Raw genomic sequence first — 52,930 nt, 5'->3', positions numbered from 1 at the left:
AGAGGCGACCGCGGACGGTGCCGAAGTAGTCGAGGCTGGAGACGCCGGCCGGGTTGAAGACCTGCTGGGCGGCGAGGGGGCCGGTGGCGGAGAAGCGGTTCCGCTCACGCCCGAAGTCGACGTACTGGGCGTCGGCCTCGACACCGACGACGACGCCGGAGCCCGGGGTGAACTGGTAGTTGTAGCCGATCTGGCCACCGCCGACGAAGCCGTCGTTGCTACGGCCGTTGCCGAAGGCGATCGCCTGGGTGGTGCCCGGACGGACCAGGGTGCTGGCGCTGTTCACGCCGATGACGGTCGGGGCGCTGTTGCTGGAGGCGTCGAAGCCGTAACCGGCGTTGAAACCGGCGTAGAAGCCCGTCCAGGTGAACACCGGCACCGGCACGAACACCGGCGGAGCGGCGCGGCGCGGAAGGTCGGCGGCCGAGGCGACGGCGGTCAGGCCGGCGAGGACGGTCGTGGCGAGAAGCAGTCTTTTCATCGGGGTACTCGGTTCTGGATTGGCGAAAGCCGGCGCGCTTGTAGTCCCTGGACGCCGCGAGGTCTGTCGCTTTCCTGCAACATGAGCATCGGATAACCCAGCACATCTCAACGAAGGGTAAAGGTTAGCCGCAGGTCACCCCGACCCGGATCCGTCGGTGTTCCGGCGCACATTGACAGAATCCTAAGGATAGGACCGCCCTGACGGGGGATCGAGGAATTCAAGGCCTGCACACGTCTTCTTGACCGGATCCTGTCCTTGGCATGATCTTGCCACGCAGGCCGACCCATTTGTTTTTTAATGCTGGCTCTGCGCCGGACCCGGGGCTGCGCCCATCCTGGACGAGTGCCCGCAGGCCTTGCGTCGCGCAAACGGGCAAGCCGGAGATGAACGGCGTCGGCCTCGGCATGAGGCTCTCTTAACCGTGTCCAGCGAGAATAGGCCTCGACCGGCCCGACCGGGCCGCCAGACCGATGATCGCCCCCGCCATGCTTCCTCCCAGCCGTTACATCGACATTCCCCGGGCCGAGGATCCCCTCGAGGAGCGGGACGAGCCCGTGGCCCGGCGGCCCGGCACGCTCCTGCCCTGGACGATCAAGGTGTGCCTGACCCTCGGACTCGTCGCGCTGGGTACGACCCAGTACCTCTCGCGTGCCGTGGAGAGCGGGACCCTGCGCCAGCGCGAGGCACGGGCGGACGTCATGGACCCCGAGACCACGGGCTCCATCGGCGCGGTCGCGGCCCGCACCACCCTCGATCCCTGCACGGCGTCGGATCTCAGGCGCTGACACGGGACGGGCGCGGCCACGGCGCACGGTTCAGGCGGCTTCGGCGGCGAGGCCGCCGAACCGTCGCTGCCGGCTCGCGAAGGATCGAAGCGCGACGGCAAGATCGCTTCCGTCGAAATCCGGCCAGTGCCGCTGCGTGAAGTACAGCTCGGCATACGCGCTTTCCCAGAGCAGGAAGTCCGAGAGGCGCTGCTCGCCGCTGGTGCGGATGACGAGATCGACATCCGGCACGGGGCCGCCGCTGACGCGGTGCCCGAACTCGGCGGCGGACGGCGTGCCGGCCTGGGCGGCGGCGGCCAGGATCGCGGCGCGAGCGGAGTAATCGACGGCGATGCGAAGGTGCAGGGCGGTGCCGGCCGCCGTCAGGGCCTCGGCCTGCCCGATGGCCTCGGCGATGCCGTCGGGCAGGCGGTCCCGCCGGCCGATCACGTCGAGGCGCACCCCGGCCCGGGCGAGGCGTCCCGCCTCCTCCCGGAGGTAGCGCCGCAGCAGGCCCATGAGCGCGGCGACCTCGTCCGGCGGACGACGCCAGTTGTCGCCGGAGAAGGCGTAGAGCGTCAGGGTGGCGATGCCCTGGGCCGGCGCCGCCTCCACGACACGACGGATCGCCGCGACTCCGGCCTTGTGGCCCAGGGCCCGGGGCAGGCCCCGCGCCGTGGCCCAACGGCCGTTGCCGTCCATGATGATGCCGACGTGAAGGCCGGCTTGCGGAACGCTTTGCATCGTAAAGTTTCCTGGCGCGTGAAGGAAAGCTTCCTGGCGCGTGAAGGTGGGTGTGTCCGGGATCCGGTCGGGCGGCGGCCGGGCGTCCCTCATGAGACTCCCGCCGCACCGTTGGACGCAGGGCGGGAGCCGGCAGGGACCGGGAGTCCCGTGGGGTAATCCTCGTGGGATAATCTAGGCCGGCCGGGGCCGGCCGCCGGACGCGGCGGTTCCCTCTGCGTCCCGGGCCGCCTCGGCGGCATCGCGCACCACGCGTTCCAGGACGGCGAGGTAGTCGAGGAAGCGCCGGCGCCCGGCGGCCGTCAGGCCGCAGGTGGTCTGGGGCCGGTTGCCGTCGTAACCCTTGCGGATCTCCACGAGGCCGGCCTCCTGCAGCACCTGGAGGTGGCGGCTGAGATTGCCGTCCGTGAGGCCGCACAGCTGCTTCAGGCTGGCGAAGGCGAGCCCCTTCGGATGGGCGATGAGCGAGGTGAGGAGGCCGAGGCGGGCCTTCTCGTGGATGACCCGGTCGAGCCCGTCATAGGCGAACGGGGCGTCGGTGCCGGGGACGTCCTGGGGGGGAATTGGGGCGGGCGGGGTGTCAGATCTCGGCATCGTCGGCCTCCGAAGCGGCACGGACCACCAGCGCCATCAGGCCCTGGCCGACGGCGAAGGGCAGACCCATCGCCCAGGGTGAGAGACTGCGCTCCCAGCCCGTGACCACGAGCACCGCGAGGCCCGCGACGAGGTACCAGGCCGCCACGAGGGCGACGCCGCGCGGCATGACCCGGACCCCGGCGAAGATGCCGAGGCTGACGAGCACCTGCCACAGGCCCGGCAGCAGCCACAGGCTTTCGGGCGAGACCCGCGCGAGGACCAGGGCGAGGAGCGCCCCGGCCGCCCCCGCCGGCAGGAACTGCTCCACGGCGTCGTGGATCATCGCATCCCCGAGACCGCCCGTGTGTCGGCGGGCACGGGCCCGCATTTCCGCCCCGACGAGGCCGAGGGCGATGACGGCCGTGGCGATCCAGGCCCCGAAGAACAGCAGCGGCCGCGCATCCGGATCGTCGAGCAGAAGGGTCTGCGCCGTGGCGGTGGCGAGGGCCAGCCCGGCGGTGGCCGCGAAGGCCGCCGGGCCGTAGCCGCTGAAGGCGGTGCCGCGCACGAGCTGCGAGCGGATGGCGACGATGTCGGCCAGGGCCTTGTCGAGATCGGTCATGCCGCGCCTCTCAAACTCTATGGTGCAAAGTATACGGCCTCGCAAAGCCGACGCAAGGGGTTTCTTTGCCATGCAAAGTCCGGGTGTCAGGCGCCCCCGAGGAGCGCCGCGAGGGCCGGGGACAGGCCGGTACTCGCGAGGGTGGGGGCGGCCCTCCCGAGCCCCCCTGCCCCGGCGGCAGCCAGCACCGCCCGGGTGCCGGCCTCCACCGAGCAGAGAACCGGTACGGGAACGGCGGGCTGGATGCGCGCGGCGAGACCGGCCAGGGCCGCGCCGCCCAGGATCACGGCCTCGGCGCCGTCCGCCTCGGCGCAGGCGCGGCAGGCGGCGGCGAGCTGGCTCAGAGCCGCATCGGGATCGGCGGCGATCTCGCCGCCCGTCGGGGCGACGGTGCGGACGCAGGCCAACCGGTCGGACAGGCCGAGGGTGGCGACGAACTCCGTCAGCATCGGCCCCCAGAGGACCCCACCCGTGACGATGGCGAAGCGTCCGCCGGCCTCGCAGGCCGCGCGGCAGGCGGCCTCGGCCATGCCGACCACCGGCACCCGCGAGACTTCGCGCAGGGCCATCAGCCCCGGATCGCCGAAGCAGGCGAGGTAGACCGCGTCGCACCCGTCGACATGCGCCGCCAGGGCATCGAGGGCGGCGTGGCCGGCGATGGCGGAGGCCGCCCGGCTCGCGATGTAGCGGGCGCCGAAGCGTCCGGTCACGGCCACGATCTCGGCCGCCCCGCCGGCGATTCCCCGGACGTGACCCGCCACCAGATCGGTGACCCCTTGCGTGGTGTTGGGATTGATGAGGAGGATCCGCGGGGGACGTTCGCTCGCGCGGACGATCGTCGATACGCCGTGGGACATCGCTCACCCCTCCCCGCCGCAGCATCGCCGGCCGTCGGAGCGACGGTGCTGCAGGCATCGCGCCGTTGGCAAGAGGCCGGGTTGGGCAAGAGGCCGGGCTGGGCTGGGCAAGAGGCCGGGTTCGCTCGAGAGCCCCGGGCCGACGGCGTGGATAAATCTCCGCCGCACCGCCGGCTCGATTGACAAGCCGGCACGAGGCTCTAAGTGTCCCCGCAACGCGTGTGCGCGGCGGGTCGTGTGTCGAAACCGCCCCTTGAAGCCGTCGCCGTGTCGATGCACTCCGCGCCGGTCGGTCGATTTCCCGCGCGCAACGGTTCTCATAGAATATGTCTTTTGCCGACCTCGGATTGAGCGACAAGGTCCTTCAGGCCGTCACGGCGGCCGGGTACACCGAGCCGACGCCGATCCAGGCCCAGGCCATCCCCCATGTGCTGGCCCGGCGCGACGTGCTGGGCATCGCCCAGACCGGCACCGGCAAGACGGCGGCCTTCACGCTGCCCATGCTGACCCTGCTGGAGAACGGCCGGGCGCGCGCCCGCATGCCGCGCACCCTCATCCTGGAGCCGACGCGTGAACTCGCCGCCCAGGTGGTGGAGAATTTCGATCGCTACGGCGTCAACCACAAGCTCAACGTGGCGCTCATCATCGGCGGCGTCTCCTTCGCCGACCAGGACGCCAAGCTCATGCGCGGCACCGACGTGCTCATCGCCACGCCGGGCCGGCTCCTCGACCATTTCGAGCGCGGCAAGCTCCTGCTCACGGGCGTCGAGCTCCTCGTCATCGACGAGGCCGACCGGATGCTCGACATGGGCTTCATCCCCGACATCGAGCGCATCGTGAAGATGGTGCCGTTCACCCGGCAGACCCTGTTCTTCTCGGCCACCATGCCGCCGGAGATCGAGCGGCTGGCCGACATGTTCCTGCATACGCCCCAGCGGATCGAGGTGGCCCGGCCCGCCTCCACCGCCGAGACCATCGTGCAGAAGCTGGTCGCCACGGGCTCCGAGGGCCACGAGAAGCGCGACCTCCTGCGCCGGCTCATCCGGGGCGAGGCCGAGCTCAACAACGGCATCATCTTCTGCAACCGCAAGCGCGACGTGGCGCTCCTGCAGAAGTCGCTCGCGAGCCACGGCTTCAACGTCGCGGCGCTCCACGGCGACATGGACCAGCGCGCCCGCACCATCGCGCTGGACGGCTTCCGCTCCGGCGAGGTGCCGCTGCTGGTGGCCTCCGACGTCGCCGCCCGCGGCCTCGACATCCCGGCCGTGAGCCACGTCTTCAACTTCGACGTGCCCCACCACCCGGAGGATTACGTCCACCGCATCGGCCGCACGGGCCGCGCCGGTCGCGCCGGCCACGCCTTCACCCTGGTGACCCGCTCCGACGAGCGCTCCATCACCGCCATCGAGAGCCTGATCGGCCAGCCGATCCCCTGGGCCGAGGGCGACCTCGGTGCCCTGCCGGAACCCTCCGCCGCCGCTCCGGCGAGCGAGGACGCGCCGACCCGGACCCGTCATCGCGGCAAGTCCGGCGAGACCCTACGCCGCCGGGGCGGTGGCGAGGCCGCCCGCGATCCCGCCCGGTCCGAGCCGCGGGCGCGCAAGGGCGGTGCCCGCCGGGGCAGCCCCGAGCGCGGACCGGCCCCGACGGTCGAGGCCGTGCCCGAGGCCGTCGTCGCACCGGTGCCGAACCGGCCCCGCGAGCCCGCTCCCCAGCGCACGGAGCCGCGGCGCGACGAGCGCCGGCCTGCGCCCCGACGCCGCGGTGACGAGGATGACGGCGAGACGCCCGTCGGCCTCGGCTCGCACGTTCCGGCCTTCCTCCTGCGCCCGGCCGTGATCAAGACGCCCAAATAACCGCCCGGCCCCGGAGGCCTACGGACAGCCGTCCTCCCGCGACCCGAGTTTGGGCCGAAGCACCCGTGAAACGGGTGCCATTGCCCGCGAAACGGGAGGAGGTCCGCGGCTCTTAACGGCCTCTCCACGATCTACCGGATAGGGTGCGCCTTCGGCTCTCCCCCGGTCGGCGAGAGGCCGGGAACGATCGCGTGGTTGGACGGACAATGGGCGGCAGTCAGGGTGACCGGGATCGGACCTTTGCGCTGGCCGAACGGGCCAATGCGCTGATGCGGGAGTACGGCCCTTCGGCGACGCCGCGGGCCTACACGGTCTGGTACACCTACGTGTCCGGCCTGCAGCCCACGATGAACGAAGCCGTCAAGCGTCTCACGGCGAAAGGCGCCCTGCTCGATTCCGACATCGACACCCTCTACGAAACCTATCTCGACGGGGAGCGCCTGGCGCGCGCGGCCGAGCGCACGAGCAGCACGGTGCTCTCCGAGATCGAGGGCGTCATGGAGGTGCTCGATCTCTCGCTGGGGTCCACGGCGCAGTACGGCGAATCCCTGCGGATCCTGTCGGACGATCTCGGCGGCTCGGGACTGGACCGGGCCCGCGTCCACGAAATCGTCGGCGCCCTCGTGGCCACCACCCGCGAGGTGACGTCCAACAACCGTGCCCTCGAGGCACGCATGCGCGAGAGCCGCAAGGAGATCGAATCCCTGCGCGAGACCCTGGAGGCGACCCGCCTCGAGAGCCTCACCGACCCGCTCACGGGCCTGTCGAACCGCAAGCAGTTCGAGGAGAGCCTGCACGCCATGGTCGAGGAATCCGTGGCCGACCGGGCACCGGCGAGCCTCATCGTCATCGACGTCGACTTCTTCAAACGCTTCAACGACGTCTACGGTCACCTCACGGGCGATCAGGTCCTGCGCCTCGTCGCCCTGGTGATGCGCGAGCACATCACCGCCCGCGCCACCCTGGCGCGCTTCGGCGGCGAGGAATTCGGCATCCTTCTGCCCGGAACGGACCGGGCCGAGGCCTGTGTCCTGGCCGAGAAGGTCCGCGCCAGCGTGATGGGACGCGACCTCGTCAAGCGCTCCACGGGGGAGTCGCTCGGCAAGATCACCATCTCCCTGGGGGTTGCCGCCGCGCGTTCCACGGACACCGCCGTGTCGCTGCTGGAGCGGGCGGACCAGTGCATGTTCAGGGCAAAGCGCGACGGCCGCAACCGCACGGTGGACGACGCCGAACCGCTGCCCCTGCCCGACGTCGCCTGACAGCCGACAGGAGGGGGCCAAGCAGGCGGCGGCTCTAGCGAGACCCGCTCAGGGCCTCAGGCCGAGGCGCGTGCGGCGGCCGGGGCGACGGCCTCGGGGTTCACGGGCGTGATCGCCACGGACTCGCCGCAGCCGCAGGCCGAGGTCTGGTTCGGGTTGTTGAACACGAACTGCGAAGCGAGCTTGGTGGAGGTGAAGTCCATCTGGGTGCCGAGCAGGAACAGCAGCGCCTTCGGATCGACGAAGACCTTCACGCCACGATCCTCGACCATGTCCTCGCCGGGCTTCTGCCCGTCCGCGTATTCCATGGTGTAGGACATGCCGGCGCAGCCGCCGTTCTTCACGCCCACCCGCAGGCCGGCGATGGGACGGTCGGCATCGGCGATGATCGCCTTGATCCGCGTCGCCGCCGCGTCGGTGAGCGAGAGGACTTTAAAATTCGAAGCCATGGGGTCTCTCCGGCAGCCGGGTTCAAGGCCCGGGCGGTTGAGGATGATCGGACGCGGTTAAGATAAGGATTGCGCGGGCCGTGGTCTACCACCCCTCACGCAGGTGCCGATGCCGCGTGCTAGACTGGCCGGATCGAGGAACCACCATGGCCGATGCCGCACGCCTCAGCATGACGCCCGAGGATTTCTTCGTCCGGCAGCGCGACCAGGACGAACTCTATGAACTCGTCGACGGTCACCCGGTGCCGCGACACCGGATGATGACCGGGGCGAGCATGCAGCACGACCGGGCGACGGTGAACACCATCGTGAGTTTGGGAACGCAGCTGCGCGGGAAATCCTGCCGCCCGACGACGGCCGACATCCCGGTCCGGACCAGCATCCGGGGCCTCCGTCGGCCCGACGTGATGGTCGAGTGCGCCCCTTGGTGCCCGATACCGACGAGGCGCGCGAGCCCAGGCTCGTCGTGGAGGTGGCGTCGCCCTCGACCACGACGATCGATCAGACCCGCAAGGTCGAGGAGTACAAGCGCCACCCGACGCTGACCACCATCCTGCTCGTCGAGACCGTGACGCCGCAGGCCCTGCTCTACCGGCGCGGCGCGGACGGCTGGGAGATCGAGACCTTCGAGGGACTGGAGGCCGCTATCGACCTGCCCGACATCGGCGCGACGCTGGCGATGGCCGACATCTACGACGGGCTCACCTTCCCGGCGCGCCGGGATCTCGCCAGCGAAGGCTGAACGCGGCTACCACATGTCCAGGGCGACGCGGGCCTCGTCGGACATGCGGCTCTGATCCCACGGCGGATCGAACACCATGGTGACGGCGCAGGCCTGGACGCCCGGCACGGCCGCGACCGCGGTCTCGACCCAGCCCGGCATCTCGCCGGCCACGGGACAGCCCGGGGCGGTCAGGGTCATGTCGATGGCGACCGTGCGGTCGTCGGCGATGTCGACCTTGTAGATCAGGCCGAGTTCGTAGATGTCGGCCGGGATCTCCGGATCGTAGACGCTTTTCAGCGCCGCCACGATGTCGTCGGTGAGACGGTCGAGCTCCTCCGGCGGGATCGCCGAGGCGCTGGCGATGGCGGGGGTGTTGGCCCCGCCGGTGATGGCTGAATCGCTCATGGTTGGTCCTCGTGAGGGTCGGGGATCGTGTCCGATCCCCGACATGCGCCGCCCGGGCGGCGGCGCGCAGTCGCGCTTGCGGCGGGCCCGCCGCTGAGATTCCCGATCAGGCGAACATCATCTCGGCCTTGGCCAGGGCCTCGGCGAGGACGTCCACCTCTTCCCTGGTGTTATACAGTCCGAACGAGGCGCGACAGGTGGAGGTCGCACCGAAGCGCGTCAGCAGCGGCATGGCGCAGTGGGTCCCGGCCCGGATGGCGACGCCGTAGCGGTCGATCACCGTGGCGATGTCGTGGGCATGCGCGCCCTTCATCTCGAAGGCGATGACGCCGCCCTTGTCCTTGGCCGTACCGATCATCCGCACGGAGTTCATCGCCCCGAGCCGCTCCTGCGCATAGGCGAGGAGCGACGCCTCATGCGCGGCTATGTTCTCGCGGCCGAGGGTCATCATGAATTCCAGCGCCGCGCCGAGGCCGACCGCCTCGACGATCGCCGGCGTGCCCGCCTCGAAGCGGTGGGGCGGGTCGTTGTAGGTGATGGAGTCCTGGGCGACCGTGCGGATCATCTCGCCGCCGCCCTGGTAGGGGGGCAGGCGCTCCAGCCATTCCTTCTTGCCGTAGAGCACGCCGATGCCGGTCGGCCCGTACACCTTGTGCCCGGTGAAGACGAAGAAGTCGCAATCGAGCGCCTTCACGTCGATGGGCTGGTGGACCGCGCTCTGAGCCCCGTCGAGGAGCACCGGCACGCCGTGCGCATGGGCGATGCGCACGATCTCGGCCGCCGGCGTCACCGTGCCGAGCACGTTCGACATGTGCGTGATCGCCACCATTTTCGTGCGGGGCGAGAAGAGCTTCTCGTATTCCTCGACGAGGAAGTTGCCCTCGTCGTCGACGGGCGCCCACTTGATCACCGCACCGCGTCGTTCCCGCAAAAAGTGCCAGGGCACGATGTTGGAATGGTGCTCCATGATCGAGAGGATGATCTCGTCGCCCCCGCCGATCTGGCCGAGCAGCCCCATGGACGAGGCCACGAGGTTGTAGGCCTCCGTGGCGTTGCGCGTGAAGATGATCTCGTCGGTGGAGTCGGCGTTGAGGAACTGCCGGGTGGTCTCGCGCGCGCCCTCGAAGCCCTCGGTCGCGGCATTCGCCATGAAGTGCAGCCCGCGATGGACGTTGGCGTAGCCGGTCTCCATGCAGCCCACCATGGCGTCGATGACCGCGCGCGGCTTCTGCGAGGAGGCCGCGTTGTCGAGATAGACCAGGGGCTTGCCGTAGACTTTCTGGGCCAGGATCGGGAACTCCGCCCGGATCGCCTGGACGTCGTAGGGGGTGTTCGGGACGGGTGCGTTCATGGGCGATACCTGTTGGGTGTCGGACGTGCGCGACCCTCCCCCCTTCTGCGGGGGGAGGGTCTTGGCAGGGTGCGCTCAGCCGCGCGCCTTCAACCACGCCTCGACGGTGCCGATCAGCGCCGCGCGGGCGCCCTCGTGGCCGACCGACTCGATGGCAGCCCCCAGGAAGGCCTGGACCAGTAGGCTTTCGGCTTCCGCCTTCGGCAGCCCGCGCTGCATGAGGTAGAACAGGAGATCGTCGTCGAGGGCCCCGCAGGTGGCGCCGTGGCCGCAGGCGACGTCGTCGGCGAAGATCTCGAGCTCGGGCTTGTTCATCATCTGCCCTTCGTCGGACAGGATGAGGCAGGCCGACATCATCTTGCCGTCGGTCTGCTGGGCCGCCTGCTGGACGATGATCTTGCCCTGGAACACGCCCGTGGCGGCCCCGTCCACCACGGTCTTGAACAGCTCACGGCTGACCCCGCCCGTGGCGGCGTGGTCGGCGAGGAAGGTGGTGTCGGCCAATTGCTTACCGTTGAGCATGGCGGCGCCGTTGACTACCGCGCGGGCGTCGGCCCCGGCGAAGTTGAGGTAGACCTGATGGCGTGAGAGCACGGCGCCCACCACCACGTTGACGGTCTCGATGGCGGACTCGGCACCGAGCCGGGCCGACAGGGTCGAGAGCGCCACGGCCTCGCGGCCTTCCGCATTGAGGCGCGCGTGCCGGAAGGTGGCGCGATCGCCGATGACCACGTCCACGGCGTCGTTGGGCTGGTAAGCGATGCCGTCCGGCCCCTCGTGGCTCTCGAGGATCAGCGCCTCCGCGCCCTCACCCAGGGTCACGAGCACGCGCGTGGCGGTCGAATAGGCCTCCGTGCCGGTGCCGATGAAGCGCAGATGCAGCGGCGTCTCGACCTTGGCGCCGGCCTCCACCGAGATCAGGGCACCGTCCGCCAGGAAGGCGGTGTTGAGCTGATAGATCGCGTTTTCGGAGGCCTGCTTCACCGGGGTCAGCTGCGCGAGGCGTGCATCCCCATCGGTCAGGGCTTGCGTGAGCGGCGTCACGGTGATGCCGGCCGGAATGCGGGTGAGGTCGGATTCGGCCTCGATGAGATGGCCATTGACGAAAGTGAGGCGCACGGCCTCGATCCCGGCAAAGCCCTTGGCCTCGGCGGACGCCGCCTTGGCGGTCTCGGCCGAGGGCATCTCCGCCGGATGGGCGGCATCGCGGAACGCCGAGCGGAGATCCGTGTACTTAAACGCCTCGACGCGGCGGGTGGGCAGGCCCACCGCCTCGAAGTAGCGGAACGCCTCCTCGCGGGCGATGGACACGCCCGTGGGGTACTTCATCCTGGTGGCTTCGAAGAGCTTGGACAGCCCGGTCTCGGCCGCGGTGCGGAGGGGGGTGATGTCGGCCATGATCAGGCGGCCTCGCCGGTGCGGTACTCGGCGTAGCCCGACGCTTCGAGGGCCTTGGCGAGATCCTTGTCGCCCGACTTCACGATCTGGCCCTGCGACATGACGTGGACCACGTCCGGCACGATGTAGTCGAGCAGGCGCTGGTAGTGGGTGATGACGAGGAAAGAGCGGCCCTGTGCACGGAGCGCGTTCACGCCGCCGGAAACGATGCGCAGGGCATCGATGTCGAGGCCGGAATCGGTCTCGTCGAGCACGCAGAACTTCGGCTCCAGGAGGGCCATCTGCAGGATCTCCATGCGCTTCTTCTCGCCGCCGGAGAACCCGACGTTGAGGGCGCGCTTGAGCATCTCCTTGTTGATCTCCAGCTTTTCCGCCGCCGCGTTCACCTTGCGGATGAAGTCCGGCGTCGTCAGCTCGCCCTCGCCGCGCGCCCGGCGCTGGGCGTTGAGCGTCGCCTTGAGGAAGGTCATGGTGCCGACGCCCGGGATCTCCAGCGGGTACTGGAACGCCAGGAACACGCCGCTCGCGGCGCGCTCGTCGGGGCTCATCTCGAGGATGTTCACGCCGTCGAGGAGGATCTCGCCGCTGGTGACCTCGTAGTCCTCTTTCCCCGCGATAACGTACGAGAGAGTCGACTTGCCCGAGCCGTTCGGCCCCATGATGGCAGCGACCTCGCCGTCCTTCACGGTGAGGTTGAGACCGTTGAGGATCTGCTTGTCCTCGATGGCGACGGTGAGGTTCTTGATTTCGATCATGCTTTTAGTCCGATCTTTATTTTCTTGAAGCCATCTATCCGAACCTAACGGTTCAGGGATGCGCTGCCGAATTCATCCAGTTTGTTGTAACTGCAATTGCCAATCCAAAAAGACCCCTTTCGGGTCGAATCCTGATGAAGCTGTACAGTCAGCAATCTTTTTTGCGACGCTGCGTTGAAGATCGTTGAAGCAAGGCCGCAATTTGCACCTTCGTCCGCCCCATAGGAAACCAGTCTGAGCGCCTTAGGACCATGCCCCTTGACCCACTTGATAACCGTTGCGTTGCCAATAGCCTTCGGGTCGTCGAGGTCTGCTGTCCGAAGACGAACATCGGTTACGCGTACCGTCGCCACAACAGAGGCTTGTTCAAGCCGATACGCCGAGCGCTCCGCATCCGTCTGAAGGCTATTTGGGAAGGGGCAGTCACACGGAAAAGCGTGACTGACGGTCCACAAAAGTCCCAAGGCAGCTGCGGAGGCCGCACGCATTATTCAGCCCACCGAACCTTCGAGGCTGATCGAGATCAGCTTCTGGGCCTCGACGGCGAACTCCATCGGCAGCTGCTGCAGCACGTCGCGGACGAAGCCGTTGACGATGAGCGCGGTCGCCTCCTCGTTGGAGAGGCCACGCTGCTGGCAGTAGAACATCTGGTCTTCCGAGATCTTCGAGGTGGTGGCCTCGTGCTCGAACTGCGCGGAGGAATTCTTCGACTCGATATAGGGCACGGTGTGCGCGCCGCACTGGTCGCCGATGAGGAGCGAGTCGCAGTTGGTGAAGTTGCGCGCGCCCGTCGCCTTGCGGTGCGCCGAGACGAGGCCCCGGTAGGTGTTCTGCGAGCGTCCGGCCGAGATGCCCTTCGAGATGATCCGGCTGGTGGTGTTCTTGCCCAGATGAATCATCTTGGTGCCGGAATCGACCTGCTGCATGCCGTTCGACACGGCGATGGAGTAGAACTCGCCCCGTGAATTGTCGCCGCGCAGGATGCAGGACGGGTACTTCCAGGTGATGGCCGAGCCGGTCTCGACCTGCGTCCACGAGATCTTCGAGTTGGCGCCCCGGCAATCGCCGCGCTTGGTGACGAAGTTGTAGATGCCGCCCTTGCCGTCGTTGTCGCCCGGATACCAGTTCTGGACCGTCGAGTACTTGATCTCGGCGTCGTCGAGGGCAACGAGCTCGACGACCGCCGCGTGGAGCTGGTTGTCGTCGCGCTTCGGGGCGGTGCAGCCCTCGAGGTACGAGACGTAACTACCCTTGTCGGCGATGATCAGGGTCCGCTCGAACTGGCCGGTGTCGCGCTCGTTGATGCGGAAATAGGTCGACAGCTCCATCGGGCAGCGCACGCCCGGCGGAATGTAGACGAACGATCCGTCGGAGAAGACCGCCGAGTTGAGGGTCGCGAAGAAGTTGTCGGTCACGGGCACGACCGATCCGAGGTACTTCTTGATGAGATCCGGATACTCGCGGATGGCTTCCGAGATCGGCATGAAGATCACGCCGGCCTTCGACAGTTCGGCCTTGAAGGTGGTGGCCACCGAGACCGAGTCGAACACCGCGTCGACGGCGACCCGGCGCTCGGGGGCGATGCCCTCCAGCACCTCGACCTCGCGGAGCGGAATACCGAGTTTTTCGTACGTTTTCAGAATTTCTGGATCGATTTCATCCAAGGACATGGCGGCAGGCCGCTTCGGGGCCGCATAGTAATAAATATCCTTGTAGTCGACCTTGTCATAGGAGACCCGGGCCCAGTCGGGCTCCTGCATGGTCTGCCAGCGCTTGTAGGCGTCGAGGCGCCAGGCGAGCATCCACTCGGGCTCTTCCTTCTTGGCCGAGATGAAGCGGATCACGTCCTCGGAGATGCCCTTTTCGGACTTCTCCATCTCGATGGTGGTCTCGAATCCATACTTGTACTGGTCGAGGTCGATGGATCGGACCCGGTCGATGGTTTCCTGCACGGCAGGCATTGGCGTCTCCTGATCGACCCGGCGTCAAGGGCCGGGCGTGTTCGCGAGAAATGGTTTGGGCGGGCCGCCGGTCAGGCGGCCTGCCCTCGCCGTCGATATAGGGTGTCGACGAGGCGTTCGCAGGCGGCGAGACAGCGCGTCCCGTCGCTTATCGTGCTGTTCCACCCGAGACTGACGCGCAGGGCCCCTGCGGCCAGGGCGGGGCTGACGCCCATGGCGGCGAGGACCGGCGAGCGGGCGACCTTGCCCGACGCGCAGGCCGACCCGGACGAGAGCGCGACGCCGGCGAGATCCAGCGCCATCAGGGCCGTCGGCGCATCGAGGCCCGGAATGGAGAAGCTCACGGTGTTGGGCAGGCGCGGTGCGGCCTCGCCGAACACCACGAGGTCGGGCGCCAAGGCCCGCAGCCCTGCCTCGATGGTATCCCGCAGAGCCTCCTGCGTCTCGCCGAGCCCGACCATCTCGGCCGCCACCCCCATGCCGACGAGGCCCGACAGGTTCTCGGTGCCGCCGCGCAGGCGCCCCTCCTGGCCGCCGCCCCGCAGGAACGCCGAATCCAAGGTGACGCCCTCGGCGAGCACCAGGGCGCCGACGCCCCGGGGGGCGGCGAACTTGTGGCCCGAGAGGGTGAGGGCATCGAGGCCGAGGCCGGAAAAATCGAGCGGGATCTTGCCCACCGCCTGCACGGCGTCGGAATGGACGAGGGCCCGGCCGTGGCCGCGCGCCAGGGCGACGACCTCGGCGAGCGGCTGGATCACGCCGGTCTCGTTGTTGGCCGCATGAATCGAGACGAGGACGCCCTCCCCCCGGTGCCGGTCGAGGCAGGCGGCGAGGGCGGCGAGATCGATGATGCCGCTGGCATCCACCGGAACCACGTCGACGTGCTCGGCCGGGAAGCGATGGCCGGCCGACACGCAGGCATGTTCGGTGGCACCGATCACCAGCCGGGTCGGCGCCGGCTCGCCGGATCGGCGCAGGGCACCGGACAGCACGGTGTTGGCGGCCTCGGTGCCGCCGCTCGTGAACACGACCCGCCCCGAGCCGACGCCGACGAGGCCACCCACCTGCACGCGCGCGCGCTCCAGGGCGGCGCGGGCCGCACGCCCCTCGGCATGCACCGAGGACGGGTTGCCCGGGAGGGCGAGCGCCCGCGCCACGGCCGCAGCGACCTCCGGCCGAACCGGCGAGGTCGCGTTGTGGTCGAGATAGGCGCGCGGCGAAGTCATGCTGGCGAAGTCATGGGGCGAAAACCACTGGCGGTCTCAAGGTCGAGGACGACAAATCCTTGCTTTTGCCCCCCACGATCATGCTAAGGCGCCGAAGAACCATGTTCCGACACCCCGTCGTGCAAGGGACGCAGCGACCCGGACGCGCCCGAACCGCTTGTTTAGAATAATTCTAGTCCACTAGAACCATTCTAAGAGCGCTTTTAAGTTCGTGCCCCGTCGAGTCAAGGCGTTCCGCGCGGGGCCTGCGTTGCGTCTGCCGTCGCGCGCCACGTCCTGAAGCTTGTGAGAGATCCATGCCCGAAGTCATCTTCACCGGTCCGGCCGGCCGTCTCGAGGGACGCTACCAGGCCCCCAAGAAGAAGGGCGCGCCCATCGCCATCGTGCTCCACCCGCACCCGCAGTTCGGTGGCACGATGAACAATCAGATCGTGTACAATCTGTTCTACACCTTCGCCAATCGGGGCTTCGCCGCCCTGCGGTTCAACTTCCGCGGGGTCGGACGCAGCCAGGGCGCGTTCGATCACGGCACCGGCGAACTCTCCGACGCCGCCTCGGCCCTCGACTGGGTCCAGTCGGTCAACCCGGAGGCCCGCGCCTGCTGGATCGCCGGCGTGTCGTTCGGATCGTGGATCGGGATGCAGCTGCTCATGCGGCGCCCGGAGATCGAGGGCTTCATCTCCATCGCCGCCATGGCCAACCGCTACGATTTCACCTTCCTGGCGCCGTGCCCGTCGTCGGGCCTGTTCGTCCACGGCTCCGAGGACCGGGTGGCCCCGGCCCGCGAGGTGATGCCGGTGATCGAGAAGGTGAAGGTGCAGAAGGGCGTCATCATCGAGCACCAGATGGTCGAGGGCGCCAACCACTTCTTCGACGGCAAGGTCGACGAGCTGACCCAGACCGTGGACACCTACCTCGACAAGCGCCTCGGCACGAAGGAAATGACCGCCTGAGGTGGACTCGCCGCAACCGGACTTGCCGCGTTCCCCTTCCCTCACGGGGAGGGGGTCTAGCCCCGGTAAGCCACCAGCACGGCCCCCGTGGCGATGAACGCCACCCCGAGCCAGTTCGCCGGGGACAGCCGCTCGCCGAGGAAGACGACCCCGAAGATCGCCACCAGCACCACGCTCAGCTTGTCGACGGGTGCGACACGGCTGGCTTCGCCGAGTTTGAGAGCGCGAAAGTAGCAGATCCACGAGCCCCCGGTGGCGAGGCCCGACAGGACCAGAAACACGTAGGTCCGGCCCGACACCGACCCGAAGGGCTGCCACTGCCCGGTGCCAACGAGAATGGCACCGAGCGCGCAGAGAATGACGATGGTCCGGATGAAGGTGGCGAAATCAGAATTGACGTTGGCGATCCCCACCTTCGCGAAGATCGCGGTCAGGGCCGCGAAGGCGGCCGAGAGCAGCGCCCAGAACGGCCAGGACCCGAGCAGGGATTTCACGGAGCGACGCCCGCCGAGAACCGATTCCAGTCCTCAGGAAGGGCAACACCCAGCAGAGTCGTCACAGTCCCCTCAATGCTGGGGAGCCGTGGTGAAGGCGCCGCCGCGGATCCGGTCCGGGAAGCCCTCGGCGTAGCGGGCGGTCGCCTCCTCGCCGTAGGTCATCACCAGCTCCTGGAACGCCGCGAACAGGGCGGCTTGCGCCATGCAGTCGCCGTCGAGGCCGTCGAGACAGCCTTCGGCGAAGGCCTCCGACACGTAGCCGAGCGCGGCGCGCTTGCTGTCGATATCCGCCTCGAAGGGCGCTTGGGCTGATTCAGCGTGCATGGCCACAGCATCGTTGGCGCCGAAGAAACGCTCGGCACGTTGGGATGATGATAGGGCGCACGGCCGGGCCCGCAAAGCCAGGAATTGCGAAGCGGTTAACGCCGGCGCTCGAATTGCGCGGATTCAGCCTTGCCCGTGCGGGTGTGGCCCAGCCGCATCATCCCCCGAACCGGCTCGCCAGGGCATGCGACAGGCGCTCGCCCTCGGTCACGAACCGGGTGGCCGCCTCCTGTGCCGACGGGGTGCAGACCCGGTAGGTCAGGGCGTAGCCGCGATAGCCCCGGTTGTAGGCGCCGGCGAGGCGATCGCGCCGCCCGGGGGTCACGCCCTCGGCTTCCAGCAGCGCCTTCATCCGCACGGGCCACTGGCCCGCATCGGGGGCGGTGCAGAGCTCGCGCAGGAACGCCAGCGCCCCGACGATCTCGGAAAGCCGCATCAGGTCGCGGTCGTAGGGCGCCGGCGGCGGCTCGGGGGCGGGGGCCGGCTCCTTCTCGGCCGGCCTGTCGCTCCGGGGGGCGGCGCGGGCGGCGCCCCCCCGCCCCTGCTGGGCCTCGGCCCCCGGAATCGTCGCCAGAATCAGGCAGAGGGCGAGAGCGGCAACCGGTCCGGGCTTCGTCACGCGGCGGGTGTCCCGGGCAGTTCGGATATTCCACACCCGGCGACCCGGGCGAACGCGGCCGCCACGGTGCCGTCGAGGCCGGGCGTGGTGTCGAGGCCGGCGAGGTCGGCCAGGGTCGCCCAGCGCACGGCGAGCGCCTCGGGCCCCGGCGCCGGTTCGCCACCGGTCCACAGGGCGGCGTGGGGATGGACGACGTAATGGTGGCGGGTCCGGCCGTCCTCGGCCCGCAGGATGATCTCCGTCGGGGCCAGCACACCCACCACCGCGGCCGTGAGGCCGACCTCTTCGCGGAGCTCCCGCAGGGCGGCGTCGGCGAGCGCCTCGCCGGCCTCGACCAGGCCGCCCGGCAGGGTCCAGACGCCGCGCATGGGCGCGTTCGCCCGGGCGGCGACGAGCACCCGGTCGCCCCGGATCACCGCGATGGAGGCGCCGACGAAGGGCCGCGTCGGGAACAGGCGCGTGGCGTCGTCGGGCGATGCCGGTTCACTCATGGACGACAGCTCACGGATTGGGGTTCACCACGGCGATGCGCCCGTCGGCGAGGCCAACGAGGAGGCGGGCGGCCGCCCCGGCCCCGAGGGTGGCGACGCCGAAGGCGGCGGGCGCCGGCAGGGGCGCGCGGGCGCGCTCCGTGATGGCGCCCTTCTTCAGGGACACGATCGCGAGGGCCGAGCGGTCGGCCACCGGCACGGCGAGGTCCACGGCCCCGTCGCGGGGAAGGAGCGCCGCCAGATCGGGACCGCCCTCGCCCGGTGCCGCGGCGTCGTAGCCGGGTGCCGACAGAAGGGGCCGCAGGGCGCCGCCCTCGTAGGCCCACAGCCGCAGCCGCGCGGTTCCGTCGGCCGAGCCCGTCGCGGCGACCTGCATCCGGCCGGTGCCGGAGAAATCCGCGACGCCCGCCACCTGGAGCGGCCTGCCGGGCTCGGCGGGGCTGCGCGCCCGCACGCTCCAGCCGGACTCGGCGGGCTCGACGACCATCAGCGAGGACCCGTCCTCGGTCTCGCCCACCGCCAGGATGGCGGGGCGGCCGTCGAAGGCCGCGATGCGCGGCGCGCGCGGGGCGAAGGCGGGATCGGGCGCGGGCCGGACCGTCGCGGTGGCGACGGGCACGGCCTTCGGCTCCGCACTCATGGGAACGGCCTTCCGCTCGCGGATCACGAGCGCGCCCGCGCCCAGCCGGCCGCGCACCGTCACGGGCTCGGCGAGATGGGCCGAGAGGGCGCCGGACAGCGCCCGGCGGGACCCGGGAAGCGCCCCGCGCGGGGTCTCGGCGGCGGCCAGCCCCTCGACGGCCTCGCGGCCGAGGAGCGTCGCGGTGACGTGCCCGTCGACGAGGGCGAGGACCGCGCCCCCCGCCTCTCCCCAGACCACGGCGATGGGCCCCCCCTCCGCCGCGCCCGTCCCGCCCGGCTTCGGCCGCGCCAGGGGGAGGAGGCCGGAGGTCGCCACCGCGATCGCGACCTCGCTGCCGGGACCGCGCAGGGCGCTCGCCGAGAACGGCAGGTCGAGAATCGTGACGGCCGGTTCGGCGGCGGCCGGGAGCGGAAGGGCGACGAGCAGCAGGGCAACGAGGCGCGCGGGCGACCGCCCCCGTTCAGACATGCTGGCCGCCGTTGATGTGCAGCTCGGCGCCGTTCACGTAGGACGAGGCCTCGGTGCACAGGAAGTAGATCGCCTTGGCCACTTCGTCGGGGGTGCCGAGACGGCGCTGCGGGATGCCGGCGACGATCTTGTCCGTGCCGGGCGACAGGATGGCGGTGTCGATCTCGCCCGGCGAGATCGCGTTGACCCGCACCCCGAGGGGTCCGAAATCGCTCGCCATCTCGCGGGTGAGGCCGGCGAGCGCCGCCTTCGAGGTACCGTAGGCGGCGCCCGCGAAGGGATGGACGCGGGACCCCGCGATGGAGGTGACGTTGACGATGGAGCCCTTGGCCCGGGTCAGCTCCTCGCACAGGCCGCGCGCGAGCAGGAGCGGCGCGAACACGTTGACCTGGAACACCTTGCGCCAGTCGCCGAACTCCGTGGCGATGGCGCCGAGGCGCTCGCCGTTGGCGCCTTTCGGCGAAATTCCCGCGTTGTTGACGAGGGCGTGGAGCAGGCCGCCCTCGTCGGCGAGGCGCCCGGCCACTTCCCGGATCCCCCGCATGGTGTCCTCGGGATCGGCCAGATCGACCTGGAGGTGATCCTCCGGCCCCATTTCCCACGGGCAGTTCTCGGGAAACGCGTGGCGCGAGCAGGTGATCACCCGCCAGCCGGCCGCCGAGAAGCGCTTGACGGTGGCGTGGCCGATGCCGCGGCTGGCCCCCGTGAGCAGCATGACGCGGCGGCGTTCGTTGGAGGATGTGGCCAAGACCGTTCCTTCGGGATCGGGAGGCGGTCAACGAAAGAGCACCCGCCGCACCGGCCTCAAGGTCTAAGCGCCGCCGGTCCTAAAATCCAGGGTCCATCCCGCGCCGCACCAAGCGGCGGCGCCCGCCCTCGGGGATCGTGCCCCAACCCCATCGGGTCACGGATAGAGCCGGGCCCCCGCCCAGCCATCGCCGGCACGCGTGAACCGCACCCGGTCGTGCAGGCGGAACGGGCCGTCCTGCCAGAACTCGATCGAGACCGGCGCGACCCGAAAACCGATCCAGTTCTCCGGGCGCGGCACCGGACCGTCCTCGAACCGGGCGGCGAGGGCCGCCACCTCCGCCTCCAGGGTGGCCCGGTCGGCGAGCGGCCGCGATTGCCGGCTGGCATGGGCGCCGATGCGGCTGTCACGGGCCCGGCTGGCGAAATACGCGTCGGCCTCCTCGGGGGTCACATGGGACACGGGGCCGCGGGCGCGGATCTGCCGGCGCAGGCTCTTCCAATGCAGCACCAGGGCGGCCTGGGGGTTCTGCGCCAGTTCCTCGCCCTTGGCCGAGTCGGTGTTGGTGTAGAACACGAACCCGCGCGCATCGACGCCCTTCAGGAGAACCATCCGCACGTCGGGCAGGCCGTCCGAGCCGGCGGTGGCCAGCGCCATGGCGTTGGCGTCGTTGGGCTCCGACGCCTCCGCTTGCGCCATCCAGGCGGCGAACAGGGCCCAGGGATCCGTCGCGCGGGTGAAGTCGTTCGACGGGGCGAGGTCATCGATCCTTAACCGATCCAAGGCGAACATCCTGGCTAACGTGAGATCCGGGTCGGGGGGCACCGACGTGGGGCGCGGTTGGCCATCGGTCCTCTCCCGTCGTGAGATCAAGTGTAATGCGTCGGTGCGACTTTAGGACGAAAGGGGCGGCGGCCAAGGTCCCCGCCGCGGGTTTTTCGCGACGGACCACGGCTTGCGGCGGAACGCGCCGCCCTTCCCGCGCGGCGTCGCATGCCTGGCGCGCCCTCGCCGCCCTGGTGTTCCTGCCCCTGTCGGGCTGCGGCCTGCCGATCATCACCTTCCAGACCGAGACCGTCGCGGAAGCCGCCCTGCCGCCGGAACCGACGAGCACCGGCAGCATCGCGCGTCCGCCCGAAAGCTTCGGCCGCGACCTCGGGGCCGAGGATTGGCGCCGGGCGCACGCGGCCCTGTCGGTGGCCCTCGATCCGCAGGGCAACGGCCGCCCGGTGAAGTGGGACAACCCCGAGACCAGCCTGCGCGGCTCGGTCAATCCGACGGGCCTGCCCTACGTGTCCAACGATCAGGTCTGCCGCGACTTCCTCGCCTCGGTGATCGCGCCCGGACGGAGCCGGTTCCTGCGCGGCACCGGCTGCAAGCCCTCGGGGGGCGAGTGGGCCCTGAAGCGCGTGCGCGGCACCAAGACGGCGATCTGACGCCGGCAACACGGCCTGACACTGGCGGCCTGACGCTGGAAGGAACCGCCCGGGAAACGGCGCCCGCGATGGTGCGCCGGCGAAATCTCCGGGCCTCGCGTTGCGAACCGGCCGCGAACCGTCCACATCAGGCGCGATGAATCCGAGGCAGCGAAACCGCCGGCTCCCCACGGCCAAGCTCCTCACGGCACCGAGACAGTGTTGACCGATGCGCAATCCCTACGACGTCCTGGGTGTGCCCAAGGGTGCCAGCGAAGCCGACATCAAGAAGGCTTACCGCAAGCTCGCCAAGGCCTACCACCCCGACCGCAACGCCGGCGACGCCAAGGCCAAGGACCGCTTCGCCGAGGCGAATTCGGCCTACGAGATCCTGGGCGACGCGGGGAAACGCGGGCAGTTCGACCGGGGCGAGATCGACGGTGACGGCAAGCCTCGCGCGAGCGGGTTCGAGGGGTTCGGGGGCTTCGGCGGCGGCGGTGGACGGGCCGGCGGGTTCGGCTTCGAGAACGCGGCCCGGGGGCGCGGCGCCGGCCCCGGCGGCGGAGGGCCTGGGGGCATGGGCGACGACATCTTCTCGCACCTGTTCGGCGAAGCGTTCCGCGCCGGGGCCGGTGGGGCCGGCGCCGGGCAGCGCGAGCCGGCCAAGGGCGAGGACGTGGCGGCCGAACTCGCCGTGACCCTCGAGCAGGTGGCGAGCGAGGAGAAGCTGCGCCTGTCCCTGCCGGGCGGGCGCGACGTCGACGTGGTGGTGCCGCGCGGCGTGATCGACGGCCAGGTGATCCGCCTGCGCGGCCTCGGATCGCCGGGCGGGCGCGGCGCGCCGGGCGACGCGCTGCTCACCATCCGCATCCTGCCGCATGCCCGCTTCACCCCGGACGGGGCGGATCTGCGCGCCTCCGTCGAGGTGCCCCTGGAGGACGCGGTCCTGGGCGGCCCGATCCGGGTGCCGACCCTGACGGGCGCCGTCGAGATGCGGATCCCCGCCATGACGAGTTCGGGCCGGACCTTCCGGCTCAAGGGCAAGGGTCTGCCGAAGAAGGACGGGACGCGGGGCGACCTCTTCGCCACCACCGCCGTCGCCCTGCCGAGTGCCGAGGACACGGCGCTCACGGATTACGCCAAGGCCCGGCGCGCCGCCCGGGTCGGCTGAGACGCCGCACGTCTCACGCGGAATCCGGCACGGAAAACCCGGACTTCCGTCACCGGCATGCCTCCGCTAAGAGTGCGCGCGGCGCATGCCGTTATAGAGAGTGCGCGCGGCGCGTCCGTCCGTCCGATCCCTCCGGCCGGGCCTCGGCATGCCCGGCGACGCTTCTGGCTCAGGTGACTTCATGGCGGACACGAACCCGGTTCACGATCACGTCGGTGGCCTGCACGTCGGCGGCCTTCTCGCCGGCAAGCGCGGGCTGGTGCTCGGTGTCGCCAACAACCGCTCCATCGCCTGGGGCATCGCGAAATCCGCCGCCGCCCACGGGGCCAAGCTCGCCTTCACCTACCAGGGCGACGCCCTGAAGAAGCGCGTCGAGCCCCTGGCCCGCGAACTCGACGCCCACGTGGTCGGCCATTGCGACGTCACCGATCCGGCCTCCATCGACGCGGTGTTCGCCGCCACGGCCGAGGTGTTTCCCGAAGGCCTCGATTTCGTCGTCCACTGCATCGCCTTCTCGGACAAGGACGAGCTGACGGGCCGCTACCTCGAGACCTCGGAGGCGAACTTCACGAAATCGCTCCTGATCTCCTGCTACTCGTTCACGGCGGTGGCCCAGCGTGCCGAGAAGCTGATGCCGAACGGCGGCTCGCTCCTCACCCTGACCTATTACGGCGCCGAGAAGTGGATGCCGCACTACAACGTCATGGGGGTGGCCAAGGCCGCGCTCGAAGCCTCCGTGCGGTATCTGGCCGCCGACCTCGGCCCCTCGAAGATCCGCGTCAACGCCATCTCGGCCGGCCCGATCAAGACGCTCGCCGCCTCCGGCATCGGCGACTTCCGCTACATCCTCAAGTGGAACGAGTACAACGCCCCCTTGCGCCGCACGGTGACCATCGACGAGGTCGGCGAGACCGCCGCCTACCTCGTCTCGGACATGAGCCGGGGCATGACCGGCGAGATCCTCCACGTCGACGCCGGGTACCACGTGGTCGGCATGAAGAACCCCGAGGCGCCGGACCTCAGCCTCGACAAGGATTGAGGCCGGGCGGTCACGCGGTCCCGTCGCCCTCGCGCGCCATGAAGTCGGCGATGAGGGCGAAGTAGCCGGGCAGGAGGTCGGCGAGCACCGCGCGCCCGGCCGGCGTCAGGGTGATGCGCTTGGCCCTGCCGTCCCCCGGAACCGGAGCGCTGCCGAGCAGGCCCGCCCGCGTCATGGCCTTGACGGTTTCGGTCACGACGGGACGTGAGATGTCGAGCCGGTCGGCGATTTCACGGCCCATGAGTCCCCCTTGCCCGGGCTCCCGATCGATGACGATCAGGATGAGGAAGCGGGTCTGCGACAGCGTGTGGGCGGTGAAGTACGCCTCCAGCGCGCGCATCAACAGGCTTGCGCGCCGCAGGAGCCGAAGCGCCTCGGCGACGGCCCCGGCATCCATGCCCGAGTAGCGGTCAGAGTAGCTCTGAAGCATCGCCCGCGTGGGCAGCTCCTTCAGGAAGAACATGCGCCCTCCCCGATCGCGCGCAACCGCGTGATCGCGACCGGCTCGGACAGCCACGTCCGATACCGCTCGAACACGGCGCGCGTATAGGGTTGGGCATGGTGAGCGGCGAGGGCCGCCTCGTCGTCCCAGACCTCGTAGAGGTAGAGCGGCCCGTCGCCGTCCCGGTCGTCATGCAGCGTGAAGCGGCGGCAGCCCGGTTCGGACCGTGTGACCGTCAGGATCGCCAGGACTGCGGCACGGGCGGCGGCGCGATGTTCGGGCTTGGGCGTGATCCGGGCAAAGAGCACCAATGGGTCCGGCATGACGAGCCTCCTTTTAGTTAGGATGCTAATCGCTAGGCCGACCTGCCCTTTCCGGCAAGGCCGGGCGTCCCGGGCGCGCGTGCGGCTCACCCCTCACCGCTCAGGCGTGGGGTCCAATCCTCCACGGCGCTCCGCTCCAGGCGCCGGGCGGCGAGGCTCCGCCAGGAGGTCGACAGGGTCTCGAGGGCGGCGATCTCCGCGAGCGCCGCCCGGTCAGCACCGCCTCGATCGCGATCCTCATGGACTCCGGGGTCCTGGGTTTCTCGCGGGATCATGCGAAAAGATCACCTCGACACCGGCGTCGCAGCCGAGTTCCAGAAGGACGGGACGCCCCCGACAGGACACGCGGTGCGCCCCTCAATCCGGCACGGTCATCCCGGCCACGCCCGGTCGCGCGTCCGGGACGCGTGGGTCCATCGCCTCCAGGGTGTCGGCGATGGTGCGGGCGACGAGGAGGTTGCGGAACCACTTGCGGTTGGCCGGGACCACGTGCCACGGCGCGTCCGGCGTCGAGCACTGCGTCAGCGCATCCGCGAAGGCGGCCTGGTAGGCGTCCCAGGACCGGCGCTCCACGAGGTCGGCGGCGTCGAACTTCCAGTGCTTCTCCGGGGTGGCGATGCGGGCCTCCAGGCGCTCCTTTTGCTCGGCCTTCGAGATGTGGAGGAAGAACTTCAGGATCGTGGTGCCCTCGGCGGTGAGCATCCGCTCGAAATCGTTGATCTGGCCGTAGCGCGCCCGCCAGACCGGCTCGGGGACGAGGCCCTTCACCCGCACCACCAGCACGTCCTCGTAATGGCTGCGGTTGAACACGCCGATCATGCCGCGGCCCGGCGTCTTGGCATGGTAGCGCCACAGGAAGTCGTGGGCGGCCTCCTCGGCGCTCGGCACCTTGAACGGCCACACCCGGCAGCCCTGCGGGTTCACGCCCTCGAACACCGCCCGGATGGTGCCGTCCTTGCCACCGGTGTCGATGGCCTGGAACACCACCAGCAGGCTGCGCCTGTGCTCGGCGTAGAGCCGTTCCTGCAGGGACACGATGCGGGCGCGCTCCACGGCCAGGGCCTGCTTGGCCGCCGCCTTGTCGAGGCCGCCATCGGCGTTCGCGTCGACGGCGGAGAGATCGAAGGCGGATCCTTCCAAGGCTCGCCCCGGCGCCACGGTGACGATTCCGGGGGTGGCGTCAGCACGGGAGGCCTTGTGCGGCTTGCGGGAACCGCCCTCCTCCGCCACCGTTCCCCCGGGCTTTCCCCGGGCTCCCGACTTCGCACCGGACTTGCCGGATTCCGGCTTGATGGGCTTGTGCGGCATATGGAAATTCGTCCGCTGACGATCGAGGCGCGCAGGATCTTGAAACCTACCAAGACCTCGAAACCAGCCGAGCCCCTGGAACCGACAACGATCCGCAAGCGCGGCCGTTCCGATGCGCGTCGCGCGGCAGCCGACAAGCGCCGCCCGGCAGATGGGAAGCGGCGCGCGGTGGGGCGTGCCTCATGACCCCGACCCTCTACGTCGTCCGCCACGGTCAGACCGACTGGAACGCGGAAGGCCGTCTCCAGGGCCAGCGCGACATCGCCCTCAACGCCGAGGGCCTCCGCCAGGCCGACGAAGCGGCCGGGCGCCTGGCGCAGGCGGCGGGCGCGGATCTCCCCCGTCTCGACTTCGTCGCGAGCCCCCTGGCCCGCACCCGCAGCACCATGGAGGCCGTGCGCGCCCGCCTCGACCTCGCGCCCGAGGCCTACCGCACCGACGCACGCCTGAAGGAGATCAGCTTCGGCACGTGGGAAGGCTCGACCTGGGCCGAGATCCGGCGTCGGGACATGGCCCGGGCCCTGGCGCGCGACCGCAACCGCTGGGGTTACCGGCCGCCGGGCGAGGGCGGGGAGAGCTACGCCATGCTGGTCGAACGGGTCGCCCCCGCCCTCGCCGCCCTCGAGGGGCCGGCCTGCATCGTCGCCCATGGCGGCGTCGCCCGCGCGATCCTGGTGATCCGGGGCTGCCTCGGCATCCGCGAGGCGCCGCGCATGGGCATCCGCCAGGGCGGCGTCCTGGTCATCGAGGGCGCGACTTGGCGTTGGGCGTGATGGCGCTGGGCGTGATGGCGTTGGGCGTGATCCGTATTCCGGCCCGGTCCTGCGGGCGGATCGGGTCTCTCACGTCCGGTCAAACGTGCTAAGGCACCGCCGAACTTCGGGCGTTGCCGCGATTCCGGCGTGATCCGAGCGCCTTACCCGGCCAGAACGAAGCGCATCCGAGGCTCGCCGCAGGCAGCGGGCCCGAGGATCCGGCAGCGGAGCAGTGGATGACCAGTCTCGCCGAGACAGCCCGGCCCCTGGCGGATGGGCCCACGCGCCAGTCGGTCCTGTCCGGGCAGGAGACCCCGCGCGGCCAGGCGAGCCTAACCGGAAAGGCGGTCCTGCGCGGCGAGGCACGCCCCGACCTCATCCGCGACGAGGTCCTGGGCGAGATTTTTTCCGCCAGCGCCGCCGCCCGCCCCGATCATCCGGCCCTCGTCGACGGGGCGCTCAGCGACGCCGACGGCGCCCACCCGGCCCTCACCTACGCCGAGGTCGAAGCGCGGGCCGGCGCCATCGCCCGGGGGCTGGCGCATCGCGGCATCGGCCCCGGCGATGTCGTCGGCCTGTGGATGGCGCGGGGTCCCGACCTCCTCGTGGCCCAGATCGGCATCACCCTGTCGGGCGCCGCCTGGCTGCCCTTCGACGCCGAGGCCCCGGCCGACCGCGTCGCCGTGTGCCTCGCGGACGCCGCCGCCAAGGCGCTCCTCGTCTCTCCGGCCCTGGCGTCCCAGGCCCCCGACGCCGCACCCGCCCTCACCGTGGACGCCCTGCTGGCGGGAACGCCGGCGGATGCGCCCCGCCCCGACCCGCGTGCGCTGGGGCTGACGCCCCAGCACCCGGCCTACCTGATCTACACCTCGGGCTCGACGGGCGTGCCGAAGGGCATCGCGATCAGCCACGCCAACATCTGCCATTTCCTGCGGTCCGGAAACGCCCTCTACGGCATGCGGCCCGACGACGTGGTGTTCCAGGGCGCAAGCGTCGCCTTCGATCTCTCCATGGAGGAGATCTGGGTCCCCTACCTCGTCGGCGCGACCCTGTTCGTGGCCTCGCCGGCCATGATGGGCGACGTCGAGGCCCTGCCGGGCATCCTCGCCCGCGCCCGCGTCACGGTGCTCGACACGGTGCCGACCCTGCTCGCCATGATCGCGGAGGACCTGCCCACGGTGCGGCTGGTGCTCCTCGGCGGCGAGGCCCTGCCCGAACCCCTGGTGGCCCGCTGGGCGACGGACGGCCGCGCCCTGTTCAACACCTACGGGCCGACGGAGGCGACGGTGGTAGCCACCGCGGCGCAGATGCGGGCGGGCACGCCCGTCACCATCGGCGGCCCGATCCCGAACTATTCGGTGTACGTCGCCGGCGAGACCCTCGAACTTCTCGAACCCGGCCAACCCGGCGAGCTCCTCATCGGAGGCCCCGGCGTCGCGGGGGGCTATCTCAAGCGCCCCGAGCTGACGGCGGAGAAGTTCATCGCCAACCCCTACCCCTCCGACGGGACCGACCCGGTCCTCTATCGCTCGGGCGATGCGGTCTCCGTTGACGCGGCCGGCAACATCCTGTTCCACGGCCGCATCGACGATCAGGTGAAGATCCGCGGCTTCCGGGTCGAGCTCGGCGAGATCGAATCGCGCATCCAGGTGCTGCCCGGCATCAACCAGGCGGCGGTGGTCCTGCGCCAGGACGACGGCGTCGACCGCCTCGTCGCCTTCCTGGTGCCCGAGCGCGGCATCGAGATCGACAAGGCCGCCCTGCGGCAGACCCTCGCCGGACAGATGCCGCCCTACATGGTGCCGGGGCATTTCGAGGTGGCCGAGGTGCTACCGCGCCTGACCTCCGGCAAGGTCGACCGCAAGGCCCTGCGGGCGGCGACGCTGACCGTCGCCGACGTCTCGGGCGAGCAGGAGCCCCCGCGCAACGAGACCGAGGCGGCGCTCCTGGCGGCCGCCAACCAGGTGTTCGGCAACCAGGCGATCCCGTTCGAGGGCGACTTCTTCACCGATCTCGGCGGCCATTCGCTGCTGGCCGCCCGCTTCGTCGGCGCCGTGCGCGAGGCGCCGGCGCTCGCCGCCATCACCCTGCAGGACGTCTACGGCCGGCGCACCCTGCGGAGCATGGCCGACGCCCTCATCGAACGCACCGGCGGGGCCGGGACGCAGATGGCGGTGCGGGACCTCAGCTTCGCCCCGCCCTCGTTCCGGCGGCGCTTCCTCTGCGGCCTCGCCCAGGCCGCCGCCCTGCCCTTCGTCATCGCGCTGGCCACCTCGCAATGGCTCGGCATCTTCGTGACCTACCTGCTGCTCACGGGCGGCGGGCTCGGCTTCTTCGGCGAACTCGTCGTGCTGCTGCTGGTCTATATCGGCATCAACGCCGTCACCGCCGCCATCGCGGTGGCGGCGAAATGGCTGATTCTCGGGCGGACCAAGCCCGGGCGCTACCCGCTCTGGGGCGTGTACTATTACCGCTGGTGGCTGGCGCAGCGCCTGACGCCCCTGGTGCACATCAAGTGGCTCCAGGGCTCGCCGGCCATCGTGTTCTACCTACGCCTGCTCGGCGCGAAGGTCGGCGACGACACCCTCATCTCCGACGCGGAGATCGGTGCCCCCGACCTCGTCTCCATCGGCCCCGGCGCCTCCCTCGGCGGGCGCCTCGTCATCGCCAACGCCGAGGTGGTGGGCGACACCCTCATCATCGGCCGGGTCACCATCGGGGCCGATGTCGCCATCGGCGCCTCCTGCGTCATCGGCCCCGACACGACCATCGGGGACCATGCCGAGATCGGCGACCTCACCACGATTCCCACCGGCACCGTGGTGGGCCGGGCCGAGATCTGGGACGGCTCGCCGGGCCGCCGCGTCGGCACCGCCGATCCTACGCTGCTGCCGGAGCCCGCCACGGCCTCGCCGCAGCGGCGCCTCGCCTTCGGGGTGCTCTACACCTTCCTGCTGGCGGCGATCCCCGCCATCGGCCTGTTGCCGATCTTCCCGGCCTTCTACATCTTCGACCAGCTCAGCGACTCGCTGTCCGACCTGACGGACATCGACTACCACTGGTACCTGCCGCTGCTGACCTGGCCCACCGCCATGCTGATGACGGCCGGCACGGTGTTCCTCATCGCCGGCATCCGCTGGGCGATCCTGCCCCGCGTCTCGTCCGGCACCCACTCGATCCACAGCGGGTTCTACCTGCGCAAGTGGACGGTGGCGCTCGCCGCCGAGGTCACCCTCGAGACCCTCTCGTCGCTGTTCGCCACGGTCTACATGCGGGCGTGGTACCGGCTCATGGGCGCACGCATGGGCCAGGGCGCCGAGATCTCGACCAACCTCGGCGGCCGCTACGATCTGGCCGATATCGGCGCGCGCAACTTCGTCGCCGACGAGGTGGTGTTCGGCGAGGAAGAGATCCGGCGCGGCTGGATGCACCTGCACCAGGTCCATACCGGCGCCCGCGTCTTCGTCGGCAACGACGCCGTGGTGCCGCCGGGCGCCGTGATCCCCGACGACGTGCTCATCGGCATCAAGTCGAAGCCGCCGGCCAACGATCTCATGGCGCCGGGCGACACCTGGTTCGGCTCGCCGCCGATCAAGCTGCCGGCGCGCCAGCGCGTCGATCTCGGCTCCGACCTCCAGACCTACGAGCCCGGCCTCGGTCCCAAGCTCCGGCGCGGCATCTTCGAGGCGTTCTCGACCTCGTTCTCGCCGATGCTGTTCATCACCCTCGCGATCACCGCCATCGACTGGTACTTCTACCCCGCCATCCTGGCCCAGGACTGGACCGGGCTCGCCGTCTCCTTCGTGGCGGTCAGCGTCGCCATCGCGTTCATCCAGTCCTTCACCGTCATCGCGGTGAAGTGGCTGCTCATGGGGGTCTACAAGCCCGGCATGCAGCCGATGTGGTCGTGGTGGGCCATGCGGACGGAGGCCGTCGCGGTGCTGTACTGGGGGCTCGCCGGCAAGGTCCTGCTCGAGCACCTCGTCGGCACACCGTTCCTGCCCTGGATGCTGCGGCTGCTCGGCGTGAAGGTGGGCAAGGGCGTGTGCATGCTCACCACCGACATCACCGAGTTCGACTGCGTCACCATCGGCGACTACGCCACCATCAACCGCACCTCGGCCCTGCAGACCCACCTCTACGAGGACCGCATCATGAAGGTCGGCCGGGTGGTCGTCGGCGAGGGCGTGTCGGTGGGCGCGTTCTCGACGGTGCTGTACGACACCAAGGTCGGCGCCTATGCCCGCCTGCGCCCCCTCACCATCGTGATGAAGGGCGAGTCGATCCCGCCCCATTCCGAATGGGAAGGCGCCCCGGCGGTGCCGGTGGTGCATGCCGCGGCGAAACAGAACGCAGCCTGAGGGTCGGGCCTCAGGTTCTTGAGCGAAACGCCCGCGTGCATCCCCTCTCCCCGCAAGCGGGGCGAGGGCATGCACGCCCACCGTAAGAAACCTCAGACATCCCGGTCACTTGGGCCGCGTGAGGGATAGCGGACTCACCCCCGCGCCGCCAGCGTCTCCTCGAACACCACGGCCTCGCCCCGCGACGGAGCGGTGAGTTCGCCCTGCCACATCACGGGTGCGCCCCGCACGACGGTGCCCACGGGCCAGCCCGTCACCGTGACGCCGTCATAGGGCGTCCAGCCGCATTTCGAGGCGATCCAGGCGTTGCGAATGGTCTCGCGGCGCTTCAGATCGACCACGGTGACGTCGGCGTCGTAGCCCACCGAAAGCCGCCCCTTGCGAGCGATCCCGAACAGGCGCTTGGGGCCGGCACTGGTGAGATCGACGAAGCGCGCCAGCGACAGGCGCCCGGCGGCCACGTGGTCGAGCATGATCGGCACCAGGGTCTGGACCCCGGTCATGCCGGAGGGCGAGGCCGGATAGGGTTTCGCCTTCTCCGACAGGAGATGCGGCGCGTGGTCGGAGCCGAGCACGTCGGCCACCCCCTGGGACAGCCCGTGCCAGATGCCGTCGCGGTGCGACGCGTCGCGCACGGGCGGGTTCATCTGCACCAGGGTGCCGAGCCGCGCATAGGCCTCCCCCCCGTCGAGGGTGAGGTGATGCGGCGTCACCTCGCAGGTGGCGACGTCCTTGGCTTGCCCCAAGAACACCATCTCTTCCCGGGTCGAGATATGCAGGATGTGGATGCGCGCCCCCGTGGCGCGGGCGATGCGCACGAGGCGCTCCGTCGCCTTGAGCGCCGCTTCGGGCGAGCGCCAGACCGGGTGCGAGGACGGGTCGCCCGGCACCTGCCGATCCACCTGCGCCCGCAGCATCGGCTCGTCCTCGGCGTGGAAGGCGGCGCGGCGACGGGTGCGTTTCAGGATCTCGGTGACGCCGGCATCGTCCTCCACCAGCAGGGAGCCCGTGGAGGAACCGACGAACACTTTGATGCCCGCCGCCCCCGGCAGGCACTCCAGCTCGGCGACCTGGTGGGCGTTCTCGTGGGTGCCGCCGACCCAGAACGCGAAGTCGCAATGCATCCGGTGATGCGCCCGCGCGACCTTGTCGGCCAGCGCTTCGGCGCTGGTGGTGAGCGGATTGGTGTTGGGCATCTCGAACACCGCCGTGACGCCGCCCATCACCGCCGCGCGCGAGCCCGATTCCAGATCCTCCTTGTGGTCGAGGCCCGGCTCGCGAAAATGCACCTGGCTGTCGATGACGCCCGGCAGGAGGTGCAGGCCGGTGCAGTCGCGCCGCTCCGTGGCGTCGGCCCGCGACAGGTCGCCCAGCGCCGCGATGCGCCCCGCCCGGATACCGAGATCGGCCCGGTGTTCGCCGTCCTGATTCACGATCGTGCCGCCGGAGAGCACGAGGTCGAAGGGCTGGTCCATCAGGGGGCTCCACATTGAGACGCGGGTGCCGGCGGCTTATGTCAGGCGCCAGTGGCGTGCAACGCCACGGGAATTTCCGGAGCCCTCATGCCCATCGCCCTCCTGCCCGACCGCGCCGTCGTCACCTGCACGGGCGAGGACGCTGCGGGCCTGCTCCAGGGCGTCGTCACCTGCAACGTCGAGACCCTGGAGCCCGGCGAGGCGCGCCTCGGCGCCCTGCTCACCCCCCAGGGCAAGGTGCTGTTCGATTTCCTCATCTCCCGGATCGACGTCCCGGGGGCGGATGGCGGGTTCCGCCTCGACACCGACGCCGCCCGCGCGCCCGACCTCCTCAAGCGCCTCACCCTCTACCGCCTGCGCGCCAAGGCGGCCCTGGCCCTCGACCCGACGCTCGGCGTCGCCGCCGCCTGGGGCGGTTCGGACACCGCCATCGACACCGATCCGGTGCGGGACGGCCGCCTCGAAGGCCTCGGCAACCGCCTCTACGCGGCGCAGGGCGCCTTCTCGGCCGACGCCACGGAGGCCGATTACCACGCCCACCGCATCGCCCTCGGCATCCCGGAGGGCGGGCGCGACTTCGCCTTCGCGGACGCGTTCCCGCACGAGGCGCTCATGGACCAGCTCGGCGGCGTCGATTTCAAGAAGGGCTGCTACGTCGGCCAGGAGGTGGTGTCGCGCATGCAGCACCGGGGCACCGCCCGCACCCGCCTCGTGCCGGTGGTCGCCCTCGAAGGCACCCTGGAGAGCGGGGCCGAGGTGACCTCCGGCGCCCGCAGCCTCGGCACCGTCGGCAGCGTCGCGGGCGGGCGCGGCCTCGCGATGCTGCGCCTCGACCGGCTCGCCGACGCGCACGCGACGGGCGAGCCCCTGCGGGCGGGCGCCGCGCGCCTCGGCGCCGAGAAGCCGTCGTTCGCCACCTTCGCGTTCCCGGAGACGGTGCAGGCCGGCTGAACCGGGAAAGACCGGCAGAACCAAGGAAGACCGGTTGACCGGAAGCGGTTTGTTCCTGCCCCGTTCTCCGGTTATGAGTGGCCATGCTGTCCGACGAATCCGGCCTCATCCACCATCCCGACGGATGTCCCCGCTGCTGGTGGGCCGGCGACGATCCCGTCTACGTCGCCTACCACGACACCGAATGGGGCGTGCCCGAACACGACGGCCGGGCGCTCTACGAGAAACTCATCCTCGACGGGTTCCAGGCCGGCCTGTCCTGGATCACGGTTCTGCGCCGACGCGAGGGTTTTCGACGCGCGTTCGCGGGCTTCGATCCGGTCGCCATCGCGCGCTTCACCGAGGACGACGTCGCGCGGCTGATGCAGGACACCGGCATCATCCGCAACCGGGCCAAGATCGTCGGCACCATCGCGGGGGCGAAGGCCTTCCTCGCCCTCGAGGAGAGCGGCCCCGGCTTCGCGGCGTTCCTGTGGGACTTCGTCGACGGCACGCCGATCCAGGGCACGGCCACGGCGCGGGCCGGCATCGCCACGGAGACGGAGGTGTCGCGGCGGATGGCCAAAGCCCTGAAGGCACGGGGCTTCGCGTTCTGCGGCCCGACCATCGTCCACGCCTTCATGCAGGCGGTGGGGATGGTGAACGACCACCTCGTCGGCTGCCACCGCCACGCCCCCTGCGCCACCCTCGGTCGGCCCGGGAACCAGACGTCGAAGGGCACCGCGTGAGCCCGCCGCGCGCCTGGCAGCGCATGCTCTCGGGCCGGCGCCTCGACCTCCTCGACCCGTCGCCCGACGACATCGAGATCGCCGACATCGCCCACGGCCTCGCCCGCGTCGCCCGCTGGAACGGCCAGACGGCCGGGCCGCACGTGTTCTCCGTGGCCCAGCATTCCCTGCTGGTGGAGGCCATCGGCGCCGGCCTCGTGCCCGGCCTCGCCCCGGCCCGGCGCCTCGAACTCCTCCTGCACGACGCGCCCGAATACGTGATCGGCGACATCATCTCGCCGTTCAAGGCGGCCATCGGCGATTCCTACAAGGCGGTGGAACGGCGTCTCCTCGCCGCCATCCGTGCCCGCTTCGGCCTGCCGGAGCCGTCCCCCGAGGAGGCTCGGCTGGTGAAGCGCGCCGACGGAATTGCCGCCTATTGGGAGGCGGTCCGGCTCGCTGGCTTCGACCGTGCGGAAGCCGCCGCCGTCTTCGGCGAGCCGGGCCCCCTCACCGCCGAGGCCGAGGCCCTGATCGAGCCGTGGCCGACCGCCCTGGCCCAGAGTCGCTTCCTCGCCCGTTTCCTCGATCGCTTCCAAGCCCCGACGCCGGACACCTGATGCCGACCCTCCACGTCTGCCCCCTGTCGCGCCTGCCCGAAACCCTGGCGGAGACGGGCGCGCGCCGCCTCATGACCCTCATGAAGGCCGGCACCGCCATTGCCCGGCCCGAATCCATCGCCGAGGGCGGGCATTGCGTCGTCGAGGCCAGCGACATCGCCGCGGCGATGGACGGCCATGTCCTGGCCGACGATGGCCATATCGGCCGCATCCTCGACTTCGTCGCCGCCTGGGACCGGGCCGCCCCCCTGGTGATCCACTGCTACGCCGGGATCAGCCGCTCCACCGCCGCCGCCTACATCGCCGCCTGCGCCCTGGCGCCGGAACGCGACGAGGGGGAGGTCGCCGACGCCCTGCGGGCGGCCGCTCCGAGCGCGACGCCCAACCCGCATTTCGTGGCCATCGCCGACCGGATGCTCGGCCGCGAAGGGCGCATGAGCGCCGCCATCGCCCGGATCGGACGCGGTGCCGACGCGTTCGAAGGCACCCCCTTCACCCTCACGCTGACGTGAGAGCGGCGCATCCCGACAGATGGGCGCACCGGATTTGATGTTCTTGTACAGTCTCTTGAAGCCTTTTTTGCAACCTATTTCTCAGCCCGGAGAGTGTGGCCGAAACGACGCCCCGGCGGGCGAATCGGCCTGCGCGCGCGTTGTCCTCAGGCCCGTGGGGTTGTCGAGCGGACGGGGCCGGGCTTAGACCGGCACGATGAAGGGTAGACTGGAATGACTTCAGCGCGCTCCGCCGCACCGGCGTCGATCGATGCTGGCGCCGATGCCGACGCCGGGCAGGATCTGTCCGCGATACGGGATCTGCCGTTCGAACAGGCCCTCGAACAGCTCGAAGGCATCGTCCGCAGCCTGGAGAAGGGCGACGTGCCCCTCGACGAATCCGTGGCGATCTACGAGCGCGGCGAGGCGCTCAAGCGCCATTGCGACGCGCTGCTGCAGCGGGCCGAGGCGCGCATCCAGAAGATCACCCTCGGTGCCGACGGCAAGGCCGCCGGCACGGCGCCCCTCGACGTGGACTAGCCATGCGCTCGGGGCGCGGACCGGGATGTCTGCCGGCGACGAACGAAGCCCGCGGCTTCATCGGGCCGGGTCGAAATCATCAAGCGCCGCAAGCCTTTGCGCGCATATCTTTCCTCCGGGCGTGAGGTCTGTTCGGTGTCACAGCAAAACTCGATTCTAGACGGTCTCGACGAGACGTCCGCGCTGCGTCGGCTTCCCGAGAGCGATCTGCCTGCGGTGGCCGAGGCGGTGCGGGCCGAGATGATCGAGGCGGTGTCGATCACCGGCGGGCATCTCGGCTCGGGGCTCGGCGTGGTCGAGCTGACGGTGGCGCTCCACCACGTGTTCGACACCCCCGACGACCGCATCGTCTGGGACGTCGGCCACCAGGCCTATCCGCACAAGATCGCGGCGCGGCGCATTCCTCGACCTCGATCTCCGCGGCCCTCGGCATGGCGGTGGCGCGCGACCTCGACGAGGCGGAGGCCAAGGCCAAGGGCGCCCCGGCGGGCAAGCGCCGCAACATGATCGCGGTGATCGGCGACGGCTCGATGTCGGCCGGCATGGCCTACGAGGCCATGAACAACGCCGGCGCGCTGCACTCGCGCCTCATCGTCATCCTCAACGACAACGACATGTCGATCGCCCCCCCGGTGGGGGCGATGTCGGCCTACTTTGCCAGGCTCGCCTCGGGCGGCACCTACCGGTCGCTGCGCGAGACCGCCAAGCAGCTCGGCAAGCTGCTGCCCAAAGCCATTTACCAGCGCGCGGCGGCGGCGGAGGAGTATGCCCGCTCCCTGGTGGTCGGCGGCGGCACCATGTTCGAGGAGATGGGCTTCCACTACGTCGGGCCCATCGACGGACACAACCTCGACCACCTGCTTCCCATCCTCAAGAACGTCCGCGACACCGAGCAGGGSCCGATCCTGCTCCACGTGGTCACCCGSAAGGGCAAGGGCTACGCCCCGGCGGAGGCCAGCGACGACCGCTACCACGGGGTCGTCAAGTTCGACGTGCTGTCGGGGGTGCAGGCCAAGGCCAAGCCCAACGCGCCGGCCTACACCCGCGTGTTCGGCGAGAGCCTGATCAAGKSCGCCGACGCCGACCCCAAGGTGGTGGCCATCACCGCGGCGATGCCGGGCGGCACCGGCATCGACCTGTTCGGCAAGGCGCATCCGGACAGGACCTTCGATCGCCGACGCCGACCCCAAGGTGGTGGCCATCACCGCGGCGATGCCGGGCGGCACCGGCATCGACCTGTTCGGCAAGGCGCATCCGGACAGGACCTTCGACGTCGGCATCGCCGAGCAGCACGCGGTGACCTTCGCGGGCGGCCTGGCGACGGAGGGCTACAAGCCGTTCGTGGCGATCTACTCGACCTTCCTGCAGCGGGCCTACGATCAGGTGGTGCACGACATCGCCCTGCAGAACCTGCCCGTGCGGTTCTGCCTGGACCGGGCCGGCCTGGTGGGGGCCGACGGCGCGACCCATGCGGGCGCGTTCGATCTGGCCTATCTCTGCTGCCTGCCGAACATGACCGTGATGGCGGCCTCCGACGAGGCCGAGCTCGTGCACATGGTGGCGACCTGCCACGCCCATGACAGCGGCCCGATCGCCCTGCTGCCTGCCGAACATGACCGTGATGGCGGCCTCCGACGAGGCCGAGCTCGTGCACATGGTGGCGACCTGCCACGCCCATGACAGCGGCCCGATCGCCYTGCGCTACCCGCGCGGCGAGGGCGTCGGCGTCGACCTGCCGGAGCGCGGCGAAGCGCTGGCCATCGGCAAGGGCCGGATSGTGCGCCGGCCCGAGGGCGCGCGGGTGGCGCTGCTGAGCCTCGGCACGCGTCTCTCCGAGGCCCTCAAGGCCGCCGATCTCCTCGAGGCCGAGGGTGTGGCGGTGACGGTGGCGGATGCCCGCTTCGCCAAGCCCCTCGACGAAGCCATGATCCTCGATCTCGCCGCGAGCCACGAGGTGCTGATCACCCTGGAGGAGGGCAGTGACGGTGGCGGATGCCCGCTTCGCCAAGCCCCTCGACGAAGCCATGATCCTCGATCTCGCCGCGAGCCACGAGGTGCTGATCACCCTGGAGGAGGGCTCGGTGGGCGGCTTCGGCGCCATGGTGCTGCATCTGCTGGCCGAGAAGGGCGCGCTGGATGCCGGCCGSGTCCGGGTGCGGACCCTGACGCTGCCCGACACCTACCAGGACCACAACTCCCCCGACGCCATGTACCGCGAGGCCGGCCTCGACGCCGAATCCATCGCCCGCACCGCCTCGGACCCTGACGCTGCCCGACACCTACCAGGACCACAACTCCCCCGACGCCATGTACCGCGAGGCCGGCCTCGACGCCGAATCCATCGCCCGCACCGCCAGCGATACCCTCCCCGAGCGAAAGGCCCGGAGCGCGGCCAAGCTCGTCAGCGTCGGCCAGACCCAGCGCTGACCCGCACCGCCCCCGATCCGTCGGGGGCGCGTCAGGCCCCGTAATACGACCGGTACCAATCCACGAAGGCCGGGATCCCCACCGACAGGGGCGTCTCCGGCACAGTGCCGACGAGGGCCCGCAGGAGGTCCGTGCTCGCGTGGGTCCGGGCCACGTCCCCGGGCGGCAGGGGCTTCAGGATCCGCTCGGCCCGCTGCCCCAGGGCCGCCTCCAGGGCGTCGATCATCGCGTCGAGGCGCACGGGCCGGCCGCCGCCGATGTTGACCAGGCGGTAGGGCGCCACCGGGCTCAGGGTGTCGAACGCCCCCACGGGGACCGTCCCGGGCGGCGTGTCCATCAGGCTGGCGATGGCCGCCACGAGGTCGTCGACGTAGGTGAAGTCGCGCTCGGCCGCGCCGTCGGCGAAGACCTCGATGGGCTCCCCGCCGAGGATCTTCCGGGTGAACAGGAACAGGGCCATGTCGGGCCGCCCCCACGGGCCGTAGACCGTGAAGAACCGGAACGCCGTGGTTGGGATGGAAAACAGGTGGCTGTAGGAATGCAGCATCGCCTCGCCGGCGAGCTTGCTGGCGGCGTAGAGAGTCAGGGGCGACACCGCCCGGTCGGTCTCGCGGAACGGTGTCGTGGCGGCGCCGCCATAGGCCGAACTCGTCGAGGCGAACAGGAGGTGGCGCACGGGATGGGCCCGCACCGCCTCGATGAGGTTGGCGGTGCCGACGAGGTTGGCCTGCACGTAGGCGCCCGGATTCTCCAGGCTGTGGCGCACGCCGGCCTGGGCCGCGAGATGCACCACCACGTCGGGCCGTACCCGCGCCAGGGTGTCGAGGAGCAGGCCCGGGGTTTCCAGGCGTCCCTCCACGGCCGCGAAGGCCGGATGCTCGGCGAGCGCCGCGTGCCGGGCGCGCTTGAGCCCGACGTCGTAATAGTCGCTGAACCCGTCGAACCCCGTGACGGCGTGACCCGCCGCGAGGAGGCGGCGGCCGAGGTGATAGCCGACGAAGCCGGCGCTGCCGGTCACGAGGACGCGCATCCGATCTTTCATGCTGGTGCGGGAACGGAACGGGACGGCATGCCCGACCCTGTGCCCGATCCCGTGCGCCACCGCACCTCAAAAAACCGCCCCGTGCCGTCCATTTCGCCAGTGCGATGCACCCGGCCCGGGGCAGGCATACGCAGTGGGACTTGTTTGCGAGCGCGAGAACGCCATATATAACAGCAGCATGACGTGATCGCGTCCCGCTCGCCCCAATCCTCCTGGTTCCGCTTGGCTGAAAGGCCGCTCCGTCAGCGCGGTTCTGACGGCGAAACGAGCCGTTCGGGACACGGCGAGCGCCTTCGATCATCCCGTCGGGCCGAGGCCCGCGACACCCTATTTCCGTGAGTCGAATTCAACCATGAACCAGCTTGTCCGCATGTCCCAGGTCGGCGAGGCCGATGCGATCGCCGAGCCGTCCGCTTCCCTGCGGGTTCCCTTCGCGCAATCGGGTGCGTTCGTGTGCAAGTTCATCATCGGTGAGCCCAACGACCGCGCCGTGTGCTGTGGCGCCTCGGTGCCGGACGGCAAGAGCTGGTGCGCCTATCACCGCCGCATCGTGTTCGAGCCGGCCCGCCCGGGCCGCCTGCGCTGAGGCGCCGCACGAGCACCGATACGTCCTTCACCCCCGCCGGGTCTCCCGGCGGGGTTTTTCGTTTGTGGCGTTGCCGCCGCGAAAACTCAATCGTCGGCGTCATCCGGATCGTAGGGCCGGTAGCCGTACAGGATGCGGCCATCGGGCGCCGCGACGGTGCTGCGGCGCACGACGAGGTAGCCCGCCGCCTCCGCCTGGCGGATGCGCCGGGCGCGCGGATCCTCGGGGAATCCGCCCGGCGGCGGGGGCGGCGCGATGAAGCCGTAGCGCATCGGACGGGCGGACGAGCGCTGAGCGTGGACCATGCGGGGCGACGCGCTGCGCAGGTCGGGCCGGGTCGGCGTCAGGGTCCGGACCGTGACGCCGCGACGGGACTCCGCCGCCACGCGGACCTTCGGCGTCCGCTGCACGGTGCGGGGCTCGACACGCGACCGCGGGGCCTCGGCGACGGTGGCCTTCGTCCTGGCCTTGCCAGCGCTCGGCTTGGCACGACGAGTGTCGGCAAGGGTCCTCTCGGCAAGAGTTCGCTCGGACTGCGGCACTTTCCCTGCCGCCCGGGCCGGCTCGGCTGCGGACTGGGCCTCCGATGCCGCGGCGCCCCGCGCCGGGGGATCGGTCCAGGTCCGCTCGGCGTTCGCGGTCTGCGCCGCAGCGGGGCCGGCGCAGACCAGGGCCAGCAGGGCGACGAGGCGGAGAGGGGTGGACATGCGGCGCTCCCGATCGAGTCCCAGCCTTCGCGGAGGGGTGCGCGAATCGCAGACGATCCCGCCCCGGATCGGACGAAACCTTAAGGAAGTGTCAACGCGGCGTCCACCGGAGGGTGCGGCCGTACCGGGGGCGGACTGCTTGCGCGAAGGCGGCCGGAGCGGCATGCCTCGCCCTGGAAACACCCCGTCCGAAGACGCCCCCCGCATCGGACGAATCGGTACGGTCCCGGATCGACCCGGGACCTTGCCTCGTTGAGGCTCAGAAGCGCCCCCGGCGTGGAGAGGAAAGCCATTCCATGAGACGCGTCCTGACGATCACCCCCCTTCTGGCCCTGCCCTTCTTGGCTCTGACAGCCGCCGCCCAGGCGCAGGAGCCGCCGGCTCAGGCGACGCCCCCGGCGCCGGCCGCCCCGGCCGCCCCCCAGACCTTCGAGGCCGACATCCAGAACGGCAAGGGCGAGGCCATCGGCCGGATCGCCATCCGCGACGGGGCCAGCGCCCTGGTGATGCGGGTGACCATCAACGCCGGCGGCCTGCCGCCCGGCTGGCACGGCATCCACTTCCACGCCGTGGGCGACTGCTCGGACACGGAGAAGTTCGAGAAGTCGAAGGCCCACGTGAACCACGACCAGAGCAAGCACGGCCTGCTCAACCCCGACGGCCCGGACGAGGGCGACCTGCCCAACGTCTACGCCAACGCCGACGGCTCGGTGAACGCCGAGGTGTCGAGCGAGACCCCGCTCACGGGCGAAGGCGGCTTGAAGGACGGCGACGGCTCGGCGCTCATCATCCACGCCAACCCGGACGACCACACGACCCAGCCCATCGGCGGGGCCGGCCCGCGCATCGCCTGCGCGGTGATCAAGTAGCCTGACGGCGTCGCGGCCGGATCACTCGGCCGCGAACAGGCCCGGCATCTCGGGCACAGTCGACGGCGACGGGGCCTCGCCCGTTGGCACCTTGGCGTCGCCGGTCGGGGCTTTCCCGTCCCCGAACGGCGCCTTGGGGTCGCCGGGCGCCGTCTCGCAGTTGAGGGACGGCAGGGCGACGACGCGGTTGCCGCGATAATCCATCCGGCAGACGATGGTGCCCCGCGTCTCCACATAGGCGAGCAGGCGCTTGGCCCGGCCGGGCGAGCGGCTGCCGATGGCCCGGGCCAGGGCCTCGTCGCCGGGGCAGGGTTCGCCCGCCAGGGCGGCGCGGGCCAACATCAGGAACAAGCCCTGGACCTCGTCGGGGAGCGCGGCGGCGGCGGCCTGCGCCTCGTCCCACCGCGCATCCGCCTGCGACGGCTCGGCCTCGTCGAGGCCGGCACGGGCGACGCCGAGGCGACGGCGGAACGCGGCGAGGCTCAGGGATTCGCCGTCGAGGCCGCGCATGCGGCAGCGGACGAGGAAGTCCTGATACACCACCGCCACGGGCTGGCCGCCGGCATCGGGATCGGCGGCGATGCCGCGCAAGACCGCGTCGCAGCCGGCGCGGATCTCCGCCTCGCTCAAGGGTTCGGGTGTCTCCACGGGCTCGGGCCGGTAGGCGCTGAGTTCGCGCATGAGATCGGCCGGCGTGGCCCGCGGCGCCGGCGGCGTGCGGGGGGCCGGCGCCCAGGCCGGGCCGCTGTCCTCGGCCGAGCGGGTGAGGATGAGGGCGCGCAGGTCCGCGTCCGCCGGGGCCGGCAGGGGCACGAGCTTCGGGGACCCCGACCGCGCCGAGGTGGTGACGGGACCGATGCGCAGGGCCAGGGGCCGGCGGCTGAGGGCCGGGCCGAGGGCCACGAACTCGCCGCGCGCCAGATCGCGGAACCGCTCGGCGCCGCGCCGGTCGAGGCCCAGCAGATCGGCGGCCCGCGCCATGTCGATGTCGAGGAAGGTGCGGCCCATGAGGAAGTTCGTGGCTTCCGCCGCGACGTTCTTGGCGAGCTTGGCCAGGCGCTGCGTCGCGATGATGCCGGCCAAGCCCCGTTTGCGGCCCCGGCACATGAGATTGGTCATGGCGCCGAGGGAGGCCTTTCGCGCCTCGTCCGAGACGTCGCCAGCGGCGGCCGGCGCGAAGATCTGCGCCTCGTCGACGACGACGAGGACGGGATGCCAATGGGTGCGCTCGGCCTCGAACAGGCCGCCGAGGAAGGCGGCCGCCGCGCGCATCTGCGCCTCCATGTCGAGGCTCTCCAGGGTGAGCACCACGGAGACCCGGTGGGCGCGCACCCGGGCGGCGATGGCCTGGAGGTCGGCCTCGCCGTGGGCGCCGTCCACCACCACGTGGCCGTAGGCCTCCGCCAGGGTGACGAAATCGCCTTCCGGGTCGACGATCACCTGCTGCACCGATCCGGCGCTCTGCTCGAGGAGGCGCCGCAGCAGGTGCGACTTGCCCGAGCCCGAGTTGCCCTGGACGAGGAGACGGGTCGCCAGCAACTCCTCGAGGTCGAGGCGGGCGGGCTCCGCGCCCGGCCCCATGCTCAGTCCCATCTCGATGCCGACGCTCATGCCCGCTCCGGTTGCCGTACGACGGGACCCGCCCCGACGCGTCCCGGCTCTCGCACGAAAAGCTTAACACGCGCCGGGCGGGGTCGGATCGGCCCGGGCGCCGGACGTCCACAGACTTGTTCCATTCTGTTCGTCATTTGTCCCATACCTGGGAGGATCGACCGGCAAAATCTAGATTATCATCCTAAGACTATAAGCCCAGGACAAATATCCTTGAACGATATCGCAGCCAAACCGTGAAACAAAACAAGCACGAAGCAGGATCTCGGGGCGGCGCGCGGCACGCCGGGCTTATGCGACGGGCGATCCGGCATTTCCCTGCAGGGCCGGCGGCGCCCCGCCCTTGCCGCGCCGGGCCCGCGATCTAGGTGGTGTGGCATGAACCCAGTCCTCGTCGTCGCCCTCGTCTGCGCCTCCACCGTCCAGGCCCCGGATTGCTCCCGGGAAACGGCGCTCGATATCATCACCGGCCCGGCCCACACGCTTCAGGAATGCCTGATGCAGGGCCCGGTGCTCGCGGCCAATGCCGGCCACGGCAACGACAAGGACACCTACGTGAAGACGCGCTGCGAACCCCGGCGCTGAGACTGTAGACCGGAGACGGAACAGCCGATGGACGATGTCAGCCCCGAGCGCGCGGTGATGATCCGCCTGCGCGCCCGCCTCGCCGTGGTGGAGCGCGCGGCCTGGTTCGGCCTCGTCCAGGCCATGCGGACGCAGCCCACCGAGACGGAGGCCTATCTCACGGCCGAGCGGGCCAAGTGCGCGGACGGGTTCGGCACGCGCGGCTGGGCCGCCGACCTCACCGACGCCGAGCGCGCCCTCCTCGGCGCCGAGGTCGATGCGGGGCTCGCCAGCCTCATCACCGATGCCAGGGCGGAGGCGGAGGGCTGAGCCGGAGCGCTCTCCGGGGCTCCGCCCAGGACCCGCGAACCAAGACCCGCGAACCAAGACGCGCGAAGGGCCGGGCCCTTCGAACCCTGATCTGGCCGGGCGGCCGGGCCTCAGCCCATGCGCCCGAAGCACTCGGCCCAGGCCGACGGCATCCGCTCGAACCCCGGCAGGGATGTGGCCCGGTGCACGCCGATGGCGATGGCGCGCGCCAGGGTCCGGGCGGCGGCGTCCCCGAGGCGCGCAAGGTCGCCGACGGGGTCGGCCAGCGGCACCCGCCCCGTCGCCACGGCGAAGACCACGTCGCCGTCGAGCGGCGTGTGGACGGGGTGGATCGCCCGGGCGAGGCCGTCCTGGGCCATCACGGCGAGGCGCCTCGCCTGGGCCTTGGTGAGGATCGCGTCGGTGGCGACGACCGCGAGGGTCGTGCTGGCGCCGGCCGGGCCTGCGTCTTTGCGCGGCCAGTCGAACGCCTCGGGCGGCAGGGTCCGGGGAAAACCCAGTCCCCCGAACTCGCCGCCGACCTCGTAGGGGGCGGCCCAGAATTGCGCGCCGTCGCCCACGGTGACCCGGCCGAAGGCGTTGACGGCGGCGAGCGCGCCGACCCGGGCGGCAAGGCCCGGAACCTCGGCGAAGGCCGAGCCGATCCCGCCCTTGAGGTTGGCGGTGGCGGCCCCGGTGCCGGCGCCGACGGAGCCCAGCGCGAAGTCGACGGCCGCCGACTGCGCCGCCGCGTAGCCGAGATCCCGGTAGGGCGGGAACCGGCCCCAATCCTTGTCGCCGCCGTTGAGGAGATCGAACAGCACGGCGGCGGGCACGATGGGCACCCGGGCCGTCCCCACGGCGAAGCCGCGCCCGGCCTCGGCGAGCGCCGCCATGACGCCCGCCGCCGCGTCGAGGCCGAAGGCCGAGCCGCCCGACAGCACGAGGGCGTCGATGCGCTCCACCGTGCGCTCGGGGTCGAGGAGGTCGGTCTCGCGGGTCCCGGGGCCGCCGCCGCGCACGTCGACGCCGGCCACCACGGGCGCGTCGAAGATCAGCGCCGTGACGCCGCTGCCGAGGGAACGATCCTCGGCGTGGCCGACACGCAGGCCGGCAATGCTGGTGATGCGGTTGTGGATCATGCGGGCGCCCGGCTGCGGATCGGCCCGAACCTCGCACGCGGCGGGCGGCCAAGGCGAGGGCTCGGCTCGGTGGGGTCCGGTCTCGCGCGGGTCTCGCGTGGGAGACGGGTAGGCATCCCCCCGTCCAGAAGTTAGAGCGGTTGCAGGGGGCGGGAATCGCACGCACGCCGCTCCCTTCGCACCGGGCCGGCCTGGCTCGGGCGGCGCCCTTCGGAGTACGACATGACCACTTGGACGGCAGGCTACGTCGCCGATATCGGCTATACCCACGGCTTCTATCGCGAGCTGACCCCGGCCCTGCTGAACTTCGTCATGCTGACGCGGGGCCAGCGCGGGCCGGACCTCGACGGGCGCGCGGCCTATTGCGAGCTCGGCTGCGGCCAGGGCGTCTCCACCAACCTGCTGGCGGCGGCCAACCCCAACGTCGACTTCCACGCCACCGACTTCAACCCGGCGCAGATCGCCGGCGCCCGGGCGCTGGCGGCCGAGGCCGGCACGCCCAACGTCCACTTCTACGACCACAGCTTTTCGGAGCTTCTCCACGAGCCGGCCCTGCCGACGGCCTTCGACGTGATCGCGCTCCACGGCATCTACAGCTGGATCAGCCCGGAGAACCGGGCGCACATCGTCGAATTCCTGCGTCGGCGCCTCAAGCCCGGCGGCATCGTCTACATCAGCTACAACACCCTGCCGGGCTGGGCGGCGGCCATGCCCCTGCGCCGCCTGCTCACGGACCACGCCGGCACCCGCACCGGCCCGATCATCCCGCGCATCGACGAGGCCGTGGCCTTCGCCGAATCCATGCGCGAGGCCAAGGCCTCGTACTTCACCCAGAACCCGGCGCTCGCCCCGCGCTTCGAGAAGATGAAGGGCCTGCCGAGGAGCTACCTCGCGCACGAGTACTTCAACCGCGACTGGACGCCGTTCTACGTCGCCGACGTGGCGGCCGAGCTGGCCGAGGCGAAGCTCAGCTACGTGGGCTCCGCCGCCCTGCTCGAGGGGGTCGACGCCATCAACCTCAATGCGGAGCAGCAGGCGATCCTGAAGGCTTGCCCCGATCCCGTGCGGCGCGAGACCCTGCGGGACTACATGGTCAACCAGCAGTTCCGCCGCGACGTCTACGTCAAGGGCGCCCTGCCCCACACGGTGCCCTCCTCCCGGGCGATCTGGACCCATCTGCGCTTCGCCCTCTCGACGCCGCGCGCCGACGTCGCCCTGAAGGTGCAGGGCAGCCTGGGCGAGGCGCAGCTGCAGGAGGAGGTCTACCGCCCGATCCTCGACGTGCTGGCCAAGGGGCCGGCCACGGTCCAGGCGATCTTCGCCGACCCCTCGGTGAAGGCCCTCGACTGGGGCAAGCTCATGGAGGCGTTCGGCATCCTCGTCGGCTCGGGCCACGTCCAGCCCTGCCCCTCCCCCAAGGACGAGGCGGCGCGCGCCAAGCGCACCAAGGCCTTCAACGCCGCCGTGACGAAGCGGGCCGAGGCCACGGAGGAGCTGCAGTTCCTGGCCTCGCCGGTGACCGGCAGCGGCGTCCCGGCCGACCGCATGGCGCAGCTGTTCCTGGCCGCGCAAGGCAGCGGGGCGGATCCGGTGCAGCGGGCCTGGGCGGTGCTGCAGGCGCAAGGGCAGCGCCTCGTCAAGGACGGCAAGCCGCTGGACGGCGACGAGGCCAACCTCGCCGACCTGCGCGAGCGCTACGACACGTTCGTGAAGACCCGCCTGCCGGTGTTCCGCCAGCTCGGGATCGCCTGACCCGAATCGGGCGGCCCGTTCAGGCCGCCCGCGCCCGGCGGGCCGCGCGGTACGCGTCCGCCGCGTAGAGGGCCAGCGCCAGCCAGATCAGGCCGAACAGCATCATCCGGTGCGGTTCGAGGCGCTCGCCGTAGGCGACGACGCTGAGCACCAGGAGGCAGCTCGGGGCGAGGTACTGCATCAGGCCGAGGGTCGCGAGCGTCAGGCGCTCGGCCGCGGCCGCGAACCAGATCAGCGGCAGGGCGGTGGTGACGCCCGTGAGCACGAGGAGGCCGGCCCGCACGGGATCGCCCGTCACCACGGGCGGCGCGAACAGGACGAGGTAGCCCAGGGCCACGGGCAGCAGCACGGCGGTCTCGGCCGCGAAGCCCACCATGGCGTCGACCCCCACCACCTTGCGCACGAGGCCGTAGAGGGAAAAGCTCGCCGCGAGCGCCAGGGACACCCAGGGCAGGTGGCCGGCCACCACCACCGCCAGGAGCACCGCCCCGGCGGCCAGGGACACGGCGGCGACCTGGACCGGGCGCAGGCGCTCGCCGAGCACCGCGGCCCCGAGCACCACGCTCACGAGCGGGTTGATGAAGTAGCCCAGACTGGCGTCCAGCATGTGCCCGGATTGGACGGCGCGCAGGTAGAGCAGCCAGTTCACGCCGATGAGGACGGCCGAGAGCACGAGGAGCCCGTGCCGGGGCCTCAGGGGGAACGGGCTGCGCACGCGGCGGCGCAGGGCCACCAGCAGGCCGGTGACGAGAACGGCCGACCAGACGATGCGGTGGGCCAGGATGCTGGTGGCCGGCACCGCGTCGAGGAGCCGGAAATGCACCGGGACCACGAGGCCCCAGCTGAGATAGGCGCCGAGCGCGTAGATCAGGCCCAAGGTCGAAGGCTCCCGCTCCCGCGGGCCGTCCCGCGGACGGGGCTTATACCAGACGGCGCGGCGTGGAACGCATGGTCGTCTGCCCGCGCGACCGCGCGGCGGCGGAGGTCCGCCGAGCGGCGCCGAGACCGGCCGTCGCCCGGGGGATCGGCGCCGCTCGGTCTGCGAGCATCAGCGCGTGCGCGACAGGGTGACGGCGGGATCGCCGCGCATGAGGGCGTTGAGGCGCTCGGTGTCGAACCCCTCCACCGCCTTCGGCCGCGCGGCCTTGGCGGTCTTCGTCGGGGCGGGCGCCCCGGACAGGGGGCCCGTGCCGGAGCCGCCCAGGGGCGAGGCCCCACCGGTGCCGAGGGAGCCCGTCGCCAGGGGGTCGGCCATTACCGGGCGCGCCAGGGTGGGCACGGGCGGTGCCGGCACCACCACCGGATGGGCGAGGCGATCGACGCAGGTGAAGCCGATGATCGTCAGGCTGACCCCGAAGAGGCCGCCCACGGCAAGGAAACGCAGGATACGCACGGCGACGCACTTCCGAGATACGCGAACAACACGAACCGCAACAGCTTTAGCCCAGGGCCGTTAACGAACCGCGCGACGCGGCGCGCCCCCGACCCGTCGATCGGCCGGGCCACGCGAATTCACCCTGGCGACGCCACCGCTTCGTCCTGTCTAGGTCCTTGGTACGGCGCGGGTTTTCCGCTCGGAAGCGGGGACCGCTTTTGCGAAACCCACCGAGCCTGCTAGAGCTCGCCCCGATCCCCCCACGAACCCCTACGGAGACGCATGCGCGTGGTTGGACCAAGGCCGGCCCTGCTCCTCGCCCTGGCGCTCCTCGGCACGCCCCTCCCCGCCTGGGCCGAGCCGGCCAAGACCGATTCGGTCAAGACCGACGCCACCAAGACCGGCACCGGCAAGGCCGAGGGCACCCTGGCGCAGGTGAAGGCGCGCGGGCACCTCGTCTGCGGCGTCAGCCCCGGGGTGGCGGGCTTCAGCGTGCCCGACGGCCAGGGCCACTGGACCGGCCTCGACGTCGATTTCTGCCGGGCGTTGGCGGCGGCGATCTTCGACAACCCGGAGGCCGTGCGCTTCATCCCGCAATCCTCCGCCGCGCGCTTCACCGCCCTGCAATCGGGCGAGATCGACGTGCTCGCCCGCAACACCACCTGGACCCTGTCGCGCGACACGGCGGCCATGAACTTTCCGGCGATCACCTTCTACGACGGGCAGGGGTTCCTGGTCCGAAAGGCCCTGAACATCGGCGCCGTCAAGCAGCTCGACCGGGCGACCATCTGCCTGCAGCAGGGCACCACCACGGAGCTCAACCTCGCCGACTGGTTCCGCACCCGGGGCCTGACCTACCAGGTCGTCACCTTCGCCAACAGCGAGCAGACGCTCGGCGCCTACGAATCCGGCCGCTGCGACGCCTACTCGACGGACCAGTCCTCCCTCTACGGCGAGCGCCTGAAGACCGCCCACCCCGACGAACACGTGATCCTCAGCGAGGCCATCTCCAAGGAGCCCTTCGCCCCGGGCGTGCGCCAGGGCGACGACCAGTGGCGCGACATCGTCGCCTGGACGCACTACGCCATGCTCGACGCCGAGGAGGCCGGCATCCGCCAGGACAACGTGGAGCAGATGCGCCGGGAGGCCCCGAGCCCCGACGCGCGGCGCATCCTCGGCCTCGAGGGCGGCTACGGCGAGCGCCTCGGCCTGACGGCGGACTGGGTCGCCCGGATCGTCCGCCACGTCGGCAATTACGGCGACAGCTTCGCCCGCAACCTCGGCGACGGCACGCCCCTCAAGATCCCGCGCGGCCTCAACGCCCTGTGGAACCAGGGCGGCCTGCAATACGGGCCCCCGATCCGGTGAGGGGCGTTTTGCGGAACGCGGATGCGCCCCCCCTCTCCCCCCTGCGGGATGCGGCACACCTGGCATGTGGAGACGCGGGTCCCCTCTCCTGGAAGGAGAGGGACAGGGTGAGGTGTGTGGGTTCTCCGGAGAGTTCGCACACCTCACCCCAGCCCTCTCCTTCCAGGAGAGGGAGTCCGTCGCGCTTCACGCCCTCGGGCCGGGGCCAATGGCGAGGGACCTCGTCGAATGGCTGAGCCCCGCGTCTCCTCCTGGCGGGCCCTCGTCGTCCAGGCCGCCCTCGTCCTGGCACTGGCGGCGCTGGCGTATTTCGCCGCCACCAACGCCGCCCAGAAACTCGCGCGCCAGGGGATCGTGGCCGGGTTCGGCTTCCTCGAGCGCCCCGCCGGGTTCGACATCGGCCAGAGCCCGATCCCGTACGCGGCCGCGACGGCGACCTATCTCGATGCGTTCCTCGTCGGGCTCCTCAACACCCTGCTGGTGTCGGCCCTCGCCATCGTCCTCTCGACGGTGCTCGGCTTCGCCCTCGGCATCGCCCGGCGCTCGTCGAACCTGCTCGCCCGGTCGTTCGCGGCCGCCTACGTCGAGGGGTTTCGCAATCTGCCGCTGCTGCTGCAATTGCTGGTCTGGTACGTCGCCGTGCGGGTCGCCCTGCCCGCGGCGAGCGATCCCGCCGCGTGGGGCGGCGCGTATCTCAGCCAGCGCGGCCTCTTCCTGCCCCGCCCGGATTTTTCCGGATTGGCCGCCCTTGTGCCCCTAGCTTTCGCCGCCGGCCTTTTCGCGATGGGGCTCCTCCTCCGCATGAGCCGCCGCGCCGTGGCCCTGGGCCGGAAGCCCGTCCCCGTGCTGTGGCCGGGTGCGCTCCTCGGCCTCGGCCCGCCGGCGCTCGCCTGGGCCGGCCTCGCGCTCGCGGGGCATCCCGTGCCGGTGGCGTGGCCGGCGCGCGGCCCCTACGACATCGCGGGCGGCCTGGCCCTGCGGCCGGAATTCGTGGCCCTCCTCGTCGGGCTCTCGACCTACTCGGCCGCCTTCATCGCCGAGATCGTGCGCTCGGGCCTCGACAGCGTGCCGCGCGGCCAGCGCGAGGCCGCCGCCGCCCTGTCGCTCAGCGGCGCCCAAGCCCTGCGCCTCGTGGTGCTGCCCCAGGCCATGCGGGTGATCGTGCCGCCGCTGACGAGCCAGTATCTCAACACGACGAAGAACTCGTCGCTCGCCGTGCTCATCGGCTACCCCGACCTCGTCCACGTCTTCATGGGCACGGTGCTCAACCAGACCAACCAGGCGGTGGAGGTGGTGGCGATCACCATGGGCGTCTATCTCAGCCTCAGCCTCGCGACCGCCCTCCTGATGAACCGGTACAACGCCCGCGTGGCGGGGGGCCGGCCATGAGCCGCGCCGATGGGTTCTTGACCGAGGGTTACGTGCGGAAAACCCTGATCCCGCCGGCCCCGCCGCCGCGCCGCCTCGGCGGGCCCCTCGCCTGGGTTCGGACCAACCTGTTCGCGAGCTGGACCGACGGCCTCGTCACCGTCCTGATCCTGGCGGCGCTGGCCTGGCTCGTGCCCCTGGCCCTGCGCTTCCTCGTGTTCGACGCCGTGTGGACCGGGACCTCCGGCGAGGCCTGCCGGCCCGAGGTGGTGGGCCACCCGGTCGGGGCCTGCTGGGCCTTCATCGGGACCAAGATCAATTACCTCGCCTACGGTTCCTACCCGGCGGCCGAGCGCTGGCGCCCGAACCTGTTCTTCGCCCTGCTGGCCTTCGGGGCGGGCTGGATGCTGTGGCTCGGCGCCCCGAAGCGCGCCTGGGGCGCGGCCTACCTGTTCGTGGTGTTCCCCGTCCTCGCCTACGCGCTGCTGGCCGGGATGCCGGCGCTGGGCCTCGTTTCCGTCGCCACGGGCCTGTGGGGCGGCCTCCTCGTCACCGTGGTGGTCTCGATGGTGGGCATCGTCGCGTCCCTGCCGCTCGGCATCCTCCTGGCGCTCGGCCGGCGCTCGGACTGGCCGGTGGTGCGCTACGCCTGCATCGGCTTCATCGAGTTCTGGCGCGGGGTGCCCCTCATCACCGTGCTGTTCATGGCCAACGTGATGCTGCCCCTGTTCCTGCCGGGGGACCTCACGGTGGACCGGCTGGTGCGGCCGCTCGTCGGCATCGCGCTGTTCGCCTCCGCCTACATGGCCGAGGTGGTGCGCGGCGGCCTCCAGGCGATCCCGGAGGGCCAGATGCGGGCCGCCCTGGCGCTGGGGCTCACGAAGACCCAGGCCCTGCGCGCCGTCGTGCTGCCCCAGGCCCTCAAGATCGTGGTGCCGGGCATCGTCAACACCCTCATCGGCCTGTTCAAGGACACGACGCTGGTCTCCATCGTGGGCATCGCCGACTTCATCCGCGTGCTGGAGGCGGCCCGCGCCGACCCGCGCTGGTCGGCCCCCGCCGTGCCGGCCACGGCCTACGCCTTCGCGGCCCTGTTCTACTTCGCGATCTGTTTCGGCATGGCCCGCTACGCCGGCTTCATCGAGCGCCGCCTCGCGGCGGGGGATGCGCGATGACGGACACGCCTGCCCAGAATACGCCCGCCGTGGAATTCGCGGGCGTCGACGCCTGGTTCGGCACCACCCACGTCCTGCGCGACATCGACCTCACGGTGGCGCGCTCCGAGACCCTGGTGATCTGCGGCCCCTCCGGCTCGGGGAAATCGACGCTCATCCGCGCGATCAACGGCCTCGTCGCGCACCAGTCCGGCACCATCCGGGTCGCGGGCTTCACCCTCGACGGCAGCGCCAAGGCCACCGACGCCGTGCGCGCCCGGGTCGGGATGGTGTTCCAGCAGTTCAACCTGTTCCCGCACCTCACGGTCCTGGAGAACTGCACGCTGGCCCCCCTCCACGTCCGCCGCCTCGGGCTGAATGCGGCCCGCGACCTCGCCATGGGCCACCTCGCGCGGGTGCAGCTCGCCGACAAGGCCGACCGCAGACCCGCCGAACTCTCCGGCGGCCAGCAACAGCGGGTCGCCATCGCCCGCGCCCTGTGCCTCGAACCGGAGGTGATGCTGTTCGACGAGCCGACCTCGGCCCTCGATCCCGAGATGGTGCAGGAGGTCCTCGACACCCTCACCGAGCTCGCGGGCGCCGGCACCACGCTGCTGTGCGTCACCCACGAGATGGGGTTCGCCCGGGCGGTGGCCGACCGGGTGGTGTTCATGGACGAGGGCCAGATCGTCGAGATCGCCGCGCCGGACGCCTTCTTCGACCGGCCCCGGCACCCGAGGACGCAAGGGTTTCTGAGCCGCATCCTGGGGTGAGGCGGACGGTCTGCGCGCATCCCCCTGCCTTCCGAACGGGTGGACTTGATGCGTCCGATCGATCCGAGGAAGCGAACGAATCTCCCGTCACAGGTCGAGTGCCTGGGA

At 70.9% G+C, this 52,930-nt stretch carries 54 protein-coding genes and 2 pseudogenes; 25 read left to right on the top strand and 31 right to left on the bottom strand.

Going from position 1 to position 52,930, the window contains the following annotated elements:
* Window positions 1–481: pseudogene (locus ASF22_RS10905) on the bottom strand (porin family protein); the annotation flags it as partial.
* Between the two features lie 488 nt (window positions 482–969).
* Here ASF22_RS10905 and ASF22_RS10900 point away from each other — a divergent pair.
* Complete coding sequence (locus tag ASF22_RS10900; protein ID WP_156368958.1) at window positions 970–1,269, top strand: hypothetical protein; 300 nt, start codon at window positions 970–972, stop codon at window positions 1,267–1,269.
* A gap of 30 nt (window positions 1,270–1,299) precedes the next feature.
* Here the strand turns inward: ASF22_RS10900 and ASF22_RS10895 are convergent, their stop codons facing one another.
* The 4 genes from ASF22_RS10895 to ASF22_RS10880 all read right to left on the bottom strand — a co-directional run bounded on the left by ASF22_RS10895 (window position 1,300) and on the right by ASF22_RS10880 (window position 4,047).
* Window positions 1,300–1,992, bottom strand: coding sequence for a di-trans,poly-cis-decaprenylcistransferase (locus ASF22_RS10895; protein ID WP_056174925.1), 693 nt, complete (start codon window positions 1,990–1,992; stop codon window positions 1,300–1,302).
* Between the two features lie 174 nt (window positions 1,993–2,166).
* Window positions 2,167–2,586, bottom strand: a complete 420-nt coding sequence (locus ASF22_RS10890; RefSeq protein ID WP_056263972.1) for a transcriptional regulator — start codon at window positions 2,584–2,586, stop codon at window positions 2,167–2,169.
* Complete coding sequence (locus tag ASF22_RS10885; RefSeq protein ID WP_056263969.1) at window positions 2,573–3,190, bottom strand: hypothetical protein; 618 nt, start codon at window positions 3,188–3,190, stop codon at window positions 2,573–2,575. The genes ASF22_RS10890 and ASF22_RS10885 overlap by 14 nt, the downstream gene beginning before the upstream one ends.
* Before the next feature lie 86 nt (window positions 3,191–3,276).
* Window positions 3,277–4,047, bottom strand: a complete 771-nt coding sequence (locus tag ASF22_RS10880; protein ID WP_056263968.1) for an aspartate/glutamate racemase family protein — start codon at window positions 4,045–4,047, stop codon at window positions 3,277–3,279.
* 326 nt (window positions 4,048–4,373) lie between these two features.
* Here ASF22_RS10880 and ASF22_RS10875 point away from each other — a divergent pair, with 326 nt between their 5' ends.
* The gene (locus ASF22_RS10875) at window positions 4,374–5,903 is read left to right on the top strand and encodes a DEAD/DEAH box helicase (protein ID WP_056263966.1); all 1,530 of its coding nucleotides are present in this window, start codon (window positions 4,374–4,376) and stop codon (window positions 5,901–5,903) included.
* 206 nt (window positions 5,904–6,109) lie between these two features.
* Complete coding sequence (locus tag ASF22_RS10870; protein ID WP_056174914.1) at window positions 6,110–7,165, top strand: GGDEF domain-containing protein; 1,056 nt, start codon at window positions 6,110–6,112, stop codon at window positions 7,163–7,165.
* Between the two features lie 56 nt (window positions 7,166–7,221).
* Here the strand turns inward: ASF22_RS10870 and ASF22_RS10865 are convergent, their stop codons facing one another.
* Together ASF22_RS10865 and ASF22_RS24855 are read right to left on the bottom strand one after the other, a co-directional pair.
* Complete coding sequence (locus ASF22_RS10865; RefSeq protein ID WP_056174912.1) at window positions 7,222–7,614, bottom strand: iron-sulfur cluster assembly accessory protein; 393 nt, start codon at window positions 7,612–7,614, stop codon at window positions 7,222–7,224.
* 235 nt (window positions 7,615–7,849) lie between these two features.
* Window positions 7,850–7,996 (bottom strand): hypothetical protein, encoded by a 147-nt coding sequence (locus tag ASF22_RS24855; protein WP_244474258.1) that lies wholly within the window; start codon window positions 7,994–7,996, stop codon window positions 7,850–7,852.
* Between the two features lie 45 nt (window positions 7,997–8,041).
* On the opposite strand from ASF22_RS24855, the gene ASF22_RS24850 reads away from it, so the two are divergent.
* Window positions 8,042–8,356, top strand: coding sequence for a Uma2 family endonuclease (locus ASF22_RS24850; RefSeq protein ID WP_244474257.1), 315 nt, complete (start codon window positions 8,042–8,044; stop codon window positions 8,354–8,356).
* A gap of 6 nt (window positions 8,357–8,362) precedes the next feature.
* Here the strand turns inward: ASF22_RS24850 and ASF22_RS10855 are convergent, their stop codons facing one another.
* The 6 genes from ASF22_RS10855 to ASF22_RS10830 form a co-directional block, all read right to left on the bottom strand.
* The gene (locus ASF22_RS10855) at window positions 8,363–8,743 is read right to left on the bottom strand and encodes an SUF system Fe-S cluster assembly protein (protein ID WP_056095958.1); all 381 of its coding nucleotides are present in this window, start codon (window positions 8,741–8,743) and stop codon (window positions 8,363–8,365) included.
* A 106-nt stretch (window positions 8,744–8,849) separates the two neighbouring features.
* A complete protein-coding gene (locus tag ASF22_RS10850; RefSeq protein ID WP_056263963.1) occupies window positions 8,850–10,094 on the bottom strand; it encodes a cysteine desulfurase in 1,245 nt (414 codons plus the stop codon).
* Window positions 10,095–10,169: 75 nt separating this feature from the next.
* Window positions 10,170–11,492: a Fe-S cluster assembly protein SufD gene (gene sufD / locus ASF22_RS10845; protein WP_056174908.1), complete on the bottom strand. Its 1,323-nt coding sequence runs from the start codon at window positions 11,490–11,492 to the stop codon at window positions 10,170–10,172.
* 2 nt (window positions 11,493–11,494) lie between these two features.
* Entirely contained in the window at window positions 11,495–12,247 is a 753-nt protein-coding gene (sufC, locus tag ASF22_RS10840) for a Fe-S cluster assembly ATPase SufC (protein WP_056174905.1), read from the bottom strand.
* A gap of 491 nt (window positions 12,248–12,738) precedes the next feature.
* The gene (gene sufB / locus ASF22_RS10835) at window positions 12,739–14,208 is read right to left on the bottom strand and encodes a Fe-S cluster assembly protein SufB (protein ID WP_056174903.1); all 1,470 of its coding nucleotides are present in this window, start codon (window positions 14,206–14,208) and stop codon (window positions 12,739–12,741) included.
* Between the two features lie 71 nt (window positions 14,209–14,279).
* Window positions 14,280–15,434 (bottom strand): cysteine desulfurase family protein, encoded by a 1,155-nt coding sequence (locus tag ASF22_RS10830; protein ID WP_056263961.1) that lies wholly within the window; start codon window positions 15,432–15,434, stop codon window positions 14,280–14,282.
* 296 nt (window positions 15,435–15,730) lie between these two features.
* Here ASF22_RS10830 and ASF22_RS10825 point away from each other — a divergent pair, with 296 nt between their 5' ends.
* Window positions 15,731–16,387, top strand: a complete 657-nt coding sequence (locus tag ASF22_RS10825) for an alpha/beta hydrolase (protein WP_056174900.1) — start codon at window positions 15,731–15,733, stop codon at window positions 16,385–16,387.
* A 56-nt stretch (window positions 16,388–16,443) separates the two neighbouring features.
* Here the strand turns inward: ASF22_RS10825 and ASF22_RS10820 are convergent, their stop codons facing one another.
* The 7 genes from ASF22_RS10820 to pdxH all read right to left on the bottom strand — a co-directional run bounded on the left by ASF22_RS10820 (window position 16,444) and on the right by pdxH (window position 20,969).
* Window positions 16,444–16,881, bottom strand: a complete 438-nt coding sequence (locus tag ASF22_RS10820) for an EamA family transporter (RefSeq protein WP_056263959.1) — start codon at window positions 16,879–16,881, stop codon at window positions 16,444–16,446.
* Window positions 16,882–16,953: 72 nt separating this feature from the next.
* A complete protein-coding gene (locus ASF22_RS10815; RefSeq protein WP_056174896.1) occupies window positions 16,954–17,208 on the bottom strand; it encodes a hypothetical protein in 255 nt (84 codons plus the stop codon).
* Window positions 17,209–17,365: 157 nt separating this feature from the next.
* Window positions 17,366–17,827, bottom strand: coding sequence for a TIGR02301 family protein (locus ASF22_RS10810; RefSeq protein WP_056174893.1), 462 nt, complete (start codon window positions 17,825–17,827; stop codon window positions 17,366–17,368).
* A complete protein-coding gene (locus tag ASF22_RS10805; protein ID WP_056174891.1) occupies window positions 17,824–18,318 on the bottom strand; it encodes an NUDIX hydrolase in 495 nt (164 codons plus the stop codon). The genes ASF22_RS10810 and ASF22_RS10805 overlap by 4 nt, the downstream gene beginning before the upstream one ends.
* 10 nt (window positions 18,319–18,328) lie before the next feature.
* Window positions 18,329–19,429 (bottom strand): hypothetical protein, encoded by a 1,101-nt coding sequence (locus tag ASF22_RS10800; RefSeq protein WP_056263958.1) that lies wholly within the window; start codon window positions 19,427–19,429, stop codon window positions 18,329–18,331.
* On the bottom strand, window positions 19,422–20,144 hold the full coding sequence (locus ASF22_RS10795; RefSeq protein ID WP_056095925.1) for an SDR family oxidoreductase: 723 nt from the start codon (window positions 20,142–20,144) through the stop codon (window positions 19,422–19,424). The genes ASF22_RS10800 and ASF22_RS10795 overlap by 8 nt, the downstream gene beginning before the upstream one ends.
* Window positions 20,145–20,333: 189 nt before the next feature.
* Window positions 20,334–20,969 carry a pyridoxamine 5'-phosphate oxidase gene (gene pdxH / locus ASF22_RS10790; RefSeq protein WP_082478893.1) on the bottom strand — a complete coding sequence of 212 codons (636 nt, stop codon included), beginning with the start codon at window positions 20,967–20,969 and terminating at the stop codon, window positions 20,334–20,336.
* 224 nt (window positions 20,970–21,193) lie between these two features.
* On the opposite strand from pdxH, the gene ASF22_RS10785 reads away from it, so the two are divergent.
* The 3 genes from ASF22_RS10785 to fabI all read left to right on the top strand — a co-directional run bounded on the left by ASF22_RS10785 (window position 21,194) and on the right by fabI (window position 23,802).
* Window positions 21,194–21,613 carry an RT0821/Lpp0805 family surface protein gene (locus ASF22_RS10785; protein WP_244473001.1) on the top strand — a complete coding sequence of 140 codons (420 nt, stop codon included), beginning with the start codon at window positions 21,194–21,196 and terminating at the stop codon, window positions 21,611–21,613.
* 208 nt (window positions 21,614–21,821) lie between these two features.
* A complete protein-coding gene (locus tag ASF22_RS10780) occupies window positions 21,822–22,763 on the top strand; it encodes a DnaJ C-terminal domain-containing protein (RefSeq protein ID WP_056263956.1) in 942 nt (313 codons plus the stop codon).
* A gap of 181 nt (window positions 22,764–22,944) precedes the next feature.
* Window positions 22,945–23,802: an enoyl-ACP reductase FabI gene (gene fabI / locus ASF22_RS10775; protein ID WP_056174885.1), complete on the top strand. Its 858-nt coding sequence runs from the start codon at window positions 22,945–22,947 to the stop codon at window positions 23,800–23,802.
* A gap of 10 nt (window positions 23,803–23,812) precedes the next feature.
* Here fabI and ASF22_RS10770 read toward each other — a convergent pair whose 3' ends face one another.
* The 4 genes from ASF22_RS10770 to ASF22_RS10755 all read right to left on the bottom strand — a co-directional run bounded on the left by ASF22_RS10770 (window position 23,813) and on the right by ASF22_RS10755 (window position 25,875).
* Window positions 23,813–24,265: a MarR family transcriptional regulator gene (locus tag ASF22_RS10770; RefSeq protein ID WP_056263955.1), complete on the bottom strand. Its 453-nt coding sequence runs from the start codon at window positions 24,263–24,265 to the stop codon at window positions 23,813–23,815.
* Window positions 24,253–24,567 (bottom strand): putative quinol monooxygenase, encoded by a 315-nt coding sequence (locus tag ASF22_RS10765; protein ID WP_056174880.1) that lies wholly within the window; start codon window positions 24,565–24,567, stop codon window positions 24,253–24,255. Before ASF22_RS10765 ends, ASF22_RS10770 begins: the two co-directional genes overlap by 13 nt.
* Before the next feature lie 86 nt (window positions 24,568–24,653).
* A complete protein-coding gene (locus tag ASF22_RS10760; protein WP_056174877.1) occupies window positions 24,654–24,842 on the bottom strand; it encodes a 3-alpha domain-containing protein in 189 nt (62 codons plus the stop codon).
* Window positions 24,843–24,924: 82 nt separating this feature from the next.
* A complete protein-coding gene (locus ASF22_RS10755) occupies window positions 24,925–25,875 on the bottom strand; it encodes a polyphosphate kinase 2 family protein (RefSeq protein WP_156467488.1) in 951 nt (316 codons plus the stop codon).
* A gap of 182 nt (window positions 25,876–26,057) precedes the next feature.
* Here ASF22_RS10755 and ASF22_RS10750 point away from each other — a divergent pair, with 182 nt between their 5' ends.
* Window positions 26,058–26,648 (top strand): histidine phosphatase family protein, encoded by a 591-nt coding sequence (locus ASF22_RS10750; RefSeq protein ID WP_056174875.1) that lies wholly within the window; start codon window positions 26,058–26,060, stop codon window positions 26,646–26,648.
* 218 nt (window positions 26,649–26,866) lie between these two features.
* Window positions 26,867–30,991: a Pls/PosA family non-ribosomal peptide synthetase gene (locus ASF22_RS10745; RefSeq protein ID WP_082483630.1), complete on the top strand. Its 4,125-nt coding sequence runs from the start codon at window positions 26,867–26,869 to the stop codon at window positions 30,989–30,991.
* A gap of 134 nt (window positions 30,992–31,125) precedes the next feature.
* Here ASF22_RS10745 and ASF22_RS10740 read toward each other — a convergent pair whose 3' ends face one another.
* The gene (locus ASF22_RS10740) at window positions 31,126–32,466 is read right to left on the bottom strand and encodes a dihydroorotase (RefSeq protein WP_056174873.1); all 1,341 of its coding nucleotides are present in this window, start codon (window positions 32,464–32,466) and stop codon (window positions 31,126–31,128) included.
* An 87-nt stretch (window positions 32,467–32,553) separates the two neighbouring features.
* Between ASF22_RS10740 and ASF22_RS10735 the strand changes: the two genes are divergently transcribed.
* From ASF22_RS10735 to ASF22_RS10710, 6 genes and pseudogenes are all read left to right on the top strand, one after another.
* A complete protein-coding gene (locus tag ASF22_RS10735; RefSeq protein WP_056174872.1) occupies window positions 32,554–33,417 on the top strand; it encodes a folate-binding protein YgfZ in 864 nt (287 codons plus the stop codon).
* Window positions 33,418–33,500: 83 nt separating this feature from the next.
* Entirely contained in the window at window positions 33,501–34,145 is a 645-nt protein-coding gene (locus ASF22_RS10730) for a DNA-3-methyladenine glycosylase I (protein WP_056263992.1), read from the top strand.
* A gap of 23 nt (window positions 34,146–34,168) precedes the next feature.
* Window positions 34,169–34,744: an HD family hydrolase gene (locus ASF22_RS10725; RefSeq protein WP_056263989.1), complete on the top strand. Its 576-nt coding sequence runs from the start codon at window positions 34,169–34,171 to the stop codon at window positions 34,742–34,744.
* Entirely contained in the window at window positions 34,744–35,256 is a 513-nt protein-coding gene (locus ASF22_RS10720; RefSeq protein ID WP_056263953.1) for a hypothetical protein, read from the top strand. Before ASF22_RS10725 ends, ASF22_RS10720 begins: the two co-directional genes overlap by 1 nt.
* A 213-nt stretch (window positions 35,257–35,469) precedes the next feature.
* Window positions 35,470–35,775: an exodeoxyribonuclease VII small subunit gene (locus tag ASF22_RS10715; RefSeq protein ID WP_056174868.1), complete on the top strand. Its 306-nt coding sequence runs from the start codon at window positions 35,470–35,472 to the stop codon at window positions 35,773–35,775.
* Window positions 35,776–35,991: 216 nt separating this feature from the next.
* Window positions 35,992–38,042, top strand: a pseudogene (locus ASF22_RS10710) (1-deoxy-D-xylulose-5-phosphate synthase); the annotation flags it as partial.
* Window positions 38,043–38,233: 191 nt separating this feature from the next.
* On the opposite strand, the gene ASF22_RS10705 reads toward ASF22_RS10710, so the two are convergent.
* Window positions 38,234–39,232 carry an NAD-dependent epimerase/dehydratase family protein gene (locus ASF22_RS10705; protein WP_056263947.1) on the bottom strand — a complete coding sequence of 333 codons (999 nt, stop codon included), beginning with the start codon at window positions 39,230–39,232 and terminating at the stop codon, window positions 38,234–38,236.
* A gap of 238 nt (window positions 39,233–39,470) precedes the next feature.
* On the opposite strand from ASF22_RS10705, the gene ASF22_RS10700 reads away from it, so the two are divergent.
* Entirely contained in the window at window positions 39,471–39,830 is a 360-nt protein-coding gene (locus ASF22_RS10700; protein WP_348271138.1) for a GcrA family cell cycle regulator, read from the top strand.
* 86 nt (window positions 39,831–39,916) lie between these two features.
* On the opposite strand, the gene ASF22_RS10695 is transcribed toward ASF22_RS10700, so the two are convergent.
* Window positions 39,917–40,537, bottom strand: coding sequence for a hypothetical protein (locus ASF22_RS10695; protein ID WP_056263946.1), 621 nt, complete (start codon window positions 40,535–40,537; stop codon window positions 39,917–39,919).
* Window positions 40,538–40,833: 296 nt separating this feature from the next.
* On the opposite strand from ASF22_RS10695, the gene ASF22_RS10690 reads away from it, so the two are divergent.
* Window positions 40,834–41,406, top strand: coding sequence for a superoxide dismutase family protein (locus ASF22_RS10690; protein WP_056263945.1), 573 nt, complete (start codon window positions 40,834–40,836; stop codon window positions 41,404–41,406).
* Window positions 41,407–41,427: 21 nt separating this feature from the next.
* Here the strand turns inward: ASF22_RS10690 and ASF22_RS10685 are convergent, their stop codons facing one another.
* A complete protein-coding gene (locus tag ASF22_RS10685; protein WP_056168076.1) occupies window positions 41,428–43,017 on the bottom strand; it encodes an ATP-binding protein in 1,590 nt (529 codons plus the stop codon).
* 378 nt (window positions 43,018–43,395) lie between these two features.
* Between ASF22_RS10685 and ASF22_RS10680 the strand changes: the two genes are divergently transcribed.
* Together ASF22_RS10680 and ASF22_RS10675 are read left to right on the top strand one after the other, a co-directional pair.
* Window positions 43,396–43,602: a hypothetical protein gene (locus ASF22_RS10680; RefSeq protein ID WP_056168073.1), complete on the top strand. Its 207-nt coding sequence runs from the start codon at window positions 43,396–43,398 to the stop codon at window positions 43,600–43,602.
* Between the two features lie 27 nt (window positions 43,603–43,629).
* Window positions 43,630–43,911: a hypothetical protein gene (locus ASF22_RS10675; RefSeq protein ID WP_056168070.1), complete on the top strand. Its 282-nt coding sequence runs from the start codon at window positions 43,630–43,632 to the stop codon at window positions 43,909–43,911.
* A gap of 110 nt (window positions 43,912–44,021) precedes the next feature.
* Here ASF22_RS10675 and ASF22_RS10670 read toward each other — a convergent pair whose 3' ends face one another.
* On the bottom strand, window positions 44,022–45,032 hold the full coding sequence (locus tag ASF22_RS10670) for a P1 family peptidase (protein ID WP_056263942.1): 1,011 nt from the start codon (window positions 45,030–45,032) through the stop codon (window positions 44,022–44,024).
* A 222-nt stretch (window positions 45,033–45,254) separates the two neighbouring features.
* Here ASF22_RS10670 and ASF22_RS10665 point away from each other — a divergent pair, with 222 nt between their 5' ends.
* A complete protein-coding gene (locus ASF22_RS10665; protein ID WP_056263941.1) occupies window positions 45,255–46,784 on the top strand; it encodes a methyltransferase regulatory domain-containing protein in 1,530 nt (509 codons plus the stop codon).
* 19 nt (window positions 46,785–46,803) lie between these two features.
* Here the strand turns inward: ASF22_RS10665 and rarD are convergent, their stop codons facing one another.
* Both rarD and ASF22_RS10655 read right to left on the bottom strand, forming a co-directional pair.
* Entirely contained in the window at window positions 46,804–47,661 is an 858-nt protein-coding gene (gene rarD / locus ASF22_RS10660; RefSeq protein WP_056263939.1) for an EamA family transporter RarD, read from the bottom strand.
* A gap of 171 nt (window positions 47,662–47,832) precedes the next feature.
* The gene (locus tag ASF22_RS10655; protein WP_056168059.1) at window positions 47,833–48,177 is read right to left on the bottom strand and encodes a hypothetical protein; all 345 of its coding nucleotides are present in this window, start codon (window positions 48,175–48,177) and stop codon (window positions 47,833–47,835) included.
* Window positions 48,178–48,441: 264 nt separating this feature from the next.
* Between ASF22_RS10655 and ASF22_RS10650 the strand changes: the two genes are divergently transcribed.
* The 4 genes from ASF22_RS10650 (at window position 48,442) to ASF22_RS10635 (ending at window position 52,822) form a co-directional block, all read left to right on the top strand.
* Window positions 48,442–49,527 carry an amino acid ABC transporter substrate-binding protein gene (locus tag ASF22_RS10650; RefSeq protein ID WP_082483629.1) on the top strand — a complete coding sequence of 362 codons (1,086 nt, stop codon included), beginning with the start codon at window positions 48,442–48,444 and terminating at the stop codon, window positions 49,525–49,527.
* A 228-nt stretch (window positions 49,528–49,755) separates the two neighbouring features.
* Window positions 49,756–50,916 carry an ABC transporter permease subunit gene (locus ASF22_RS10645; RefSeq protein ID WP_056263937.1) on the top strand — a complete coding sequence of 387 codons (1,161 nt, stop codon included), beginning with the start codon at window positions 49,756–49,758 and terminating at the stop codon, window positions 50,914–50,916.
* Window positions 50,917–50,933: 17 nt separating this feature from the next.
* Window positions 50,934–52,070 carry an amino acid ABC transporter permease gene (locus tag ASF22_RS10640; RefSeq protein ID WP_244474256.1) on the top strand — a complete coding sequence of 379 codons (1,137 nt, stop codon included), beginning with the start codon at window positions 50,934–50,936 and terminating at the stop codon, window positions 52,068–52,070.
* Window positions 52,067–52,822, top strand: a complete 756-nt coding sequence (locus tag ASF22_RS10635) for an amino acid ABC transporter ATP-binding protein (RefSeq protein WP_056168047.1) — start codon at window positions 52,067–52,069, stop codon at window positions 52,820–52,822. Before ASF22_RS10640 ends, ASF22_RS10635 begins: the two co-directional genes overlap by 4 nt.
* Window positions 52,823–52,930: the final 108 nt, after the last annotated feature.

The organism is Methylobacterium sp. Leaf87 (assembly GCF_001422775.1).
Classification (GTDB): domain Bacteria; phylum Pseudomonadota; class Alphaproteobacteria; order Rhizobiales; family Beijerinckiaceae; genus Methylobacterium.
This window is presented reverse-complemented; position numbering and strand designations above follow the sequence as displayed.

Coding starts and splice junctions, on each gene's coding strand:
- ASF22_RS10900 (WP_156368958.1), top strand. CDS start 970: ATGCTTCCTCCCAGCCGTTACATCGACATTCCCCGGGCCGAGGATCCC.
- ASF22_RS10765 (WP_056174880.1), bottom strand. CDS start 24,567: ATGCCGGACCCATTGGTGCTCTTTGCCCGGATCACGCCCAAGCCCGAA.
- ASF22_RS10635 (WP_056168047.1), top strand. CDS start 52,067: ATGACGGACACGCCTGCCCAGAATACGCCCGCCGTGGAATTCGCGGGC.
- ASF22_RS10850 (WP_056263963.1), bottom strand. CDS start 10,094: ATGAACGCACCCGTCCCGAACACCCCCTACGACGTCCAGGCGATCCGG.
- ASF22_RS10755 (WP_156467488.1), bottom strand. CDS start 25,875: ATGCCGCACAAGCCCATCAAGCCGGAATCCGGCAAGTCCGGTGCGAAG.
- sufD (WP_056174908.1), bottom strand. CDS start 11,492: ATGGCCGACATCACCCCCCTCCGCACCGCGGCCGAGACCGGGCTGTCC.
- sufC (WP_056174905.1), bottom strand. CDS start 12,247: ATGATCGAAATCAAGAACCTCACCGTCGCCATCGAGGACAAGCAGATC.
- ASF22_RS10800 (WP_056263958.1), bottom strand. CDS start 19,429: ATGTCTGAACGGGGGCGGTCGCCCGCGCGCCTCGTTGCCCTGCTGCTC.
- ASF22_RS10830 (WP_056263961.1), bottom strand. CDS start 15,434: ATGACTTCGCCGCGCGCCTATCTCGACCACAACGCGACCTCGCCGGTT.
- fabI (WP_056174885.1), top strand. CDS start 22,945: ATGGCGGACACGAACCCGGTTCACGATCACGTCGGTGGCCTGCACGTC.
- ASF22_RS10705 (WP_056263947.1), bottom strand. CDS start 39,232: ATGCGCGTCCTCGTGACCGGCAGCGCCGGCTTCGTCGGCTATCACCTC.
- ASF22_RS10760 (WP_056174877.1), bottom strand. CDS start 24,842: ATGATCCCGCGAGAAACCCAGGACCCCGGAGTCCATGAGGATCGCGAT.
- ASF22_RS10825 (WP_056174900.1), top strand. CDS start 15,731: ATGCCCGAAGTCATCTTCACCGGTCCGGCCGGCCGTCTCGAGGGACGC.
- ASF22_RS10675 (WP_056168070.1), top strand. CDS start 43,630: ATGGACGATGTCAGCCCCGAGCGCGCGGTGATGATCCGCCTGCGCGCC.
- ASF22_RS10885 (WP_056263969.1), bottom strand. CDS start 3,190: ATGACCGATCTCGACAAGGCCCTGGCCGACATCGTCGCCATCCGCTCG.
- ASF22_RS10880 (WP_056263968.1), bottom strand. CDS start 4,047: ATGTCCCACGGCGTATCGACGATCGTCCGCGCGAGCGAACGTCCCCCG.
- ASF22_RS10680 (WP_056168073.1), top strand. CDS start 43,396: ATGAACCCAGTCCTCGTCGTCGCCCTCGTCTGCGCCTCCACCGTCCAG.
- ASF22_RS10870 (WP_056174914.1), top strand. CDS start 6,110: ATGGGCGGCAGTCAGGGTGACCGGGATCGGACCTTTGCGCTGGCCGAA.
- ASF22_RS10695 (WP_056263946.1), bottom strand. CDS start 40,537: ATGTCCACCCCTCTCCGCCTCGTCGCCCTGCTGGCCCTGGTCTGCGCC.
- ASF22_RS10770 (WP_056263955.1), bottom strand. CDS start 24,265: ATGTTCTTCCTGAAGGAGCTGCCCACGCGGGCGATGCTTCAGAGCTAC.
- ASF22_RS10875 (WP_056263966.1), top strand. CDS start 4,374: ATGTCTTTTGCCGACCTCGGATTGAGCGACAAGGTCCTTCAGGCCGTC.
- ASF22_RS10715 (WP_056174868.1), top strand. CDS start 35,470: ATGACTTCAGCGCGCTCCGCCGCACCGGCGTCGATCGATGCTGGCGCC.
- ASF22_RS10745 (WP_082483630.1), top strand. CDS start 26,867: ATGACCAGTCTCGCCGAGACAGCCCGGCCCCTGGCGGATGGGCCCACG.
- ASF22_RS24855 (WP_244474258.1), bottom strand. CDS start 7,996: ATGCTGGTCCGGACCGGGATGTCGGCCGTCGTCGGGCGGCAGGATTTC.
- ASF22_RS10665 (WP_056263941.1), top strand. CDS start 45,255: ATGACCACTTGGACGGCAGGCTACGTCGCCGATATCGGCTATACCCAC.
- ASF22_RS10855 (WP_056095958.1), bottom strand. CDS start 8,743: ATGAGCGATTCAGCCATCACCGGCGGGGCCAACACCCCCGCCATCGCC.
- ASF22_RS10735 (WP_056174872.1), top strand. CDS start 32,554: ATGCCCATCGCCCTCCTGCCCGACCGCGCCGTCGTCACCTGCACGGGC.
- pdxH (WP_082478893.1), bottom strand. CDS start 20,969: ATGTTCGCCTTGGATCGGTTAAGGATCGATGACCTCGCCCCGTCGAAC.
- ASF22_RS10650 (WP_082483629.1), top strand. CDS start 48,442: ATGCGCGTGGTTGGACCAAGGCCGGCCCTGCTCCTCGCCCTGGCGCTC.
- ASF22_RS10750 (WP_056174875.1), top strand. CDS start 26,058: ATGACCCCGACCCTCTACGTCGTCCGCCACGGTCAGACCGACTGGAAC.
- ASF22_RS10795 (WP_056095925.1), bottom strand. CDS start 20,144: ATGCTGCTCACGGGGGCCAGCCGCGGCATCGGCCACGCCACCGTCAAG.
- ASF22_RS10890 (WP_056263972.1), bottom strand. CDS start 2,586: ATGCCGAGATCTGACACCCCGCCCGCCCCAATTCCCCCCCAGGACGTC.
- ASF22_RS10720 (WP_056263953.1), top strand. CDS start 34,744: ATGCCGACCCTCCACGTCTGCCCCCTGTCGCGCCTGCCCGAAACCCTG.
- ASF22_RS10730 (WP_056263992.1), top strand. CDS start 33,501: ATGCTGTCCGACGAATCCGGCCTCATCCACCATCCCGACGGATGTCCC.
- ASF22_RS10805 (WP_056174891.1), bottom strand. CDS start 18,318: ATGAGTGAACCGGCATCGCCCGACGACGCCACGCGCCTGTTCCCGACG.
- ASF22_RS10645 (WP_056263937.1), top strand. CDS start 49,756: ATGGCTGAGCCCCGCGTCTCCTCCTGGCGGGCCCTCGTCGTCCAGGCC.
- ASF22_RS10780 (WP_056263956.1), top strand. CDS start 21,822: ATGCGCAATCCCTACGACGTCCTGGGTGTGCCCAAGGGTGCCAGCGAA.
- ASF22_RS10670 (WP_056263942.1), bottom strand. CDS start 45,032: ATGATCCACAACCGCATCACCAGCATTGCCGGCCTGCGTGTCGGCCAC.
- ASF22_RS10865 (WP_056174912.1), bottom strand. CDS start 7,614: ATGGCTTCGAATTTTAAAGTCCTCTCGCTCACCGACGCGGCGGCGACG.
- ASF22_RS10740 (WP_056174873.1), bottom strand. CDS start 32,466: ATGGACCAGCCCTTCGACCTCGTGCTCTCCGGCGGCACGATCGTGAAT.
- ASF22_RS10690 (WP_056263945.1), top strand. CDS start 40,834: ATGAGACGCGTCCTGACGATCACCCCCCTTCTGGCCCTGCCCTTCTTG.
- ASF22_RS10815 (WP_056174896.1), bottom strand. CDS start 17,208: ATGCACGCTGAATCAGCCCAAGCGCCCTTCGAGGCGGATATCGACAGC.
- sufB (WP_056174903.1), bottom strand. CDS start 14,208: ATGCCTGCCGTGCAGGAAACCATCGACCGGGTCCGATCCATCGACCTC.
- ASF22_RS10895 (WP_056174925.1), bottom strand. CDS start 1,992: ATGCAAAGCGTTCCGCAAGCCGGCCTTCACGTCGGCATCATCATGGAC.
- ASF22_RS10725 (WP_056263989.1), top strand. CDS start 34,169: ATGCTCTCGGGCCGGCGCCTCGACCTCCTCGACCCGTCGCCCGACGAC.
- ASF22_RS10685 (WP_056168076.1), bottom strand. CDS start 43,017: ATGAGCGTCGGCATCGAGATGGGACTGAGCATGGGGCCGGGCGCGGAG.